At 67.4% G+C, this 56,763-nt stretch carries 47 protein-coding genes, 1 rRNA gene and 1 pseudogene; 22 read left to right on the top strand and 27 right to left on the bottom strand.

Going from position 1 to position 56,763, the window contains the following annotated elements; all coding sequences use genetic code 11:
* Positions 1 to 137 precede the first annotated feature (137 nt).
* The 3 genes from ACXJJ9_RS07840 (at position 138) to ACXJJ9_RS07830 (ending at position 2,441) form a co-directional block, all read left to right on the top strand.
* Positions 138 to 779 (top strand): thiol:disulfide interchange protein DsbA/DsbL, encoded by a 642-nt coding sequence (locus ACXJJ9_RS07840; RefSeq protein ID WP_457096648.1) that lies wholly within the window; start codon positions 138 to 140, stop codon positions 777 to 779.
* 115 nt (positions 780 to 894) lie between these two features.
* Positions 895 to 1,644: a thiol:disulfide interchange protein DsbA/DsbL gene (locus ACXJJ9_RS07835; RefSeq protein ID WP_457096647.1), complete on the top strand. Its 750-nt coding sequence runs from the start codon at positions 895 to 897 to the stop codon at positions 1,642 to 1,644.
* 20 nt (positions 1,645 to 1,664) lie between these two features.
* Entirely contained in the window at positions 1,665 to 2,441 is a 777-nt protein-coding gene (locus ACXJJ9_RS07830; RefSeq protein WP_457096646.1) for an endonuclease/exonuclease/phosphatase family protein, read from the top strand.
* 120 nt (positions 2,442 to 2,561) lie between these two features.
* On the opposite strand, the gene ACXJJ9_RS07825 is transcribed toward ACXJJ9_RS07830, so the two are convergent.
* Both ACXJJ9_RS07825 and ACXJJ9_RS07820 read right to left on the bottom strand, forming a co-directional pair.
* A complete protein-coding gene (locus ACXJJ9_RS07825) occupies positions 2,562 to 5,486 on the bottom strand; it encodes a TonB-dependent receptor (protein WP_457096938.1) in 2,925 nt (974 codons plus the stop codon).
* A 159-nt stretch (positions 5,487 to 5,645) separates the two neighbouring features.
* Positions 5,646 to 6,545, bottom strand: a complete 900-nt coding sequence (locus ACXJJ9_RS07820) for a sulfite exporter TauE/SafE family protein (protein WP_457096645.1) — start codon at positions 6,543 to 6,545, stop codon at positions 5,646 to 5,648.
* Positions 6,546 to 6,678: 133 nt separating this feature from the next.
* Here ACXJJ9_RS07820 and ACXJJ9_RS07815 point away from each other — a divergent pair, with 133 nt between their 5' ends.
* Both ACXJJ9_RS07815 and ACXJJ9_RS07810 read left to right on the top strand, forming a co-directional pair.
* Positions 6,679 to 8,664, top strand: a complete 1,986-nt coding sequence (locus ACXJJ9_RS07815) for a transglycosylase SLT domain-containing protein (protein WP_457096937.1) — start codon at positions 6,679 to 6,681, stop codon at positions 8,662 to 8,664.
* A 123-nt stretch (positions 8,665 to 8,787) separates the two neighbouring features.
* Positions 8,788 to 10,014, top strand: a complete 1,227-nt coding sequence (locus ACXJJ9_RS07810; RefSeq protein ID WP_457096644.1) for a multifunctional CCA addition/repair protein — start codon at positions 8,788 to 8,790, stop codon at positions 10,012 to 10,014.
* Between the two features lie 76 nt (positions 10,015 to 10,090).
* Here the strand turns inward: ACXJJ9_RS07810 and ACXJJ9_RS07805 are convergent, their stop codons facing one another.
* From ACXJJ9_RS07805 to ACXJJ9_RS07795, 3 genes are all read right to left on the bottom strand, one after another.
* The gene (locus tag ACXJJ9_RS07805; protein ID WP_457096643.1) at positions 10,091 to 12,718 is read right to left on the bottom strand and encodes a TonB-dependent receptor plug domain-containing protein; all 2,628 of its coding nucleotides are present in this window, start codon (positions 12,716 to 12,718) and stop codon (positions 10,091 to 10,093) included.
* 240 nt (positions 12,719 to 12,958) lie between these two features.
* Positions 12,959 to 13,339, bottom strand: a complete 381-nt coding sequence (locus tag ACXJJ9_RS07800; RefSeq protein ID WP_457096642.1) for a VanZ family protein — start codon at positions 13,337 to 13,339, stop codon at positions 12,959 to 12,961.
* A 20-nt stretch (positions 13,340 to 13,359) separates the two neighbouring features.
* On the bottom strand, positions 13,360 to 14,553 hold the full coding sequence (locus ACXJJ9_RS07795) for a class I SAM-dependent methyltransferase (RefSeq protein WP_457096641.1): 1,194 nt from the start codon (positions 14,551 to 14,553) through the stop codon (positions 13,360 to 13,362).
* Positions 14,554 to 14,610: 57 nt separating this feature from the next.
* On the opposite strand from ACXJJ9_RS07795, the gene ACXJJ9_RS07790 reads away from it, so the two are divergent.
* The gene (locus tag ACXJJ9_RS07790; protein WP_457096640.1) at positions 14,611 to 15,351 is read left to right on the top strand and encodes a pteridine reductase; all 741 of its coding nucleotides are present in this window, start codon (positions 14,611 to 14,613) and stop codon (positions 15,349 to 15,351) included.
* 146 nt (positions 15,352 to 15,497) lie between these two features.
* On the opposite strand, the gene ACXJJ9_RS07785 is transcribed toward ACXJJ9_RS07790, so the two are convergent.
* From ACXJJ9_RS07785 to tsaD, 4 genes are all read right to left on the bottom strand, one after another.
* Positions 15,498 to 16,325, bottom strand: coding sequence for a DUF6159 family protein (locus ACXJJ9_RS07785; RefSeq protein WP_457096639.1), 828 nt, complete (start codon positions 16,323 to 16,325; stop codon positions 15,498 to 15,500).
* 99 nt (positions 16,326 to 16,424) lie between these two features.
* The gene (folK, locus tag ACXJJ9_RS07780) at positions 16,425 to 16,907 is read right to left on the bottom strand and encodes a 2-amino-4-hydroxy-6-hydroxymethyldihydropteridine diphosphokinase (RefSeq protein WP_457096638.1); all 483 of its coding nucleotides are present in this window, start codon (positions 16,905 to 16,907) and stop codon (positions 16,425 to 16,427) included.
* 28 nt (positions 16,908 to 16,935) lie between these two features.
* Positions 16,936 to 17,289, bottom strand: a complete 354-nt coding sequence (folB, locus tag ACXJJ9_RS07775; RefSeq protein WP_310055134.1) for a dihydroneopterin aldolase — start codon at positions 17,287 to 17,289, stop codon at positions 16,936 to 16,938.
* 55 nt (positions 17,290 to 17,344) lie between these two features.
* A complete protein-coding gene (gene tsaD / locus ACXJJ9_RS07770; protein WP_457096637.1) occupies positions 17,345 to 18,382 on the bottom strand; it encodes a tRNA (adenosine(37)-N6)-threonylcarbamoyltransferase complex transferase subunit TsaD in 1,038 nt (345 codons plus the stop codon).
* A gap of 131 nt (positions 18,383 to 18,513) precedes the next feature.
* On the opposite strand from tsaD, the gene rpsU reads away from it, so the two are divergent.
* The 6 genes from rpsU to ACXJJ9_RS07740 all read left to right on the top strand — a co-directional run bounded on the left by rpsU (position 18,514) and on the right by ACXJJ9_RS07740 (position 24,434).
* Positions 18,514 to 18,729, top strand: coding sequence for a 30S ribosomal protein S21 (gene rpsU, locus ACXJJ9_RS07765; RefSeq protein ID WP_056134345.1), 216 nt, complete (start codon positions 18,514 to 18,516; stop codon positions 18,727 to 18,729).
* A gap of 159 nt (positions 18,730 to 18,888) precedes the next feature.
* Positions 18,889 to 19,335, top strand: a complete 447-nt coding sequence (locus tag ACXJJ9_RS07760) for a GatB/YqeY domain-containing protein (protein WP_457096636.1) — start codon at positions 18,889 to 18,891, stop codon at positions 19,333 to 19,335.
* 10 nt (positions 19,336 to 19,345) lie between these two features.
* A complete protein-coding gene (locus ACXJJ9_RS07755; protein ID WP_457096635.1) occupies positions 19,346 to 19,912 on the top strand; it encodes a hypothetical protein in 567 nt (188 codons plus the stop codon).
* Between the two features lie 4 nt (positions 19,913 to 19,916).
* Positions 19,917 to 20,453 (top strand): N-acetyltransferase family protein, encoded by a 537-nt coding sequence (locus ACXJJ9_RS07750; protein WP_457096634.1) that lies wholly within the window; start codon positions 19,917 to 19,919, stop codon positions 20,451 to 20,453.
* A gap of 103 nt (positions 20,454 to 20,556) precedes the next feature.
* Positions 20,557 to 22,326: a DNA primase gene (dnaG, locus tag ACXJJ9_RS07745; RefSeq protein ID WP_457096633.1), complete on the top strand. Its 1,770-nt coding sequence runs from the start codon at positions 20,557 to 20,559 to the stop codon at positions 22,324 to 22,326.
* 101 nt (positions 22,327 to 22,427) lie between these two features.
* Complete coding sequence (locus tag ACXJJ9_RS07740) at positions 22,428 to 24,434, top strand: S9 family peptidase (protein WP_457096632.1); 2,007 nt, start codon at positions 22,428 to 22,430, stop codon at positions 24,432 to 24,434.
* A gap of 181 nt (positions 24,435 to 24,615) precedes the next feature.
* On the opposite strand, the gene ACXJJ9_RS07735 is transcribed toward ACXJJ9_RS07740, so the two are convergent.
* Positions 24,616 to 26,751, bottom strand: a complete 2,136-nt coding sequence (locus ACXJJ9_RS07735) for an FG-GAP-like repeat-containing protein (protein ID WP_457096631.1) — start codon at positions 26,749 to 26,751, stop codon at positions 24,616 to 24,618.
* Between the two features lie 421 nt (positions 26,752 to 27,172).
* On the opposite strand from ACXJJ9_RS07735, the gene ACXJJ9_RS07730 reads away from it, so the two are divergent.
* On the top strand, positions 27,173 to 28,066 hold the full coding sequence (locus ACXJJ9_RS07730; RefSeq protein WP_457096630.1) for a hypothetical protein: 894 nt from the start codon (positions 27,173 to 27,175) through the stop codon (positions 28,064 to 28,066).
* Positions 28,067 to 28,110: 44 nt separating this feature from the next.
* Here the strand turns inward: ACXJJ9_RS07730 and ACXJJ9_RS07725 are convergent, their stop codons facing one another.
* Together ACXJJ9_RS07725 and ACXJJ9_RS07720 are read right to left on the bottom strand one after the other, a co-directional pair.
* Positions 28,111 to 29,835 (bottom strand): phosphoethanolamine transferase, encoded by a 1,725-nt coding sequence (locus tag ACXJJ9_RS07725; RefSeq protein WP_457096629.1) that lies wholly within the window; start codon positions 29,833 to 29,835, stop codon positions 28,111 to 28,113.
* The gene (locus tag ACXJJ9_RS07720) at positions 29,832 to 30,683 is read right to left on the bottom strand and encodes a phosphatase PAP2 family protein (RefSeq protein WP_457096628.1); all 852 of its coding nucleotides are present in this window, start codon (positions 30,681 to 30,683) and stop codon (positions 29,832 to 29,834) included. Before ACXJJ9_RS07720 ends, ACXJJ9_RS07725 begins: the two co-directional genes overlap by 4 nt.
* Positions 30,684 to 30,908: 225 nt before the next feature.
* On the opposite strand from ACXJJ9_RS07720, the gene ACXJJ9_RS07715 reads away from it, so the two are divergent.
* Positions 30,909 to 31,619, top strand: a complete 711-nt coding sequence (locus ACXJJ9_RS07715) for a response regulator transcription factor (protein WP_457096627.1) — start codon at positions 30,909 to 30,911, stop codon at positions 31,617 to 31,619.
* Entirely contained in the window at positions 31,609 to 32,901 is a 1,293-nt protein-coding gene (locus tag ACXJJ9_RS07710) for a sensor histidine kinase (RefSeq protein WP_457096626.1), read from the top strand. Before ACXJJ9_RS07715 ends, ACXJJ9_RS07710 begins: the two co-directional genes overlap by 11 nt.
* 21 nt (positions 32,902 to 32,922) lie before the next feature.
* Here the strand turns inward: ACXJJ9_RS07710 and ACXJJ9_RS07705 are convergent, their stop codons facing one another.
* Genes ACXJJ9_RS07705 through ACXJJ9_RS07685 form a run of 5 tightly spaced genes read right to left on the bottom strand, consistent with a single transcriptional unit; the run spans position 32,923 to position 37,749 of the window.
* Complete coding sequence (locus ACXJJ9_RS07705) at positions 32,923 to 34,215, bottom strand: Xaa-Pro dipeptidase (protein ID WP_457096625.1); 1,293 nt, start codon at positions 34,213 to 34,215, stop codon at positions 32,923 to 32,925.
* 39 nt (positions 34,216 to 34,254) lie between these two features.
* On the bottom strand, positions 34,255 to 35,184 hold the full coding sequence (cyoE, locus tag ACXJJ9_RS07700) for a heme o synthase (protein ID WP_457096624.1): 930 nt from the start codon (positions 35,182 to 35,184) through the stop codon (positions 34,255 to 34,257).
* Between the two features lie 4 nt (positions 35,185 to 35,188).
* On the bottom strand, positions 35,189 to 36,358 hold the full coding sequence (locus ACXJJ9_RS07695; RefSeq protein ID WP_457096623.1) for a COX15/CtaA family protein: 1,170 nt from the start codon (positions 36,356 to 36,358) through the stop codon (positions 35,189 to 35,191).
* Positions 36,359 to 36,371: 13 nt separating this feature from the next.
* On the bottom strand, positions 36,372 to 36,989 hold the full coding sequence (locus tag ACXJJ9_RS07690; RefSeq protein WP_457096622.1) for a hypothetical protein: 618 nt from the start codon (positions 36,987 to 36,989) through the stop codon (positions 36,372 to 36,374).
* Positions 36,976 to 37,749 (bottom strand): SURF1 family protein, encoded by a 774-nt coding sequence (locus ACXJJ9_RS07685; RefSeq protein WP_457096621.1) that lies wholly within the window; start codon positions 37,747 to 37,749, stop codon positions 36,976 to 36,978. Before ACXJJ9_RS07685 ends, ACXJJ9_RS07690 begins: the two co-directional genes overlap by 14 nt.
* A 21-nt stretch (positions 37,750 to 37,770) precedes the next feature.
* On the opposite strand from ACXJJ9_RS07685, the gene ACXJJ9_RS07680 reads away from it, so the two are divergent.
* The gene (locus tag ACXJJ9_RS07680; protein WP_457096620.1) at positions 37,771 to 37,983 is read left to right on the top strand and encodes a twin transmembrane helix small protein; all 213 of its coding nucleotides are present in this window, start codon (positions 37,771 to 37,773) and stop codon (positions 37,981 to 37,983) included.
* A 112-nt stretch (positions 37,984 to 38,095) separates the two neighbouring features.
* On the opposite strand, the gene ACXJJ9_RS07675 is transcribed toward ACXJJ9_RS07680, so the two are convergent.
* Genes ACXJJ9_RS07675 through coxB form a run of 5 tightly spaced genes read right to left on the bottom strand, consistent with a single transcriptional unit; the run spans position 38,096 to position 42,391 of the window.
* Positions 38,096 to 38,974: a cytochrome c oxidase subunit 3 gene (locus ACXJJ9_RS07675; protein WP_457096619.1), complete on the bottom strand. Its 879-nt coding sequence runs from the start codon at positions 38,972 to 38,974 to the stop codon at positions 38,096 to 38,098.
* Between the two features lie 31 nt (positions 38,975 to 39,005).
* On the bottom strand, positions 39,006 to 39,599 hold the full coding sequence (locus tag ACXJJ9_RS07670; protein WP_457096618.1) for a cytochrome c oxidase assembly protein: 594 nt from the start codon (positions 39,597 to 39,599) through the stop codon (positions 39,006 to 39,008).
* A complete protein-coding gene (locus ACXJJ9_RS07665) occupies positions 39,596 to 39,730 on the bottom strand; it encodes a hypothetical protein (RefSeq protein ID WP_457096617.1) in 135 nt (44 codons plus the stop codon). Before ACXJJ9_RS07665 ends, ACXJJ9_RS07670 begins: the two co-directional genes overlap by 4 nt.
* A 19-nt stretch (positions 39,731 to 39,749) precedes the next feature.
* On the bottom strand, positions 39,750 to 41,378 hold the full coding sequence (ctaD, locus tag ACXJJ9_RS07660; protein WP_457096616.1) for a cytochrome c oxidase subunit I: 1,629 nt from the start codon (positions 41,376 to 41,378) through the stop codon (positions 39,750 to 39,752).
* Between the two features lie 26 nt (positions 41,379 to 41,404).
* A complete protein-coding gene (gene coxB / locus ACXJJ9_RS07655) occupies positions 41,405 to 42,391 on the bottom strand; it encodes a cytochrome c oxidase subunit II (RefSeq protein WP_457096936.1) in 987 nt (328 codons plus the stop codon).
* A 477-nt stretch (positions 42,392 to 42,868) separates the two neighbouring features.
* On the opposite strand from coxB, the gene putA reads away from it, so the two are divergent.
* A complete protein-coding gene (gene putA, locus ACXJJ9_RS07650) occupies positions 42,869 to 46,033 on the top strand; it encodes a bifunctional proline dehydrogenase/L-glutamate gamma-semialdehyde dehydrogenase PutA (protein WP_457096935.1) in 3,165 nt (1,054 codons plus the stop codon).
* 82 nt (positions 46,034 to 46,115) lie between these two features.
* Here the strand turns inward: putA and ACXJJ9_RS07645 are convergent, their stop codons facing one another.
* On the bottom strand, positions 46,116 to 47,537 hold the full coding sequence (locus tag ACXJJ9_RS07645; protein WP_457096615.1) for an OmpP1/FadL family transporter: 1,422 nt from the start codon (positions 47,535 to 47,537) through the stop codon (positions 46,116 to 46,118).
* A gap of 213 nt (positions 47,538 to 47,750) precedes the next feature.
* Between ACXJJ9_RS07645 and ACXJJ9_RS07640 the strand changes: the two genes are divergently transcribed.
* Together ACXJJ9_RS07640 and ACXJJ9_RS07635 are read left to right on the top strand one after the other, a co-directional pair.
* A complete protein-coding gene (locus ACXJJ9_RS07640; RefSeq protein ID WP_457096934.1) occupies positions 47,751 to 48,443 on the top strand; it encodes a rhomboid family intramembrane serine protease in 693 nt (230 codons plus the stop codon).
* A 63-nt stretch (positions 48,444 to 48,506) separates the two neighbouring features.
* Entirely contained in the window at positions 48,507 to 48,827 is a 321-nt protein-coding gene (locus tag ACXJJ9_RS07635; RefSeq protein ID WP_457096614.1) for a DUF1820 family protein, read from the top strand.
* A 97-nt stretch (positions 48,828 to 48,924) separates the two neighbouring features.
* Here the strand turns inward: ACXJJ9_RS07635 and ACXJJ9_RS07630 are convergent.
* From ACXJJ9_RS07630 to gpmI, 3 genes and pseudogenes are all read right to left on the bottom strand, one after another.
* A pseudogene (locus ACXJJ9_RS07630) lies at positions 48,925 to 50,208 on the bottom strand (S41 family peptidase); the annotation flags it as partial.
* A gap of 141 nt (positions 50,209 to 50,349) precedes the next feature.
* Entirely contained in the window at positions 50,350 to 51,579 is a 1,230-nt protein-coding gene (locus ACXJJ9_RS07625) for a murein hydrolase activator EnvC family protein (protein ID WP_457096613.1), read from the bottom strand.
* Positions 51,576 to 53,156, bottom strand: a complete 1,581-nt coding sequence (gene gpmI, locus ACXJJ9_RS07620) for a 2,3-bisphosphoglycerate-independent phosphoglycerate mutase (RefSeq protein ID WP_457096612.1) — start codon at positions 53,154 to 53,156, stop codon at positions 51,576 to 51,578. The genes ACXJJ9_RS07625 and gpmI overlap by 4 nt, the downstream gene beginning before the upstream one ends.
* A 102-nt stretch (positions 53,157 to 53,258) precedes the next feature.
* Here gpmI and ACXJJ9_RS07615 point away from each other — a divergent pair, with 102 nt between their 5' ends.
* The 3 genes from ACXJJ9_RS07615 to ACXJJ9_RS07605 all read left to right on the top strand — a co-directional run bounded on the left by ACXJJ9_RS07615 (position 53,259) and on the right by ACXJJ9_RS07605 (position 56,265).
* Positions 53,259 to 53,927: a hypothetical protein gene (locus ACXJJ9_RS07615; RefSeq protein ID WP_457096611.1), complete on the top strand. Its 669-nt coding sequence runs from the start codon at positions 53,259 to 53,261 to the stop codon at positions 53,925 to 53,927.
* 128 nt (positions 53,928 to 54,055) lie between these two features.
* A complete protein-coding gene (locus ACXJJ9_RS07610) occupies positions 54,056 to 55,789 on the top strand; it encodes a M28 family metallopeptidase (protein WP_457096610.1) in 1,734 nt (577 codons plus the stop codon).
* 77 nt (positions 55,790 to 55,866) lie between these two features.
* A complete protein-coding gene (locus ACXJJ9_RS07605) occupies positions 55,867 to 56,265 on the top strand; it encodes an MAPEG family protein (protein ID WP_457096609.1) in 399 nt (132 codons plus the stop codon).
* A 304-nt stretch (positions 56,266 to 56,569) separates the two neighbouring features.
* On the opposite strand, the gene rrf is transcribed toward ACXJJ9_RS07605, so the two are convergent.
* Positions 56,570 to 56,682: ribosomal RNA gene (gene rrf, locus ACXJJ9_RS07600) — 5S ribosomal RNA — on the bottom strand.
* Positions 56,683 to 56,763 lie beyond the last annotated feature (81 nt).

Below are 56,763 nucleotides of genomic sequence, written 5' to 3'. Positions count from 1 at the left end.
GAGCACTGAACTTCACTACCGGCGCACGGTCACGATCGACCACGCTGTTGTTCAATACGCCGACCGTGCTGCCACGGTCGGCGTTTTCATTTCCACCATTTTCATTTCAACCCTTCGCATACCAAGCCCGCCTCCCCATGACCTTCCGTCTGAGCCTCCTGCTTGCGCTGCTGCTTCCGGTCAGCGTCCTTGCCGCCCCGCCCGCCGCACCGGTCGAGGGCACCGATTACGAAGTGATCGCGGACGGCGTGGCGTTCGAACCCGTGGCCGGCCGTATCGAGGTGGCCGAAGTCTTCGGCTACACCTGCCCCCACTGCGCCCACTTCGAGCCGGAGGTGCAGGCATGGAAGGCCAAACAGCCCAAGGACGTGAAGTTCACCCCCGTCCCCGCGCCCTTCGGCGGCTATTGGACGGCTTTCGCCCGCGCCTATTTCGCGGCCAAGACGCTGGGGGTCGCCGATCGCTCGCATGAGGCGGTATTCCGAGCCGTGCATGAGGACGGCACCTTGCCGCGCAATCCGACCGATGACGAGCTGGCGGCGTTCTATGCTCAGTTCGGCGTGCCGGCGGCGCGTTTCGTCGCCACCCTCAACGGCCCTGCCGTCGAAGCGGCAATGCAGCAGGCGGGAGTCTTCGTCCAGCGCAACGGCGTGGAGGGCACGCCGACGATGATCGTCGCCGGCAAGTACCGGGTAATCGCGCCGACGCATGCCGACGTCCTGCGCGTGGTCGACCAGCTGGTGGCGCGGGAACGTGCCGCGGCCAAGTCGCGGCGCTGAACCACGCCGCGCAAGCGGCTGATCGCGTCCACACACCCCCGCCCGTTGGCGCTCGCTATCCTTGCGGCTCGCTTCCAGGCGATGCCGACCTGACCCGTTCCCCGGAGATGTTCCGATGATCCTGCGCCCGGCCCTGCTGTTGTCCGTCCTGCTGCCGTTGGCCGCCTGCAAGCCGCAACCCGAGGCGCCCGCCGAGCTCGCCACGCCCGCGGTGGCGACCACTCCGGCGGCGGCGGTCGTCGAAACCGCCGCGGAGCCTGCACCGGCCGCGACGCCGGACGTCCCGGTCGGCCCGGCGCCGGTGGCTGGCATCGATTACGTCGCGATAGCCGGCGGCAAGCCCTTTGAACCCGGCAATGGCCGGATCGAAGTGGCGGAGGCCTTCAGCTACACCTGCCCGCACTGCGCGCACTTCGAAGAGCTCGTGCGCGAGTGGCGCGCGCGCCAGCCCGCGGACGTGAAGTTCACGCCGGTGGCCGCCTTCTTCGGCGCCAACCCCGAACCGTTCGCGCGGGCCTTCTACGCGGCCGAGGCGATGGGTGTGCGGGTGAAGACCCACGAAGCGATGTTCCGCGCCATCCATGTCGATCAGACGATCGATCCGGGCAAGGCCACGCCGGCGTCGATCGCCGCCTTCTATGGCCGGTTCGGCGTCGACCCGACGCAGTTCGCCAGCGCCATGACGAGCGCCCGGACCGATGCCCAGCTGAAACATGCCGCCCAGTTCGTCGAGCAGACAGGAGTCGAGGGCAGCCCCAGCATCATCGTCGACGGCAAGTACCGCGTGACCGGCAAGACCATGGAAGACATGCTGCGCATCACCACGCACCTGCTCGCGAAGGAGCGCGCGGCCCGCGGCGGCTGAGCCCGGACCCGCATGCGGCGATGAGCATGGACAAGCCCACGGGCCATCGCCGCCTGAAACTGCTGAGCGCCAACATCCAGGCCGGCTCGAGCACGCGTCGCTACAGCGACTACGCCACCCGCAGCTGGTCGCACGTGCTGCCGATGGGCAAGCGCCTGAGCCTGGACACCATCGCGCAACTGGCCGGCAAACACGACATCGTCGGCCTCAACGAGAGCGACCCCGGCAGCCTGCGCTCGGGGTTCACCAACCAGACGCATTACCTGGCCCAGCGTGGCGGCTTCCACTACTGGAGCCACCAGCCCAACCGTCGTGTCGGTGGCGTCGCCTCCAGCGCCAATGGCCTGCTGAGCAAGCTGGAACCGGTCGAGGTCATCGACCACGCCCTGCCCGGCCGCATCGCCGGCCGCGGGGTATTGCTGGCGCGCTTCGGCGACGACAAGGCCTCGCTCACCATCGCGGTCGCGCATCTTTCGCTGGGCGCGCAGTCGCGCGCTTCGCAGCTCGCCTTCATCGCCGAATTGCTGCACGACCATCCCCATGCCGTGCTGATGGGTGACTTCAACTGCGACGTCGACCGGCCGGAGATGGCGGCCCTGTTCCGCCGCACCCGCCTGCAGCCGCCACAACACGCGGTGCCCACGTTCCCCAGCTGGAGCCCGCAGCGCGCGATCGACCACATCCTGCTGGGCGATGGCCTTACGCACCACCACGCCCGCGCGCTGCCGGCCGCGCAGTCGGATCACCTGGCGTTGTCGCTGGAGCTGGATGTCCCGATGGGAGCCATCCGCGGCTGAGCGCATGGTCGCGGGGCGCGACGTGCGCGCTGCACTTTCTGCATATGCAAAAAGAAAGCGGCCGCTGGTGAACCAGCGGCCGCTTGGCCTTGCTCAACTACGTCCGATCAGGACAGGTAATCAGAACCGGTAATTGGCGCTGACGTACCAGAACGCCCACGGCAGGTCGTAGGTACCCGCGTCGTAACCATTGAGCGAACAGGTCACGCACACCGGCGGTTCCTTCCCGAAGATGTTGTTCACACCGAGGGTCAGATCGAGGCCCTCAACCGTGAACGCGTGCTTCCAGCTGGCCTGCAGGTCGTGGTACGTGGTCGAGCCCAGGGTATTTTCCTGCTCCGGATTGAGGCAGCCCGGCACTTCCGCGATGGTCGCGGAGGTGCAGTCTTCCTTCACCGAACTGATGTAGCGGACCGTCCAGTTCACGTCGAAGTCGCCCATGCCCCAGCCCAGCTGCATGTTGGTCTGCCATTCCGGGATGGCGCTGTCGTTGACCTCGATGCCGACCGCGCGGGTGGCAACGTTGCCATCGGCGTCCACGGCCTTGTACTCGTTGATCCAGGTCGACTGCACCGAAGCGCTCACGTGGCCCCAGTTCCAGTCCGGGCTGATCCAGTTGCCCTTGAGGTCGACGCCGTCGGTCTTGATGCTGCCGAGGTTCTCCAGGCGGTTCTGCGGCGGGAACAGGTTGCTGGTGTTGTTACGGCTGAACGGTGCGCACGCCGGTCCGGTACCGCCCTGCTCGATGTAGCACTTGTTGAGCAGCGACTGGATATCGGCAGCCTGGATCGCGCCATCGATCTTGTGCTTGTAGTAGCTGACCTCGAAATCGAGCTTGCGCGACCACGACTGGTCCACACCCCAGGCCGGGCTGTAGACCGCGCCGAAGGTGTAGCTGTCGGACTCTTCCGGCTGCAGGTCCGGATTACCACCGGTGAAGGTGATGATCTGGGTATTGGCCTGCTCGAAGCCATTGGGCACGCCCGCGTTCACGCAAGCCTGTTCAAGGCCGGGCGAGATGCCGTTGGTGGTATCGACCACCGGCGCACCGGTCGGGCCGCAGGGATCGGTGAGGGTGGCACCGAACTGGGTCAGGCCGTACAACTCGCCCAGGTTCGGCGCGCGGAAGCCCTGCGAGTAGGTGCCGCGCACCACCAGGTCCTCGATCGGCTGCCAGCGGAAACCCAGCTTGCCGGTGGTCTTGCTACCGAACGTCGAGTAGTCGGAATAGCGCAACGCAGCGGAGACCTCCAGGCTTTCCAGGAACGGCAGGTTGACCTCGGCATAGAGCTCGTCGACCTTGTAGTTCGCCGAAACCGCCGCCGCGAACGAGTCCTGCGATTCGCCGCTCTGGCGCAGCGGATCCGGCAGGAACTCGCCACGGTACTTGCGGTGCTCGGCACCGGCGGCGAACCCGGCGGTACGGTCGCCGATATTGAACAGGTCGCCGGTGATGTTGGCCTGGACCAGGTCGAGCACCTGCTTGCTCGAGTCGATCTGGGTGGTACGGATGTAGTCGATCTGCTGCTGGGTCATCGGACGGGACTGGCCGCCGAAGATATCCAGCGGCACGCAACCCGGCACCAGTGCACAGATGGCCGGATCGCCCAGCGCCAACTGGATCTTGGCGACGTTGTAGCCGTTGGTGAAGACCTGGTCCGCCTTGTTCTCGGAGTGGACCGCGTTGACGTCCCAGTTGTAGCTGCGCTCACCGAAGTCGAGCACGCCGTCGAGGCCGGCATTGAAGTACCAGGTATCGACATCCTGCTCGAACACGCGCGGGCCGACTTCCAGCGGTCGGCGGCCGATGAAGCTGAAATTGTCGCCTGCGATCAGGTCGATGCCGAACGGATTGTAGGGATTCAGCGCCGAAACCGAGATGGTGTCCGCGAGGCCGCCGGTGCCGGCGTCGGGGCCGACGAAGATCGGTTCCGGAGCGGCCTGGTTGGTCGACGTACGGTTGTTGTACAGCGCCTTCACGTGAAACCGGGTGTTGTCGCTGATGTCGTAGCTGAGGCTGGTGAACAGCGCCTTGCGCTTGTTCGGCGTCAGCAGCAGGTTGAACGGCGCGAAGTTGAAGCGATCTGCACCGGTGAAATGGTGGTAGGTGCCGCCGTTTTCGTTGGTCGGGTCCCACACCGGCGTGGTGGTGCCGTCATTGAGGGTCGCGCTGTAGAACGAGCCGTCGGCGCACGAGCCGACCGAACCCGAAGGCGTGGCGTGATCGCAGAAGCGGAAGCGGCCCTGCGGCGTGCCCGAGCTACCCGCGTCGAGGCCGGCGCCCGGTTCCGGGAATGCCGATTGGCCCCACTCGCCGGAGCTGATGTCTTTCTGTTCGTTGTAGCTGGCGCCGAACACCGCGCTCCAACGCTCGCCGCTGCCGCCAAGGGTCATCGACGCCTCGGTGGTGTCGCCGCCCTTGTTGTACTTGCCGAAGTAGGCGTGGACTTCCGCGCCATCGAACTTGCGGCGGGTGATGATGTTGATCACGCCGGCGATGGCGTCGGAGCCGTAGATCGCGGAGGCGCCGTCTTCCAGCACTTCGATGCGGTCGACGATCGACAGCGGAATGGTGTTGAGGTCGGCGCTGCCGCTGACGCCCGAGGCCGAGGATTCGTTGACCCAGCGGATGCCGTCGACGAGGACCAGCACGCGCTGCGAGCCGAGGTTGCGCAGGTCGACCTGCGCCGAACCGGCGCCGATGCCGCCGCCATCCGGCGGATAGCCGAAGTTGCCCGAGGAGTTGAACTTCGAGTTCAGCGCCTTGCCGCTGGAGGTCAGTTCCTGCAGCACATCGCCGACCGACTGCAGGCCGGTCAGTTCAAGCTTCTGCCGGTCAAGCACGAACACCGGCTGGGATGTCACGAGGTTGGATTGCTTGATGCGCGAACCGGTAACGGTGACCGCATCGAGGGTGGTGGCGCTCTTCTGCGGCGCCGGGGCGGGAGCGGGGGCATCCTGAGCCACTGCAATCGCGGGAAGACTCAGGAACAGGGACAGCTGGATGGCTTTCGCCAGGGTTCGGGGGCGCAGCGACTTCATGATTCTCTCTCCTGGAATTCTTATGAATTGCTGTGGCGGGATAGAGCGGACAAGCAGCGCCGCCGGGAGGCCCTGGGGCGGCGTCCCTGAGTTGTAAACAATTAGTGAAGCGGCCACAAGCGGAAAGAAGTCACGCCCGATGCGGCAAACATGCCGCTCTGCTCAGCCGCCGAGGGCCAGGCTCGCGGCCACCGCGAGGAGAAATCCCGCAAAAACGCGCTTCAGCGTGCGCCCATCCAGCCGGTGTGCGAGACGCGTCCCATAGGGGGCGGCCAGCACGGACGCCGCCGCCACCCCGGCGGCGGCGGGCAGGTACACATAGCCCCAGGCAAATTGCGGCAGCGCACCATCGGGCGCGTGCAGGGCATAGCCGACCGCGCTGGCCAGACCGATCGCAACGCCGCAGGCCGACGAGGTGCCGACCGCGCGCACCGGGAAGACACCGCGCCAGACCAGCAATGGCACCGTCATGCTGCCGCCGCCGATGCCGACCACGGCCGAGACCGCGCCGATGCAGCCACCGGCCAGGGTCATCGGCAGCCCGCGGGGCGCGGCCACGTCGCCTCCCGCGGACACGGGACGCGTGCCGCCGAACATCAGCTGGGCCGCGGCGAGCACGCAGTACACCGCGACGATCCAGCGCAACGCGTCGCCATCGATGTGCACGGCGACATCGCTGCCGAGCCAGCCGCCGACCAACAGGCCCGGCACCATCCAGCACACCGTTGGCCACAGCACGCTACCGCGCCGGTTATGGGCACGGGCCGATGCCGCGGCGGTCAGCACGATGCTGGCCAACGAACTCGCCAGTGCCGCATGCATCGCCGCTTCGCGCGGCACGCCCATGTTCGGCAACAACCACGCCAGCGCCGCAACGAGCACGAGGCCACCGCCCACTCCGAGCAGGCCGGCGAGCACGCCGGCCACGGCGCCGAGCGCGAGGAACAACAGCAACGACACCAGCATGGCCACACCCGCGACGGACAAGGCCGCGATCGTAGCGTGCACGGCGAGCCGCCCGCGCACCACGCCGTGCATGCGGCGCACATGGCGACTGGGCATTCACATTGCTCGGCTATAGTCGGGCGCTATGTCCCCCCGCATCCTCCTCACCACGCTCGCGGCAGTCGTGGCCGGAGCCCTGCCGCTGATATCCGGCCCTTCCACGCTGCGCTCGACCGGCGGCGCCGCGCCCATGCCCGTGGCGGCCAGCATCGTGGCCGCGGATCCCCAGCTGCAGCGTGTGGCAATCGCTATCCAGGCCGCCGAACGCGACGGCTTCGACGCATCCCAGTACGCTGACCTCGCATCGCATCCGCTCTACGCCTGGATCGAATACGCCACCCTGCGCCGCAATATCGATGCCGTCAGCGCGGCGCAGGCGCAAGCTTTCCTGGCGCGTTACGACGGCCAGGCCGCCGCCGAAGCGTTCCGCGAGATCTGGGTCGCGCAGACCGCGCGCCGCGAGGACTGGGCCGCGTTGCTGGCGGCGTGGAAACCCGCCGTCGGCCGCAACAGCGAACTGCGCTGCGCCGAGCTGCGGGCGCGGCAATCGCTGGGACGCGACGATGCACAATGGGTCGGCGATGCACAGGCATTGTGGCGCGATGCGGCCAAGCCGCTGCCGGCCAACTGCGATGCCGTCTTCGAAACGCTGGCCGCGAAAGGCGGCCTGGCTCCCGACCTGCGCTGGGAGCGCATCGACAAGGCCGCGGCCGAATGGCAGCCCTCGGTGATGCGCGTCGCCGCGCGCGGTCTGCCGGTCGAGGAGGCCGCGCTCGCCAACGACTACGCCGCCTTCATCGAGTCACTGCACCCACGCGCGCTGAACTGGCCCAAGACCGAACGCAGCCGACGCATGGCCTCCTACGGCCTCGCACGCGCGGCCAAGTCGGTGCCGATGATCGCCGAGGCCCAGCTGCCGCAGTACGCGCAGGCCCTCGGCTTTACCGAGGAGGACCGTGGCCGCGTGCTGTACCAGGCCGCGCTGTGGACCGCTGCTTCTTACGAGCCCGAATCCGCGCAACGCCTCGATGCCGTGCCGGAAATCGCGTACGACGAGCGCCTGCACGAGTGGCGCGCACGCGAGGCGATGGCGCGCTCCGATTGGCCGGCCGCGCTCGCGGCCATCCGCAAGATGGGCGACAAGCAGCGCAGCGAGGCGCGCTGGCAGTACTTCGAAGCGCGCCTGGCCGAACGCAGCGGCGACACTGCCGCGGCGCAACGCCTCTACCGTGAAGCCGCCAACAAGGCCGAGTTCCACGGCTTCCTGGCCGCCGATCGCATCAAGGCGTCCTACACCCTGTGTCCGTGGCAGCCCACCAGCACCGCTGCGGAACGTAATGCCATAGCGCGCGACCCGGCGATCGTGCGAGCGCTGGGGCTGTACCGCATCGACCGTCGCGGCTGGGCGACGCGCGAATGGGACGACGCGTTGTCCCGCTTCGACGACACCCAGCGCCGCCTCGCCGTGGAAGCGGCGCAGTCGCAAGGCTGGTTCGATCGCGCCGTCTTCGCGCTGGGCAAGACGCCCGCCGGCGAGGCGCGTCCGGACGAGCTGCGCCTGTACAAGCTGCGCTTTCCCCTGCATCACGACGCCACCATCCGCCGCGAAGCCGTGCGCAACCGGCTCGATCCGGCCTGGGTCGCCGGCGAGATCCGCGCCGAGAGCGTGTTCGATCCACGCGCGCGGTCCGGCGCCAATGCGATGGGGCTGATGCAGCTGCTGCCCGAGACCGGCGCCGCGGTGGCCAGGGACCTCGGCCTGTCCTGGGGCGGCGCCGATTCGCTGTACGAACCGGACACCAACATCACGCTGGGCACGGCCTACCTGCGCCAACTGCTCGACAAATACGGCGGCCAGCCCTACCAGGCCATCGCCGGCTACAACGCGGGTCCGACGCCATTGGCGCGCTGGCAGTCGCAGCGGCCGGGCATGGATCCGGATTTCTGGATCGAGACGATCAGCTACAAGGAAACGCGCGACTACGTCGCCCGCGTGCTCGCCTTCAGCGTGCTCTACGACTGGCGCCTCAACGGCACGGCCCTGGGCATGGAAGACCGCATGCACGGCCGCCTCGGCGGGCCGCGCAAGAAGTTCGTGTGCCCGCTCGCGGTCGCACCCAAGCCGGCGGTCGCGCCCTCGCCCGCCCAGCCTGCGAAGAAGAAGAAACATCATTGACGCCCGCGGCTGGCACAACACCCCGGCACGGTTAGCGCCGCGCGCGCGGCCGATGGCAACTACTGGCCGACACCGCCCTCCCTGCAACCCGGCCATCAAACCCGCTTCGCTTAGACTCGTTGCATGAAGACCTACCTCGTCGGCGGCGCAGTCCGCGACCGCCTGCTCGGCCTTGGCCACGGTGATCGCGATTTCGTCGTCGTCGGCGAAACGCAGGCTTCGATGCAAGCGGCCGGCTACAAGGCCGTGGGCCGCGACTTCCCGGTGTTCCTGCATCCGCAGACCGGCGAGGAATACGCGCTGGCGCGCACCGAGCGCAAATCCGGCCGCGGCTACCGCGGCTTCGTCGTCCATGCCGACCCCGCGGTGACGCTGGAGGAGGACCTGCAGCGCCGCGACTTCACCATCAATGCGATCGCGCAGGATGGCGACGGCCATCTGATCGACCCCTACGGCGGCGCGCGCGATATCGAAGCCATGGTGCTGCGCCACGTCAGCCCCGCCTTCGGCGAAGACCCGCTGCGCGTGCTGCGCGCGGCGCGCTTCATGGCGCGGTTCGCCAGCCTGGGCTTCACCGTCGCCCCGGAAACGATGGCGCTGATGCGGGCAATGGTGGCCAGCGGCGAACTCGCCGAACTCACGCCCGAACGCGTGTGGCAGGAGTTGCGCCGCGCGCTCGCCAGCACCACGCCTTCCGCGTTCCTGCGCACGCTGCACGACTGCGATGCGCTGGCGGTGGTGCTGCCGGAAATCGCTGCGTTGTACGGCGTGCCGCAGAGCGCGGAACACCATCCGGAGGTCGACACCGGCGTGCACATCGAACTGGTCTGCGACATGGCGGCGCGCCTGGCGCCTGGCGACGAACTGATCGGCTTCGCCGCGCTCACCCACGATCTGGGCAAGGCGCTGACGCCTGCGGACGTGCTGCCACGGCATGTCGGCCACGAAAGCGCCGGCCTCGCCCCGCTGCGCGCGTTGTGCGAGCGCCTGAAGGTGCCGCTGGAGCATCGCCAGCTTGCCGAGTGCACGTGTCGCGAACACCTCAATGTGCATCGCTTCGGCGAGCTCAAGGCCTCCACGGTGGTGGAGCTGATCGCGCGCTGCGACGGGTTTCGCCGGCCCGGCCGCATCGCCCAGCTCGCCGTCGCGTGCGAAGCCGACAAGCGTGGCCGCACCGGGTTTGCCGATATCGATTATCCGGCCGGGCAACAGCTGCGCGACGCGCATGCCGCGGCGCTGGCGGTACGCGCGTCCGACCTGCCCGGCGAACTGCAGGGCCCGGAGCTGGGCGAGGCGCTGCGCAAGGCACGGATCGCCGCGGTCGCGGCGGCGACGGGCAAGAAGCCCTAGCCAGGGTGCCCGCGACCGTGTGGAAAAAAATCGGGCGGCCGAAGCCGCCCGATGATTCGTCCGTTTCAGGACTCGATCAGAACTCGACCCCCAACTTCACGTACCACTCGCCACCGTTGAAGCCGAACGGCGAGGACAGCGGATACTGGGCACCCAGGAACCTGAGCGTGCTGTTCTGCTCCTTGTCCGGGTAGTTGTCGAAGATGTTGTTGCCGCCCACGGTCAGGTGGGCACGGTCGTCGAACAGGTTGAAGCTCACCGCCAGGTCGAACAGCCATTCCGAACCGAACTCGCTCTGCTCGCCGAAGGTGAAGTCCTCCCAGCCGTCGTAGCGGTTGGCACGGGTGGTGACGCTGAAATTCCATGGCGACTGCCAGTCGAAGGTCAGGACCGAACGGTTGTTGGGTAGCTGGTTTTCCAAGTCGGCCACGCGTTCGGCATCGAGGATCGGCGTGGTGGTGCCCGGAATCGTGTCGACGTGGTCGACCTCCTGCTTGTTCCAGCTGTGGCGGACGTCGAAGGTGCCGGTACCCCAGTTGCCGAAATCCGCCTTGTAGATCGCCACGAGGTCCACGCCGCGCGTGGTGGTGTCGACGCCGTTGGTGAAGTACGACACCTGTCCGGGAATGGCCGACGCCGGAATGCCCGCGGCAAGCAGCGCCGCCTCTTCCGGCGAGCCGGGGGTGATGCTGAAGTTGCGCAGCGCGATGCGGTCGTCGATCTCGATGTTGTAGTAGTCGAGGGTGAGGCTGAAGTTGGCGGTCGGGGTGTAAACCAGGCCGGCCGAATACGCGAACGACTCTTCCGCCGTCAGCGGTTGCGCACCCAGCGCGATCGCGGCCGCGCTGTTGACCGGGAAGGTACCTTGCGGGATCAGCGCGCCACTCGAGTTGGCCGTGGTGGTGATGTCCAGCGTATTGATCTGGCCCGGCGTCGGCGCGCGGAAACCGGTATTGACCGTGGCGCGGAAGGCCAGCGTGTCGGTCGCCGCGAAACGCGACGACAGCTTCCAGTCGAAGGTGCTGTCGAACGCCGAGGAATCCTCGAAGCGACCGGCCACGCCCGCGGACCAGCGCTGGGTCACGTCGGCTTCGAGGTCCACGTAGACAGCGCGGCTGTACTGGCTGAACTTGCCGGCACCTTCCGGCGAATCGCCCTGGAAGCCATCGGAGCCGAAGCCGAACAGGGCAGCGGTGGGGCCCACCTGGTACGACGCCGGGTCACCGGTGCCGATCTTGTAGGTCTCCTCGCGCCACTCGCCACCGAAGGCGACGTTGATCGGCGATGCGAACGCGTCGTTCTGCCAGGGGTAGGTGAAGTCGAGGTTGGCGCCGCGCTCGAGCTGGGTCAGGATCCCGGGCTCGAAGCTGGTGGGACTCAGGAGGCCCAGGCTCGGATTGATCGAGTTGATCAGCTTGTAATAGACCCGGTTCTCGCCCTGGCGCAGGCTGGCATCCCAGCGCAGTCCACTGTCGAACTTGCCCTTGGCACCGAACACGCCTTCGTAATCCATGATGTCGGCGGCGAAGGTCGGCGTGTAGCCGCCTGGGAACTGGGTATAGATCGGATTGAGGGCGATATAGCCGGACGGGCTGGTCGCAGACGGGGTCAGGAAGTCGGCCGGATTCAGGCCCTGCGCGAGGATGGCGTCGACGATGGACTGGTCCACCGGATCGGCTGCGGTGCCGCCGGTCGTTCCGCAGCCCACGCAGAGCGTGCTACGCGGGCCGATGCCCGCCACGCCCACTGGCGTGCGGTAGAAGAAGCTCGAGTCGAACTTCGAGTCGCCGTAGCTGCCGAAACCATAGAGGCTGGCGTTTTCGGACAACGGCAGTTCGGCATCGAAGAACGACCGCAGACCCTTGGAATTGGGGTCGCCCCAGCGCTGACCCAGGCCTTCGAACGGCACCTGGCCGGGACGCGCCGCTTCCACCACGGCCGCATCCGCACGTGGAATGCCACGCGAGGTGAAGTCGCTCTCGAAGTACTCGGCGGTCATGTTGAAGAAGCCGTCTTCCATGAGCGGCAGGCCCAGGTTGAACGAACTGCGCCACTTGTCGCCGTCGCCCTTGAAGGTCGAGCCGTACTGACCGTCGATGCGCACGCCCTTGGCGTTGTCGTTGAGGATGATGTTGATCACGCCGGCGATGGCGTCCGAACCGTACTGCGCCGAGGAACCATCACGCAGTACTTCCACTTTCGCGATAGCGGCGGCAGGAATCTGTCCGAAGTCGACAGCCTGCGAGCCCTGGTTGACGGTGCCGAACGGCTCGGCCTGCAGGTTGACCAGCGCCGAGCGGTGGCGGCGCTTGCCATTGATCAGCACCAGCGTCTCGTCGGGCGGCAGGTTGCGCAGACTGGCCGGGCGGATGAAGGCCGTGCCGTCGGCGATCGGGAAGCGCTGGGTGTTGAACGAGGGTGCGATGATGGCCAACTGGTCGGTCAGGTCGGCCGATGCCTGCTTCTCCAGCTTCGCGGGGCTGAACACGTCGATGGGTGAAAGCGACTGCGTGGGCGATCGGCCCTGCACGCGGGTACCGGTGACGACGAGTTGGTCGAGTTCGACCGGCTTCTTTGCGGCCGCCGGCTCGACCGGTTGGGCCGGTGCCTGGGGGTTTTCCTGTGCAAAGGCGGGCAGCGCGGCGCCCGTGGCGAGCGCGGCGATGACGGCCAGCGCCAGGCGGTTGCGATGGGTACGAGGCATGGTGGAAGTTCCTTTCTGGAAGTGGAAAGGGCTCCCCTGAAGCCCTGAACCGAGCTTCATAAATTTTTAACGTTTGCGCAAGCTGTCTGGATTGTTTGCCCAATCGGCTATTCACGCCGGTAACGACCGGCCAACGGCGAACACGGCGATTTCACGTGCCCTCGCGCACCGGCACGCCCGCCGGCTGGGGCAACCCCGCAGCCGTCCCTTGCTGCGACGCAGCAGCCGGCGGCGACCGCCCTAGCGCAGGCGCGCATCCAGCCGTTGCAGCCACCGCGCCGCCGGGGTGAACGCCAGCAGCAACCCCAGCAGCACGCCGGTGGCATTGGCCAGCGCATCGGCGGGGTCGGCCATGCGCGTCCGCGTCAGCATGCCCTGGGCGAATTCCAGCGCGATCCCCATCGCCACCAGCCCGGTGGCCGCGCACAGCTGCGCTCGCCAGCGCGCGAAGAGCAGCACCGCGCCCGTGGCCAGGAACCCATAGCTGAGCAGGTGTTCGACCTTGTCGAAGTTGCGCGGCACCGCCATCGGTGGCGGCGGCGTCAGCGACAACACGATGACGGTGACGATCGCCAGCCACCACAACGCCAGCCACAGCCGCGGCCGGCGGAATTCCCGCAATGGCGACCCGCCCCGCGCGCTCACAGGCGGAAGCTCAGATCGCCCGCCATGAAGGCGACGCCGAATTCGACATCCTTGGCGAAGCCCATCACCTGGAAGCGCTCGCCCATCTCGCTGGGCAGGGTCAGCTTCTTCACCTCGTTGCGGCGGCGCTGCTGTTCGGTCGCATCGTGCATGCGCTCGATGCGCTCGAACACGCTGGCCATGCCGTTGCCCAGCAGGAAACTCGCCTGCGAGCAGTAGCCGGCGAAGTCGAAGCCCGCCGCCACGCCGGCTTCGGCCAGGGCGGTGAAATCGACGGACGCGGTGAGGTCCTGCAGGCCCGGCCACAGCAGCGGTTCGTCGTGCATGCGGTGGCGGTAGTACGCGCGCAGCGTGCCGTCGGTGCGATCAGGCTGGTAGAACTCGCCGCGCGGATGGCCGTAGTCGACGAACAGCATCGCGCCGCGCTGCATCCCGCCCGACACGGCCTGGATCCAATACGGCAACTGCGGCAGCACCTCGGAGCGGTAGCCCTCGGCAAGAGGATGTTCCAGGCTGCGTTCGACATGGCGCACGGCATTGCCGAGGAAGGCGTCCGCCGGCCGCAGCGTGCGCGCGAAGCGGTCGCCGTCGATGGTCACGTATTCCTCGAACACCTCACCGTCGCGGATCGCGAAGCGCGGCGTCGGCAGCGCATCGATGACCTCGTTGGCGAACAGCACGCCGCTCCAATCGTCCGGGAGCGGACCGTTGAGCCATTCCACCAGTTCGAACAACATCGGCGACAGGCTGCGCTGCAGGCGTTCGCGCTGGCGCTCGCGCAGGTCGGCACTGGGTTCGAGGATCAGGTAGCGGTCGGGCAGCGCGTCGAGTTCGAGCAGGCGCTTGAGCGCGACCTCGGCGAAGGCGCCGCTGCCGCCGCCCAGCTCGAGGAACACGGCGCTCGATCCGAGTTGCTGCAGCACCGGCGCCACGCTTTCGGCGATGCATGCGGCGAAGATCGGCCCAAGCTCGGGCGCGGTGACGAAATCGCCGCCTTCGCCGAACTTGCGCGCGCCGGCGCTGTAGTAGCCCAGGCCCGGCGCATACAGGGCCAGCTCCATGAAGCGCGAGAACGGAATCGCGCCGTCGTTGGCGGCGATCTCGCGACGGACGAAGGCGGACAGGCGCTCGCTGTGGGCAAGCGCGTCGGCATCGGGTGCGGGGAGCGAGGTCGGGGGGGCTTGAGTCATGCGGCATTATCTCCCGCGACGCGTGCACAATGCCGCGACCACAAGGAACCGTCCGGCATGAACAACGCCCGCCCCGTCGCCCTGGTCACGGGCAGCGCGCGCCGCATCGGCGCGGCGATCGCGCGCACGCTGCACCGGTCCGGTTACGACCTGGTGCTGCATTGCCGGCATTCGCGCAACGAACTAGAGGCATTGGCGGCGGAGCTGGAAGCCGCGCGTCCGGATAGCACCTTCGTGCAGCAGGCCGATCTCACCGAGTTCGATCGCCTGCCGGAACTGGTCGCGCACGGCATCGGCCGCTATGGGCGGCTGGATGCGCTGGTCAACAACGCCTCGTCGTTCCAGCCCACGCCGCTCGGGACCGCTACGCCGGCGCAGTGGGATGCGCTCTTCGCCAGCAACGCACGCGCACCGTTCTTCCTCGCGCAGGCGGCCGCACCGCACCTCGCGGCCACGCGCGGCGCGATCGTCAACCTCGCCGACATCTACGGGGAACGCCCGCTGCGCGAGCACACGCTGTACTGCATGGCCAAGGCCGCACTGCTGATGATGACGAAGTCGCTGGCGCTGGAACTGGGGCCGGCAGTGCGGGTCAATGCGGTCTCGCCCGGCGCCATCCTGTGGCCGGAACAGGACGGCGACGCGGCCAGGCAGCAGGCGATGCTGCGGCGCACGCCGCTCGCGCGCACCGGCACGCCGGAGGAAGTCGCCGAAGCCGTGCGCTGGTTGTTGCAGGACGCGCACTACAGCACCGGGCAGGTGCTGCACCTGGATGGCGGGCGTCTATTGGACGCCTAGCGCCGCGATAGCCCGCTGAGGGAAGGGCGGATGAGGGGCGAACGAAGCGGCGTTGCATGTGCACCGGCGTCACCAGGCACGACCACCGCCCCTCACCCGGCGTCGCTACGCGACGCTGTCCCTCTCCCCGCAAGCGGGGCGAGGGCTTATTTCGCCTGGAACGCGTGTTGCAACTGCAGGCCCTGGAAAGCCGCCGGCGCCTCGCCATTGGTGGCGTACCGGTACAGCGCCGCGGAATAGATGCCGCTCAATGCCGCCTGGTACACGCCCACCAGCAGCACCGCCACCACGAACACGACAGCCACGGCGATGGCGAGCGCCATCGAGACCTGCGCGGCCAGGTAGGCCAGCAACGCGCCGACCAGGATGATCGAGAAGCTCACGAGCCCGAAGAACATGCCGATGCCGACGTTGCCGATCGCATTTTCGCCCCAGGTACGCTTGAGCAGGCTGGCGCTGTGCTTGAGCGCGTCGATCGGGCCCACGTTCTGGCTGACCAGCACCGGCACCACCAGGAAGGTCGCCAGCGTCCACGCCGCGCCCAGGCCGCTGCCGAGCAGGCGCACAAGCAGGCTGTCGTCATCCTTCATGCGCTTGAGCACCAGGCCGACCGTCGCCGCGATCGCGGCATAGCCGAGGATCGCCGGCAGGCGCGCCCGGGCGGCATTGAAGCCATCAGCGAGGGTCGGATCGCCACCGTCGAGGCGGATCATCGCCGCGCCCACCAGCGCGCAGTTGCAGAACAGGATCACGCTGTACTGGCAGAAGTAGAACGCGAACACCAGTACCGCACCGAACACGTTGAAGCCGCCGTCGAACACACGCAGCAGCCAGATCGGCAGCAGGAACGTCGCCAGCACCACCAGCGTCAGCGCGCCGGAGATGAGCGGAAACACCATCAACTCCTTGTCCGAGCGCAGTACCGCTGCACTCGCCTGGACCAGCGACCAACTGCGCGAAAACCTGTCGAACATCGTCCTGTCTCCCGTGGTTGCCTCATGGCAGCGCGCATCCTCGGGCCCGAGCGCGGACAACGCAAGCCATTGCGGTGCGAGGGCCCACGCGAAGCCGCGTCAGAGCGCGACCTGCTCCATGACGGCGTTCCGATCCGGGTGCAGGTCCCAGAGTTCGACCAGGGTGTGGCCCGTGCCCGGCACCACGGTGTCGGGCGCGATCTCCGCCAGCGGCCGCAGCACGAAGGCGTGCTGCAACTCCGCACGTGGGATCTGCAGGTGGCCTTCGCCTTCGAGCATCAAGTCGTCGAACAACACGATGTCGATATCAAGCGTGCGATCGCCGAAGCGTGGCCCGCTGCGGTCGCGGCCATGCGTGTCTTCGAGCGCATGCAGCCATTGATTCAAGGCGAAGGGATCGAGCGAGGTATCGATGATCGCGGCGGCATTGAGGAAGTCGCCGCCGTCGAAGCCGACCGCGCGCGTGCGGTACACCGGCGACAGCACGAGTCCGCCGAAATGCCGGCGCAGCGCGGCAATGGCTTCGCGCAGGTGCCGCTCCGGCTCGCGATTGCTGCCGAGGCTCAGGTAGGCCTTGCCCATCGGACCTTGCCCCATAGGAATCGCCGCCTCAGGCGCGGCTGCGCTCGATGATCACGCCGACCGCGCGCGCGCCACGCACCGCGCCGGGCTTGCTCAGCTTGAGCCGCACGTGCTGCACGCCGAATTCGTCGAGAATGATCGCGGCGACGCGCTCGGCCAGGGTTTCGACGAGGCCGAAGTCGGACTGCGACACGTATTCGACCAGGCGCTTGCTGACGGCCTTGTAGTTGAGTGTGTCCTCGATCGCATCCGATGCCGCCGGGATGCGGTTGTCGAAACTCATCTCGACGTCGAACAGCAGTGGCTGGCGGATGCGCCGTTCCCAGTCGTAGATGCCGATCAGCGCTTCGACTTCGAGCGCCTCGATGAAAACCTTGTCCATTCAGCGCGGATCCGTATGGCGTTGCAGGTGAAGGGGTGCGTTGAGCGGCGGGACGCTATGCGACTTCCGGCAGCGTCGCCATGTCCCAGCGCGGCGTCACCCGCACCGAGGCGTCGTTGTGCTGCCCGGCCCGCAGGCGCAGCGCACCGGCGAAGGCGATCATCGCGCCGTTGTCGGTGCAGAACATCGGGCGCGGGAAGCTGACGCGGCCACCACGCTTTTCCGCCAGCGCCTGCAGCCTGGCGCGCAGGCGCTCGTTGGCGCCGACGCCGCCGGCGATCACCAGGGTGTCGAAACCGGTGGCATCGAGCGCGCGACCGCACTTGATCGCCAGTGTGTCGACCACCGCATCCTCGAAGGCGCGCGCAATGTCGGCGCGGGTCTGCGCGGACTGGTCGCTGTCGCGCCAGGCCAGCAGGACCTGGGTCTTGAGGCCACTGAAGCTGAAATCGAGCCCGGGCCGGTCGGTCATCGGCCGGGCGAACTTGAACACGCCGGGCCGACCCTCCCCGGCCAGCGCAGCCAGCTGCGGGCCACCGGGATAGGGCAGGCCCATCAGCTTGGCGGTCTTGTCGAAGGCCTCGCCCGCGGCATCGTCGAGGGTCTCGCCGAGCAGGCGGTAGCGGCCGATGGCGTCGACCGCGACCAGCTGGGTATGGCCGCCGGAGACGAGCAGGGCCACGAAGGGCGGCTTGGTGTCCGCGTCCTCCATCAGTGGCGCCAGCAGGTGGCCTTCCATGTGGTGGACGCCCACGGCCGGCACGTCCAGCGCCCAGGCCAGGGACCGGGCCACGCCCGCGCCGACCAGCAACGCGCCGACCAGGCCGGGGCCTGCGGTGTAGGCAACGCCGTCGATATCCTCGACGGCCAGGCCGGCCTCGGCCAGGGTCTGGCGGATCAGCGGCAGCAGCTTGCGCACGTGGTCGCGGCTGGCCAGTTCCGGCACCACCCCGCCGTATTCGGCGTGCAGGGCGATCTGGCTGTAGACGGCGTGCGCGCGCAGCCCCGCCGCGCCATCCGGGCCGCCCGGATCGAGGGCATACACGGCGACGCCGGTTTCATCGCAGCTGGTTTCGATGCCGAGGACGTTCATGCGGTCGAATATGGGGTCTGGACGCGCGATTTGCAGGTAAGGTCCGCGGGCGGTTGCACGCGGCCGGAGTGGGCGGCTATCATACGCGGCTCCCCCGGTCCGCCCGGGTCGGTCCACCAACGAGATTACGTATGCCCAGCGTCAAAGTCCGCGAAAACGAGCCCTTCGAGTTTGCGCTCCGTCGCTTCAAGCGCACCTGCGAAAAGGCCGGCGTCCTGGCCGAGACCCGCAAGCGCGAGTTCTACGAAAAGCCGACGCAGGAACGCAAGCGCAAGGCGGCTGCCGCGGTCAAGCGCCAGGCGCGCCGCAGCTCGCGCGACGTCACCAAGCGTCAGCGCCTGTATTGATTGACCGGCGGGCCTGAGCCCGCCCGACAATCACGGCAGAAGCCGGCCGCGCATCGCGCTGCCGGCTTTTTGCATTTCTGGACTTCCCGGATCGCGTCCCGCCCGACCCTCCCGAGGCCGCCTTTAGCGATCCTGCCCTCCCCTCACCCGGAGCATTCCATGTCCCTCAAGCAACGCCTCACCGAAGACATGAAGGCCGCCATGAAGGCCGGCGACAAGGACACCCTCGGCGTGATCCGCCTGGTCAACGCGGCGATCAAGCAGCGCGAAGTCGACGAGCGCATCGAACTCGACGATGCCGCCGTGATCGCCGTGCTGGAGAAGGGCGTCAAGCAGCGCAAGGATTCGATCAGCCAGTACGAAGCCGCCAACCGCGAGGACCTGGCCGCGATCGAACGCGCCGAGATGGCGGTGATCGAGCGCTACCTGCCGGCGAAGATGGGCGAAGCCGAGATCCGCGCCGCGATCGACGCGGCGGTCACCGAGACCGGCGCCGCCAGCGCCGCCGACATGGGCAAGCTGATGGCCGTGCTCAAGCCGAAGCTGGCTGGCCAGGCCGACATGGGCCAGGTCTCGGCCCTGGTGAAGCAGCGCCTCGCCGGCTGAGCCCGCGCCCATGACCGGGCTGTTCGGCCGCTGGTTCCAGCGCAGGCCTCCGGTCGAGGACCGGGTCTGGGCCGACACCGGCGCCAGCGCCGCGGGACTGCGCCGCCAGGTCGTGCAGGCCCTGGCGGCAGGCAGCGCGGTGCTGCTGCTGGTACGCACGCGGACCGACCGCGAGAACCTCGCCCACGAGCTCGCCGCCCGCGCACCGCTGGTCGGCGGCGACCGCTTCGCCACGGACGATCTGCGACGCCACCTGCGCACGCCTGCCGCCCTCGGCGTCGCCTGCGTCGATGACCTGCGCGACACCGGCGCCACCACCGCCAGCGGGAATCCGGCGCCCTTGCAGGTGCACGTGCTCGGTCGCGGCCCGCGGCGCGGCGACGACCGCCGCCTGGCCGACCTCCTCGATCGCTGGGCCCCCGGCGTGATCGTGTTCCATCACTCGCTCGACGACGCCCTGCTGCGCACCCATGCCGGCAAGCTGCAGCCGCTGCTGCACAAGCTCGGCTTGCGGCCCGACGAGGCCATCACCAGCCCTTTCCTCACGCGCGCGATCGAACGCGCCCAACGCCCCTGATGCGATGACTATCCCGACAATCGCCGCGAAGATCGCCACGAACCGCCCCGGCGTCACCCTGCGCCTTGCCACCCGCGACGACGTGGCACTGATCCTCGCCCTCATCCGCGAGCTCGCCGAATACGAACGCGAACCCGATGCGGTGCAGACCGATGAAGCCATGCTCGCCGCCAACCTGTTCGGCGCGCAGCCCGGCGCGGAAGTGGTGATCGCCGAGGCCGACGGCCAGCCCGCCGGCTTCGCCCTGTTCTTCCACAATTTCTCGACCTGGCTTGGCCGTCGCGGCCTTTACCTCGAAGACCTGTTCGTCCGCCCCGAATACCGCGGCCGCGGCGTCGGCCAGGTGCTGATGGCGTACCTGGCGAAACTGGCGCTCGAACGCGGCTGCGGCCGCTTCGAATGGTCGGTGCTGGACTGGAACACGCCCGCGATCGACTTCTATCGCCGCCTCGGCGCCACCGGCATGGACGAATGGACCGTGCAGCGCGTCACCGGCGATGCGTTGCAGGCATTGGCCGCAAGCTTCGCCCCACGCGGTTGAAGCGTCCGCTGCACACGACCACGCGACCGCCTGCCGCCGCCGCGTACGGCGGACAAGCAGCGTGTGGGAACCCAGCCGATTTCCGTGGGACGATAGTCGCCTAATGGCCCGCATCCCCGACGCCTTCATCGATGATTTGCTCGCGCGATCCGACATCGTCGAGATCATCGGCACGCGCGTGCCGCTCAAGCGCCAGGGCAAGGAATACTCGGCCCGCTGCCCCTTCCACGACGAACGCTCGCCATCATTCACGGTGTCCCCGACCAAGCAGTTCTACCACTGCTTCGGCTGCGGCGCGCACGGCACCGCGATCTCGTTCCTGATCAACTACGACCGGCTCGAGTTCCTCGACGCGGTCGAGGAGCTGGCCAAGCGCATCGGCATGGAAGTGCCGCGCGACACCCAGCAACGCAACGCCAACCCCGACAGCCACGACCTGTTCAACGCGGTCGATGCGGCGGCGAAGTTCTTCCGCAAGCAACTGGCTGCGAGCGCGAAGGCGCAGGCCTACCTCGACGGCCGCGATGTCAGCGACGCGATCCGCGAGCAGTTCTCCATCGGCTACGCGCCCGACGGCTTCAACGCCCTGCGCGATGCGCTGGGCACCGATCCGCGCCGCATGTCCCTGCTGGAACGCGCAGGCCTGTTCTCGAAGAACGAGCGCGGCCACGTCTACGACAAGTTCCGCGACCGGGTGATGTTCCCCATCCACGACCGCCGCGGCCGCGTGATCGCGTTCGGCGGACGCGTACTGGAGAAGGACGACAGCCCCAAGTACCTCAACTCGCCGGAGACGCCGCTGTTCCACAAGGGCCGCGAACTCTACGGCCTGTGGCAGGTGCGACAGGCGCACAACAAGATCGAGCGCCTGATCGTGGTGGAGGGCTACATGGACGTGGTCGCGCTGTTCCAGCATGGCGTCGATACGGCCGTGGCGACCCTGGGCACCGCCACCACGCCCGACCATGCGGAACTGCTGTTCCGCAACGCACCGGACGTGTTCTTCTGCTTCGACGGCGACCGCGCCGGCCGCAGCGCCGCATGGAAGGCGGTGGAATCGGTGCTGCCGCGCATGAAGGACGGGCGCCAGGCGTTCTTCCTGTTCCTGCCCGATGGCGAAGACCCTGATTCGCTGGTGCGCACGGAAGGCCGCGACGGCTTCGACGCGCGTCTGCGCGCGGCGACGCCGCTGTCGCAGTTCTTCTTCGACTCGCTCGGCGTGGACGTGAACCTGTCGACGCTGGAAGGCAAGGGCCGCCTGGCCGAGCGCGCCAAACCGTTCCTCGCCCAGATTCCCGACGGCGCCTTCGGCGACCTGATGAAGCAGCGCCTGACCGAACTCACCGGCGTGGGCGCGCGTGCGAGCGCGCCGGACCCGCAGGCATCCGCAGCGCGCGCGCCACGACTCAACACGCAGGCGCCGAAACGCTCGCTGGTGCGCGCGGCCATCGAGCTGCTGCTGCACCAACCGTCCCTCGCGCTCAGCCTTCCGCGACCGCATCGCTTTCCGACCCTCAACCAGGCGGGGGTGGAACTGCTTGCGGAAATCATCGACCTGGTGGAATCGCGTCCGGACATCACCACCGGCGCCGTGATCGAACATTTCGCGGACCGCGACGAGTCGAAGGCTTTACAGAAACTGGCGGCCAGCAGTTTCATCGGCGATGAGCAGACGCTGGGCCACTCGTTCCTCGGCACCATGTACCAGCTCGAGTTGCAGGCGGTGGAACAGCGCAATTCCGAGCTGGGCGCGAAGCTGCGCGAGCTCGGCCCTTCGGGCATCGATGGCCTCGAACGCGCCGAGGTGACCCAGCTGTTGACCGAGGCCCGCTCATTGCGGGCGATGATCAGCAAGTACGCGGCACCCATGTAGGGCGGCCGTTGCCGCGCGTCCGGCCCGGCGGCATGACTTCCGGCCCGGACCGCTGGCGCCCCCGCGCGGTAGGCTCGGGTTTTCCATGACAGGGGAACCCGATGCGTTCGCGCCTCGCCTTATCCATCACCGCCATTGCGCTGCTCGGCGCGATGTCCGCGCATGCCACACCGGCGCCGGCACCGGCCACGACAGACAACAATGTCGTGCGCGAAGAAGTCGGAAATCGCGTCAGCGAAAACATTCCCGCCATTCCCGCCGAGCTGGTCGAACGCCTCAACCGCTACCAGAACACGCGTGGTGCCGGCCTCGCCGGCTGGACCAGGGATGGTTGCCTGCTGATCAGCACGCGCTTCGCCGAGACAGCGCAGGCGCACCGCGTGTGCCAGCCGATGGGCATGCGCGAGCAGCTCACGTTCTATCCGGAGCCGCTCGGCGGCATGACCGTCGCGCCCTCGACGTCGAAGCTGGACGGTTTCGTGTTCGGCAAGGACAAGGGCGGCGACGAATTCTCGCAGCTGTACTGGTTCGACTTCGCCTCGCGCAACACCTCGTTGCTCACCGACGGCAAGCGCACCCAGAACGGCGGCGCGCTGTTCTCGCGCGACGGCAGCCGCGTGGCCTACAGCAGCACCGCGCGCAACGGCACCGACACCGACATCTGGGTGCGCGATGTCGCCAGCGGACAGGCGCGCGTCGTGGTCAGCGCAGGCGGCAGCTGGAGCGCGCAGGACTTCTCCCCTGATGGCCAGCGCCTGCTGGTGACGAAGTACGTGTCGGCGGCGGAGTCGTATCCGGGCGTGGTCGATGTCGCGACCGGCAAGCTGGAACTGTTCCCGGTCGACGGCGGCAAGGCGGCGTTCGGGGGCTTCGCGTTCGCGCCTGATGGCCACGCGGTCTATTTCGTTTCGGATGAGCCCCTGGCGGGCAAGGCGCAGGAATTCCAGACCCTGCGTTACCACGATCCGGCCTCGGGTAAATTCGAGGTACTCACCCGCGACATCCCATGGGACGTCGACGGCTTCACCATCGCCGAGGATGGCAGGCACCTCGCCTACGTCACCAACGAGGACGGCATCAGCCGACTGCATGTGCTGGCCCTGCCATCGCACCGGGAAGTGAAGCTGCCTGCGCTGCCGATCGGCGTGATCGGTGGCTTCAGCTTCGCGCCCGATGGCCAACGCCTCGCCCTGACGCTCAACAGCGCCACGTCGCCGAGCGACGTGTATGTCGTCGACCTCGCCGGCGCGAAGCTCACGCGCTGGACGCAGAGCGAAGTCGGCGGCCTCGACGCCAGCCGGTTCGTCGCGCCGACGCTGATCCGCTACCCGACCTTCGACAAGGTCAACGGCAAGCCCCGGACCATCCCGGCGTTCTACTACCGCCCCGCCAACATCCCGGCCGGCACGAAGCTGCCGGTGGTGATCAGCATCCACGGCGGTCCCGAGAGCCAGGCGCAGCCCGTCTTCACTCCCACCGCGCAGTTCCTCGCCAACGAACTCGGCGTGGCGATGCTGGTGCCGAACGTGCGCGGATCGTCCGGCTACGGCAAGACCTACCTCGCCCTGGACAACGCCGCCAGGCGCGAGGATTCGGTCAAGGACATCGGCGCCCTGCTCGACTGGATCGCGCAGCAGCCCGAACTCGATTCCTCGCGCATCGCGGTGCAGGGCGGCAGCTATGGCGGCTACATGGTGCTGGCCTCGCTGATGCACTACAGCGACCGCATCCGCGCCGGCGTCGATATCGTCGGCATCTCCGACTTCAGCACCTTCCTCACCAACACCGAGAGCTACCGCCGCGACCTGCGCCGCGCCGAGTACGGCGACGAGCGCACGCCTGAGATGCAGCAGGTGTTCGCGGAGATCTCGCCGGCACGGCATCCGCAGCGCATCAGGTCGCGCCTGTTCGTCGCCCAGGGCAAGAATGATCCACGCGTGCCGTACAGCGAGGCCGAGCAGATCGTGAAGGCAGTGCGCGGCAACGGCCAGCCGGTGTGGTACCTGCTGTTCAACGACGAAGGCCACGGCTTCAAGAAGAAGGCCAACAACGACTACTACGGCGCGGCAACGATCCTGTTCTGGCAGCAGCACCTGCTCGCAAAGTAAGCCATCGCCAAGATTGCACTCGACGGCCCGCAGTGATGCGGGCCGTTTGCGTTGGACAGGGGTGTGCACCTGTCTTCTGAGTCCGGCTCATAGCTCGAAAAAACGACGGCCCGCAGCAATGCGGGCCGTTTTGTAATTAGTGGGTGGCGCAACGTCGCGCACCTGGAACGGTTCGGCTGCCTTACGGGACAATCGACCAATTCAAGTCAGTGACGCCAGCCACACCCTGCTGCAGCGTGATATTGCCCGACAACCAGATCGCGTTCTGGCCAGTATCGATATTGCGCCAGAACACATCCGACTTGCCGTCGCCGTTGTAATCACCCCCGGTGACGATCGTCCAGTTCGGATCGGTTACCGTTGCCGTGCCCGGCCGCGTGGCGACATTGGCCGACAACCAGATCGAGTTCTCGCCAGTACTGCTGTTTCGCCAGAGCACATCCGCCTTGTGGTCGCCATTGAAGTCGCCGATACCGACGACTTTCCAGTTCTGGTCGGAAACCGCCGCCGCCCCCTGCCACGTGGCGGCATTGCCCGACAACCATATCCCGTTCTCGCCAGAACCGATGTTGCGCCAGAACAAATCCGCCTTGTTGTCGCCATTGAAGTCACCTATGCCAACGACTTTCCAGTTCTGATCGGGAACTGTCGGCAACCCTTGCCGCGTGGCGACATTGCCCGACAACCAGATCGAGTTATCGCCAGTACCGATGTTGCGCCAGAACACATCCGCCTTGTGGTCGCCATTGAAGTCAGCGGTACCACCCACTTTCCAGCTCTGATCGGCAACCGGGCTCACTACAAGCCGCGTGGCGACATTGCCCGACAACCAGATCGAGTTATCGCCAGTATCGATGTTGCGCCAGAGCACATCCGTCTTCGCGTCGCCATCGAAATCACCGACACCAACCACTTTCCAGCTCGGATCCGTAACCGGGCTCACTACCGGCTGCGTGGCCAGGTTTGCCGACAGCCAGATCGAGTTCTGTCCAGTGACGGTATTGCGCCAGAAGACGTCTGATTTACCGTCGCCGTTGAAGTCTGATTTGCTGTCGCCGCTGAAGTCGCTGTTGCGACGCGAGGTGGCGTCAAACGGAACAATCATCCATGCCGGATTCGTAACTCCGGTCACGGCCAGCTGCGATGCGATATTGCTTCCCAGCCAGATCGCGTTCTGGCCAGTATCGATATTGCGCCACAACACGTCCGATCTGCCGTCGCCGTCGTAATCCCCCACGGCGACGATCTTCCAGTTCTGATCGGAAACCGTCGCCGCCCCCTGCCACGTGGCGGCATTGCCCGACAACCAGATCCCGTTCTCGCCAGTACCGATGTTGCGCCAGAACACGTCCGCCTTGTTGTCGCCATTGAAGTCGCCGATACCGGCGACTTTCCAGTTCTGGTCGGGAACCGTCGGCATCCCCTGCCGCGTGGCGACATTGGCCGACAACCAGATCGAGTTCTCGCCAGTACTGCTGTTGCGCCAGAGCACATCCGCCTTGTGGTCGCCATTGAAGTCGCCCACACCGACGACTTTCCAGTTCTGATCGGGAACCGCCGATGCCCCCTGCCACGTTGCGGAATTGCCCGACAGCCAGATCCCGTTCTCACCAGTACCGATGTTGCGCCAGAACAGATCCGCCTTCGCGTCGCCATCGAAATCACCGATGCCAACCACTTTCCAGCTCTGATCGGCAACCGTGGTCACTGCACGCTGCGTGGCCAGGTTTGCCGACAGCCAGATCGAGTTCGCGCCCGTACTGCTGTTGCGCCAGAACACATCCGACTTCGCGTCGCCATCGAAATCACCGAAACCAATCACTTTCCAGCTTTGATCGGCAACCGGGGTCACGACAAGCTGCGTAGTCAGGTTTGCCGACAGCCAGACTGCATTCTGGCCAGTGTCGATGTTGCGCCAGAAGACATCCGACTTGCCGTCGCCGTTGAAGTCGCTGCTGCGCGCCATGCCGGGAGGCGGAGGAGGCGGCGGAGGCGGAGGCGGAGGCGGAGGCGGCGGAGGCGGGGCGCCAGTGACGGTGATCGTGCCCGCCATGCCTACGCCGGGAGAGCCATGTACCTCGCAGTAAAAGCCGACCATTCCCGCAACTGGAAAGGTCACGGTCGCCGACCAGGACGCGCTGCTTGGGTTGCCGCTTCCGCCGGCACCATCGCAACCGTTGGCACAACGAAAAGCTGTCGCCGCCCCCGGAGCCGAGGTCACGTTGTGCAAGCCGCCGCCATTCCGGAACGTCACCGTGTCGCCGGCGGCAATAGTGAGGTTTTTCGGTGAGAAGGTAAGGTTGGAAAGCGCGGTCACGACGTGGTCCGCAGCGGACGCACTGGCCGAAAGCAACACACCAACCGCAATGGCCGACCATCGGACTCCCACGGGGTGATGGCTGCCGCGCCGGGAAATGGTGCTATGTCTTTCGTCGGATCGGAAATCGCCACTGCCGATCCGCGGCAACTGGAGCGTCCGGGCAAGCGTTCGACGTGATTGCATGGCACACCCCACGCTCCTGGTGTTCTGGCCGGCCGGTTCGACCCATTCCTGAGGCGAAGCTCGTTCCGACGCGCGCTGACAATGCATCCCCGCGCGTTCATTCCTCGCGAAGGGTGCCACGCGTAAATACCCGTGGATCGGCAATCGGTTCGATTATCATCCGACGGGTTCGGCCCGCCCCGAAGCAAGCCGAACCCCTGCAACCGTGTGGCGGTGAGGCGGTGAGGCGACGAGCATGGGCGCGCGATCCATCTTCCTGTCGACCCTCTTGTTGGCGTGCGCCGACGCGCGCGCGCAAACCGTAATCCAGAACAACGAGAGACTGGCCTCCGACCGTCCGGAGGCCTGGGCGATGAACTACTTCGCCGCGACGACTTTCATGACCGGATTTGGCGAAACACCGGCGCTGGCACCCGGACAGTGGCAGCTTGGCGTGGAACTGGGGCACATCCCGCATTTGAGCGAGGAACAGCAAAGAGTCGGCTTCAACGGTTTCAAGTCCGAGGACTTGAATCGCTCTACAGCGCTAGGGCGAATCAGGGTAATGGCCGGGCTGCCGGCGGGCTGGGTCGCCGAGCTGGGCTACACACCGCCGGTTTCGATCAACAACACCCGGCCTCGCAACCTTGTTGCGGCCGCCATCGGCCGAAGAGTGATCGAGCGGGGACGCTACGCGCTGTCGGCCCGCTTCCTTGGGCAGCATGGCAGTGTGTCGGGCGATATCACCTGTCCGGGTGAGCTCGCCGGAATTTCCGACAGCGAACGCAATCCCGCTGGATGCCAGGCGGCGTCGGACGATCGCGCGCAATTGAACTATTACGGATTCGAACTGACCTCAAGCCTGGACCATGCCCCCTGGCGTTGGCATGCGAGCCTGGGCCTGATACGCACCGAACTGGAGGTGCAAGTGGATGCACTGACCTTCGACGTGAGGGATCGCTCCCGCCTGACGACGCAGGACGTGGTTCCTTATCTCGCGGTCGGAGCGAATCGTGACCTGGCCAGGCATTGGCACTGGGGCGCGGAGATTCTTTACGTCCCTCTCACCGTGCAACGCAACGCCGAGTCCTCACGCGAGAACGATCCCTTGACCAGCTTCCGGCTGCAACTGAGCTACCGTTTCGATTAAGGCGCGTTCGATCAACGCGCCTGTGGAAACGGAATGGCGCGCGCTCAGGGCGCTGCCAGCACCTTGCCCGCCCCGCTGCCTTCGCAACGCGCGAACAGGTCGAGCCTGGCGTCGTATTCCTTCGTGCGCACCTGCATCGCGCCGAGCACGGAATGGAACAGGTTGTCCTGGCTGACGGGGTCGGCGCTGTGTTCCTTCAGGCATGCCGTGTCGATGCCGCGCGACGCCGCGAAACCGGGGGACAGCCACATCACCATCGGCACGCGGGTCTGGGTGTCCGGCGCGATCGCATAGGGCACGCCATGCAGGAACAAGCCGTTCTCGCCCAGAGACTCGCCGTGATCGGACAGGTAGATCAGCGCGGTGTCGCGGCCGCTCTGCTCACCGAGCAGGCGGATCGTGCGCGCGAGGAAGTCGTCGGTGTAGAGCACGGCGTTGTCGTACGCGTTGACGATCTGCTCGCGGCTGCACTGGTTGAGGTCGGAGGTCGCGCACACCGGGGTGAAGCGGTTCAGGCGTGCGGGATAGCGCGTGTAGTACGCAGGCCCGTGGTTGCCGAGCTGGTGCAGCACGACGACCTGGTCACCGGGTTGCGCGGCCACGCGCTCGGACAGGCCGTGCAGCATCGCCTCGTCGAGGCAGCCGTCCTTGGTGCAGGCACCAGCCACGTCGCCGTGCTCGAAGGATTCGAAGGCCAGGCCTTCGCACACGCCCTTGCAACCGGTCTGGTTGTCGCGCCACAGGGTCTTGATGCCGGCGTGCTCGAGCACGTGCAGCAACGATTCGGAATGCTTGATGCGGTCCTTGTCGTAGTGGGCGCGGCCATACGGCGAGAACATGCACGGCAGCGAGATCTCGGTGCTCGAGCCACAGGCCTGGACCTGCGTGAAGTTGACCGGACCCGACGGCGACTGGCGCATCGCCGCCAGCTGCGGCGTGGTCTGGCGGAGGTAGCCGTTCATGCCCCAGTTCTGCGCACGCACGGTCTCGCCGACGACCAGCACGAGCAGGCGCGGCTTCGCGCCGACCGGACGGCCGACGACCTTGGCCTGCGTTCCCACCGGCTCGCGCGGGCGGTTGCGGTCGGCATGGGCATCCTGCGCGACCTGCACCAGCGAGACCAGGTAGTTGCCCGGCGTGACCAGGTAGCGCAGTTCCTTGTGGTTGCGCATCAGCGCGGAGGTGCTCTGGAACGACGCCAGCAACGCCACCGCCGCCACCACCAACGCCAGTACGATGCAGGCCAGGCGCACGCCCAGCGCGCGCAGCAGCGGACGCTGCTTCAGGCGCACGCGCCACAGCAGCACCGCGGGGAGCACGCCGTTGAGCAACAGCGACGGCAGGGCCGCGAACGACACCAGTTCGTGCGACTCCTTGCCATCGGTATGCAGGATGTTGCGCAGCATGTCGGCGTCGAAATACACGGTGTACGCCGCCATGAAATACGCGGCCGCGGCGCTGGCGATCAGCAGCACGCCCAGCAACGGCTTCGCGATCCAGCGGTTGAGCAGCACGCACAGCAGGATCGTGTGCAACGCGGTGATGGCGACGAACAGGCTCGCCATCGTGAGCGCGCCAGCGCCACCCTGCAGCGCGCCGGTCGCGGCGACGGCACGGAAGAAGGTCTGGTTGCTGGTCAGCGTGAAGAAGAGGCTGGCGATCAGCGCCAGCGTCTCGATGCTCAGCTCGGGACGGAAACGGGCGGCGCGCGCGCCCCACGACGCCAAGCGCGACAGGCGCCCGGCCGGCAGGCTGGGAACGAAACTCATGGGTAGGGTACTGCCGAAGGAACGGGCGGTGCGGGCTCAATCGCCGCGACCGGTGACTGTAGTCGATCCGACCCCCTCCAGAATGCGCGCTGGAGCACAACCGCGCAGATCCAGCAGATTGCCACGGCGGCGATGTCATGGGAGAGGAAGTGGGCGCCCCGCAATTGCTGGGAGATGCCGAACAGCAGCCCGGCGCCGAGGCCGACGCCCAGGCCAAGCCAGCGCAGCCGCGGATTCACGGCCAGCAGGAAGAAGTACAGGGCCAGCCAGGTGTAACCGCCTCCGGCGTGGCCGGCGGGAAAGCACACCCCGCGGCCGAGGCCGGTCGGGCGCAGTTCGAACAGGCCGATGTAGGGCCGGGCGCCACCGTAGCGGACCAGGTCCCACGGGCAGTCGACGTTCGACCACGACTTGATCCAGGCCACCAGCAGCGTCGACAGCGCGGTGGCGGCCAGCAGGTACAGCAGCGGCCGGCGCAGGTGCGCCCAGGATGGCCGGAAGCGGGCCACCAGCCAGGCGGCCAGCACGGCCAGCCAGGCCGCCGTGCTCAGCTGGCGGCCGGCGACGTGGATCAGCTTCTCGTTGAGCCAGGCATGGCGCAGCGCCCACGCATGGCCTTCCCACGCATACAGCCGATCCGCCAGCCACAGGTCGCCGTGCGCCAGGGTCCAGACCACGTAGAAGGCGGCCAGTACCAGCAGCGGCAGCAGCCCGTGCTTCCAGTAGAAACCGGGGGCCCGCCAGGCGTGAACCGCCGTCCGCGCGGGCGCGGCCACGGGCGGCACGAGCACCGGCGGGGAAAGGTCGGAAACAGGAAGCGGCATGCGGCGGATCGGGAGTTCTTTCAAGACGACCGCGGATGGTCGGGCCGGGGTCGTCGGAGAACGGTGGGAGCCGGGTTCGCAATCCGTTAAACGCCGTGCTCGCGTTCACGTTCCCGGCATTCAGCCCGCATTGGCACCCGCATTGGCGCCGCGCGCGCGGTGCTATCGTCGCCACGCTTCGCTGGCGTTCATACGCTCGCAAAGTGCCCGGCGCGAATCCGCGCCCGCCATACGAGGGAAGAGCGACGCATGCGCGTACTGGTCGTGGAGGACAACCGGAACCTGGTGGCGAACCTGTTCGAGTACTTCGAAGGTCGCGGCTACACGCTCGATGCCGCGCCCGACGGTCCCACCGGCCTGCATCTCGCGCTGTCCCAGGACTACGACGCGATCATCCTCGACTGGGTGCTGCCGCGCATGGACGGCCGCGAACTGCTCACGCGCCTGCGCGATGCGGGCCGGCAGGTGCCGGTGCTGATGCTCACCGCGCGCGTTGAACTCGACGACAAGGTCAGCAGCTTCCGTGGCGGCGCCGACGACTACCTCACCAAGCCATTCGACCTGCCCGAGCTGGAAGTGCGGATCGAGGCGCTGGCCGCGCGCGCGCGTGGCGGCCCCGGCCGTCGCGCCCTCCAGGTCGCCGACCTCAGGCTCGACCTCACCACCCTGGAAGCCACCCGCGGTGGACGCTCGCTGCACCTGTACCCCGCGGGCCGCAAGCTGCTCGAAATGCTGATGCAGGCGAGTCCGGCGGCCGTGCCACGCGAACGCCTCGAGCGCGGGTTGTGGGGCGACAGTCCGCCCGACGGCGACATGCTGCGCTCGCACGTGTACGAGTTGCGGCGCGCCGTCGATGGTCCCTTCGCGACCAAACTGATCCACACCCTGCCGCGCATGGGCTACCGGCTCGCGGTCCTTGAAGCGTCCGACACAGCGGACACCGCCGACGATGAGTGCTGACGCCGCAGCCGCCGCCCCCCGGCGCAACAGCCTGCGCCGCCGCATCCTGCTGGCCCTGCTCGGCTACGTCGTGCTGCTGTCGGTCGTGGTCATTGCCCAGGGCAACCTCGTGCACGAGCGCGCCGAGCGCCTGGTCTGGCGCACGATGCTCTCGTCCGAACTCGACCACACCGTCGAGCGCATGCACGACGACCCCGGCTATCGCTGGACCAATACCAACAACATGGCGCTCTACGACAGCCGCGACACGGCGGCGCTACCGCCTTCGCTGCGCGGCATCGGACCGGGCCTGCACGACGGAGTCATCATCGGCACCGACACCTATGTGGTGCTCGTGCGCGAAGTCGATGGCCGCGCGCTGATCCTCGCGCTCGACATCACGGACTTCGAGCGGCGCGAAGCGCACACCGCGGTGGGCGTGGTAGGCGCCTCGTTGCTCCTGATCGTAGTGCTGGGCCTGCTCGTGGCCTGGGCGACCAGCCGGATGGTGCGCCCGATCAGCCGGATGGCCGAACAGATCAGCCACCTGCGCCCGGGCCTGCCCGCGCAGCGCGTCGAGGTGCCCGACTCCGCCAGCTCCGAACTGCGCGTCATCGCCGATGCGCTCAACGACTACCTGCAGCGCAACCATCGCTTCGTCGAGCGCGAACGGGCGTTCATCGATACCGCCAGCCACGAGCTGCGAACTCCTATAGCGGTGATTTCCGGCGCTGCCGAACTGGCGCTGCAGCCGCACGATCTGCCGGCGAGCGCGCGCCACCAGCTCGCCCGCATCCGCCGCACCGCGCGCGATGTCGAGGAATTGATCTCACTGCTGCTGGTGCTGGCGAAGGATCCCGCGCGCCTGTCGCAGTCCAGCGATCGCGTCGCGCTCGACCGGCTGCTGCCGGAAATCATCGAGGACCATCGCCATCTCACCCGCGACAAGGCCCTGGACATCGCGTTCGTCCCCGCGCCCACGCACGAGGTGCTGGCGCCACTGCCGATCGTGCAGGCGGCGATCGGCAACCTGCTGCGCAACGCGATCGAGCACAGCGACCGCGGCGAGATCACGGTGCGGCTGCAGGCGCCTGCGACCGTGGTGATCGACGATCCCGGCCACGGCATGACGCCGGAGGAGATCAGCGCGATCTACGCCCGCATCGCCCGTGGCGGCGGCGAGCGCAGCGACGGCATCGGCATGGACCTGATCTCGCGCCTGTGCGAACACCTGGGCTGGCGCCTGAGCATCGCCTCGGACCACGGCAGCGGGACGACGACGACACTGACCTTCCCTGCCTGAGGCAAGGCGGCCGACGCCGCGTTACTTGCGCGCGTCCTTCACCACGTCGCCGCCCTTCATCACGAACGGCACCGACTCCAGCAGCGTCACGTCCGCGGTCGGGTCGCCCGGCACGGCGATCAGGTCGGCGAAGCGACCGGCTTCGATCACGCCGCGATCGTTGCGTCCCAGCGCTTCGGCCGCGTTCACCGTGGCCGCCTGGATCGCTTCGGCCGGCGTCATCCCGTACTTCACCATCCAGCGGAACTGCCTGGCGTTGTCGCCATGCGGATAGACGCCGGCGTCGCTGCCGAAGATCATCTTCGCGCCGGCGGCGTGCGCCTTGCGGAAGTTCTCGCGCTGCACGTCGGCGATCTCGCGATCCTTGCGCAGGTTGTCCTCGAGCACGCCGTTCTTCTTGCCTTCGGACTGCGTGTACTCGGTGTTGTAGATGTCCATCGACAGCCAGGCGCCGCGCTGCTTCGCCAGCTTGATGCCTTCGTCGTCGATCAGGCTGGCGTGCTCGATGGTGTCGACGCCGGCGCGGATCGCGGCCTTGATGCCGGCGGCGCCGTGCGCGTGCGCGGCCACCTTCATGTCGGCCATGTGCGCCTCGTCGACGACCGCCTCCATCTCCTCCAGCGTGAGCTGCTGCGCGCCCGGTTCGTCGCCGTGCGAGAACACGCCGCCGGTGGCGCAGATCTTGATCACCTGCGCGCCGTACTTGTGCAGCGTGCGCACGACCTTGCGCGCCTCCTCGGGGCTGTCGATGTTGTAGGCGCCTTTTTCGTCCATCGACGGCGGGAAGAAGGTCGAATCGCAATGCCCGCCGGTGGCACCGATGGCGTAGGTGGCTGTCACCACGCGCGGGCCGACCACCTTGCCCTCTTCGATGGCCTGGCGCAGGCCGACGTCGTTCCAGTCGCTGGCGCCGACGTTGCGCACGGTGGTGAAGCCGGCGAACAGCGTCTTCTGCGCATGCGGCACGGTCAGCACCGACCAGAACCGGTCGCCGTACTGCAGGCCGGTGTAGCCGCCGTAGCTGGGGTCGCTGTCGAGGTGCACGTGCATGTCGATCAGGCCCGGCAGCAGGGTCATGTCGCCGAGGTCGTAGCGCGGCATGTCCAGGCCGATGATGGCGGCGCCCGGGCCATGCGCGACCTGCTTGATGCGGCCGTCCTCGACCACGACGACGACGTTGTCGAGCATGCGGCCGCTGCGCACGTCGAGCATGTGCGCGGCCGACACGATGGCGTTGCCCTTGTCGGCTGCCTGCGCGGCGCCGAGCGGCAGCAGGCACAGGAGCGACAGCGCGAGGACGCGAATGGATGGCATGTTGAATTTTTCCCCTGGGTGGTGGAGCGCGGCCCGGCGTCAGCCGACCCGCTGCAGTTCGAACGGCGCTACCGGCTGCAGCCATGGCAGCAGCCAGTGGTCTACGAGCAGGAAGGCGAACAGGGCCATCAGGTAGACGATGGAATAGCTGAACACCTTCATCGCATACAGCTCGTCGGGCGGGTCCATCAGCTTCCATGCGTGCCAGATGAACATCGCGCCCAGCACCAGCGCCCCGCCGAGATAGAACCAGCCGCTCATGCCGGCGGCGAACGGCAGCACCGTCACCACGACGAGCAGCACGGTGTAGAACAGGATCTGCCAGCGCGTGTATTCGACCCCGTGCGTCACCGGCAGCATCGGCACCATCGCCTTGCGGTAGTCCTCGCGGCGGAAGATCGCCAGCGCCCAGAAATGCGGTGGCGTCCATACGAAGATGATCAGCACCAGCAGCAAGGCGTGCGGCCAGTCCCATTCGCCGCGCATGCCGGTGATCGAAGCCCAGCCCAGCAGCGGCGGCGCCGCGCCGGCGATGCCGCCGATCACGATGTTCTGCGGCGTGGCGCGCTTGAGGAACACGGTGTAGATCACCGCATAACCGATCAGTGAGGCAAAGGTGAGCAGGGCGGTCACGAGGTTGACCCACAGCACCAGCACCAGCATCGACAACGCCCCCAGGATCAGCGCGAACGCCAGGGCCTGGCGCGGGGTGATCTGGCCCGCGACGATCGGACGCCAGGAGGTGCGCGCCATCTTCGCGTCGATGCGCGCATCGAGCAGTTGGTTGATCGCCGCCGCGCTGGACGCCGCCAGCCAGATGCCGAGGAAGCCGAGCAGGCCGCGCCGGGCTTCCTCCAGCGTCGGCAGGCCGTCGATGGCCAGAAGCATGCCCACCAGCGCGGTGAACACGATCAGCGCGACGACGCGCGGCTTGGTCAGATCAAAGTACTGTCGCAGCGTGCCGCTCATGCGTTCAATGCTCCGGCGCGCGCAGGCGCGCGAGCAGCGACACCAGCACGAACAGCAGCAGTGCGGCGCCCGCGTTGTGCATGACGGCCACCTTCAGCGGCAGGCCGAGCTTGACGTTGGCGATGCCGAGCGCGACCTGCGCCAGCGCCAGCGTCGCCAGCAGCCCGCCCCAGCCGCGCATGCCCGGCGTGCGCAGCAGTTTCAGCGCCAGCCACAGCAGGTAAACGAGCACGACCAGCGCCATCGTCCGGTGCGCAAGCTGGATCGCGATGCGTGACTGGCCATCGAGGATGCCGCCTTCGTAGTCCACGCCGATGCCGCGCCAGAGCACGAAGCCCTCGCGGAAGTCGTGCGCCGGCCACCACTGGCCCACGCACTGCGGGAAGTCGTTGCCGCAGGCGAGCGCGGCGTAATTGGCGCTGGTCCAGCCGCCGAGCGCGATCTGCAACGCCAGCAGCACCAGGCCGAGGATCACCCAGCGCCGCATCGCCACGGCTTCGGCGAGCTGGATCGGCTGGCCGGTCGCGCGCCACGCCATCCAGGCCAGCAGCGAGAACGTGGTCAGGCCGCCCAGCAGATGGCCCATGACCACGATGGGCTTGAGCAGCCATGTCACCGTCCACATGCCCAGCAGGGCCTGGAAGATGATCACCGCCAGCGTAAGCACCGCGACTCGGCTCAGGTCGGTGTTGCTCCAGCGCCACGCCGCGACCAGCAGTATTGCCTCGCCCGCGATCGCCAGCAGTGATGCCGACGCATGCTGGCCCTGGATGTAGAGCGCCACTGCGACCGTCACCAGCACCGCCGCGAAGGCCACCTGCCAGACGCCGCGCGCGCGGCGGCGTGCCGCGAGCAGCGCCAGCGTCAGTACCAGCACGCCAAGCAGACCCGCGATCATGCGGTGCACCTGTTCGCGCCATGCCTTGTGGGTTTCGAACGGACGGATCGCGCTGGCGGCGTGTCCGCTCACGTCCTGTGCGACGGCCGGCCAGGTCGCGCGGCCATAGCAGGTCGGCCAGTCGGGGCAGCTCAGGCCCGCGTTCGACAGCCGCACGAACGCGCCGAACACGATCACGCCGAGCGCGAGCGCAACGGCGAGCCAGGCCAGGCGGTGGAAATGCCTGTAAACGGCAGGCTTATGGACGGCGGTCCGGAGTTTGGTCGGTGCACTCATGCGCGGTCTTGCCTTACTTCAGCTTCAGCAGCTTGGCCAGGTCGGAGCGCAGGTCGCCCGGATCGGAACCGGCAGCGTAGCGCAGAATCACGAAACCGTTCGGGTCGATCACGTACACCGGCACGCCACGGCCGCCCTTGAAGGCCACCGCATCGACGCGCGGCAATTGCGCGCGCAGGCCGGGGGACGGTTGCAGCAGGTGCAGGTTCGCGAGCGCCGGCGCGCCTGCGGGCAAGGCGCACGGCGTCGAGGCGCACAACCACAGCACATCGACACGCGTGGCTTCACCGCCGAGCAGTTCCCACACGACCTGGACGTCACGCACCGTCTTCGTGCATTCGATGCCGCAGTCGGCCGGCGGCGCGATCGCGATGCGCCACGTGCGGTCGATCGGATTCCATGCATAGGTGCCGCCATCGAGCAGTACCGGCTTGACCGCGCGCAGGTCGGCGGGCGGCTGCAGCAGTTCGCCCTTGTTCTTCATCCCGGCCGGGCGCCAGCCTGAAAAACGCAGCACGCCAGCGAAGATCAGGCTGCCGAAGAACAACGCGAAGATCGCCAGCAGCATCGTCCGGTTGCGGTTGCGGAGGTTGCGGTCCGGCGTCGCGGTGGAAGGATCAGGATTGTTCATTGCGGGCCTTGCGGAAGGTCAGGATGAGCGCCGTAGCCAGCACGGCGATGGCCAGTGCGAACCACTGCACGGAATAGCCGCGGTGGCGTTCCGGCGGCAGGGTGTTGGCGAGCAGCTGCAGGTCGCGCGTGTAGCCCCATGGCAGCGCCGGATCCAGGCGCAGCACGCGTGGCGCCAGCGGCGCCGGCAGCTTCAGGGTGCGCGACACCACGCCGGTATCGATGCGGGTCAACACCCAACCCTCGCCTTGCCGGGCAATGCCGCTGCCCAGCGCCAGTCCGGACGACGGCGGCGGCACCAGCAGGCCGCGGACATCGATGCGACCCGACGGCACCGTGATTGCCGGCATGGCGCGGTTGCCCGGCAGCGGCAACCAGCCCAGGTCGACCAGCAGCGGTGACGCTCCATCGGCCAGGAACACGCGGTACGCATGCACGCCGCTGCGGCCGTCGCGCTGCTGGTTGTCGAGCCAGAGCGGACCGCGGTTGTCGAAGCGGCCCGTGCCCACCGTCCAGTCATAGTCGTGGCGGCGCTCCGCGCTTGCCGCCCGCGCCAGCGGCACCGGTTCGCGTCGCGCCAGCACCTGCGCCACCGCGTCGAGCATGGCCTGCTTCTCGACCGCACGCTGCGCCTGCCACAGCCCGAGGCGCACGAACAGCGCGATCGCCAGCAGCGCCAGCATCCATCCGACCACGAGGTTGCGCCGGCGGCTCACGCGCGATTCCCCAGCGGCTGCGATAATGCGGCCGTGGGCGCGCATGCATCGCGCCGGAGCACCGTCGTGAAGACCCTGCTGATCATCGCCGTCCTGATCCTCATTCTCTGGAACCTCGGTGCCGGCCTCTATTACATGCTGGTCGACAAGGGCGAGGGCAAGCGCACGGTGAACGCGCTGACCCGCCGCATCGCCCTGTCCATCGCGCTGATCATCGGCGTCGTCATCGCCGCCAAGATGGGCTGGATCGAATTCCACGACATCGGCCGCAAACCGTAATCCCGCGTCGTTTGCCGTCGCGTCGTCGCGGCCGGCGCACTACTTCCGCCAAAAAAGCAAAAGGCCCGGGACCGCGGCTCTTCAGCCTCAGCCCGGGCCTTCTTGTGTCGCCTTACAGCACGTAGACGAACAGGAACAGGCCCAGCCACACCACGTCGACGAAGTGCCAGTACCAGGCCACCGCCTCGAAGGCGAAATGGTGTTCCTTGCTGAAGTGGCCCTTGGCGCAACGGAACCAGATGATCGCCAGCATGATCGTGCCGAGCGTGACGTGCGCGCCGTGGAAGCCGGTTAGCATGAAGAACGTCGAGCCGTAGATGCCCGAGCCCAGGGTCAGGTTGAAGTGCTTGTAGGCCTCGATGTATTCGGTGCCCTGGAAGTACAGGAACATCGCACCCAGCACCACGGTCGCACCGAGAAACAGCAGCAGCGTGCCGCGGTGGCCGGCCTTCAGCGCGTGGTGCGCGATGGTCACGGTCACGCCCGAGGACAGCAGGATCAGGGTGTTGAGCAGCGGCAGGCCCCAAGCCGGCACGGTCTCGAACGAACCACCCACGCCACCCGGACCATTGGTCGGCCAGCCGGCGGTGTAACCGTTCCAAAGCAGCGCATTGGTCATCACGCCGTCGCCTTCGCCCGAGAGCCACGGCAACGCGTACTGGCGCGCGTAGAACAGCGCACCGAAGAACGCGGCGAAGAACATCACCTCGGAGAAGATGAACCACACCATGCCCATGCGGAACGAGGTGTCGACCTGCTTGTTGTAGCTGCCCTTGATCGACTCGTGGATCACGTCGCGGAACCAGCAGAACAACACCGCGGCGACCATGGCGAGGCCGAAGAAGAACGTCGGCTTGCCGAAGCTGAGTTCATTGAACCAGCTGGCCAGGCCGACCATGGCGGTGAACAGCGCGATCGAGGCGATGAACGGCCAGCGGCTGCTGTGCGGCACGAAGTAGTGGTGGGTGTCCGTCGCGTGTGGCTGGGCCATGGCGGTGTTCCGTTGGGTACTGTTGCGAAAGTCAGGGCGCTGCGCGCGAACCGGCGGCGGTACCGGCCAGCTTCGCGGTCAACGTGTCGTTCTTGAAGAAGGTGTAGGACAGCGTGATCGTCGTTACATCGGATGGCAGGTTCGGATCGACGATGAAGCGCACGGGCATGTCGCGCGTTTCGCCGGCCTGCAGCGTCTGTGCGGTGAAGCAGAAGCACTCGGTCTTGGCGAAATAGCCCGACGCGCGCGCCGGCGCCACCGAAGGCACCGCGCTGCCGACGATGGCCCGCGTGCTGGTGTTGGTGGCCTTGTAAGTCGCCCGGTACTGCTCGCCCGGATGCACCGTCATGGTCAGCTGGTTGGGCGCGAACTGCCACGGCAGCTTGGAATTCACGCCACCGTCGAACTGCACGGTGACGATGCGCGCGTTCGCCCGCTTCGCGTTGGCCACGCCCGTAGCGGCCGTGCGCTCCAGGCGGATGCCCAGCACCTTCTCGCAGGCGATGCGGTACAGCGGAATCAGGCTGAAACTGAAAGCGAAAGCCGCGATCGCGACCAGCACCATCCGGGTGATGCCGCTGGTCGGCTTGCGCGCATGCGCGGCGTTGTCCGGGCCTGCGTTCACTTCGACAGCCCCACCAGGGCGATGAAGCCCGCGTACACCACGACCGCGATCACCGCGATCCACAGCGCCATGCGACGCGCGCGCTTGCGGCGCACGTCGATGTCGTTCTGGGAGAGTTGCGGCGCGGTCATGGCAGTGCTTCGGCTCCGCTTAGTGCGTGATGTCGCCGTGGGCGAGGTCGCCGTCGCGGATCACCGGCGGCACGGTGAAGGTGTGGTGCGGCGCCGGGCTGGCGACGGTCCACTCCAGGCCACGGGCCGACGGCCAGGCGCGGGCTTCAGCCTTGACGCCGGCAACCTTCGAGCGCCACAGGATGAAGGCCATCATGAACGGCGTCAGGAACATGCCGAACGCACCGATCGAGCTGACCATGTTCCAGTCCGCGAACACGACGTTGTAGTCCGGGATGCGGCGCGGCATGCCGGCCAGGCCGAGGAAGTGCTGCGGGAAGAACAGCAGGTTGACGAACACCATCGTCCACCAGAAATGGACCTTGGCCATCGTCTCGTTGACCATGCGGCCGGTCCACTTCGGCCACCAGTAGTACACGCCGGCGATGATGCCGAACAGCGCGCCGGTCACCAGCACGTAATGGAAGTGGGCGACGACGAAGTAGGTGTCGTGGTACTGGAAGTCCGCCGGCACGATGGCGAGCATCAGGCCGGAGAAGCCGCCGATGGTGAACAGGATCACGAAGGCGATCGCCCACAGCATCGGCGATTCGAACGAGATCGAGCCGCGCCACATCGTGGTGACCCAGTTGAACACCTTCACGCCGGTCGGCACCGCGATCAGCATCGTCGCGAACATGAAGTAGATCTCGCCACCGAGCGGCATGCCGACGGTGAACATGTGGTGCGCCCACACGATGAACGAGAGGAAGGCAATCGACGCGGTGGCGTACACCATGGCCTGGTAGCCGAACAGCGGCTTGCGGCTGAAGGTCGGGATGATCTCGGAAGCCACGCCGAAGGCGGGCAGGATCATGATGTAGACCTCGGGGTGTCCGAAGAACCAGAAGATGTGCTGGAACATCACCGGGTCACCGCCACCGGCGGCATTGAAGAACGAAGTGCCGGCGTATTTGTCGGTCAGCAGCATCGTCACCGCGCCGGCGAGCACCGGCATCACCGCGATCAGCAGGAACGCCGTGATCAGCCAGGTCCAGCAGAAGATCGGCATCTTCAGCAGGTCCACGCCCGGGGCGCGCATGTTGAGGATGGTGGCGATGATGTTGATCGCGCCCATGATCGAGCTGATGCCCATCATGTGGATGGCGAAGATCGCGAAGGACACGTTGTTGCCCTGCAACGACAGCGGCGGATACAGCGTCCAGCCACCGGCGGGCGCGCCACCCGGCAGGAGCAGCGTCATCAGCAGCAGGGAGAAGGCGAACGGCAGGATCCAGAACGACCAGTTGTTCATGCGCGGCAGCGCCATGTCCGGCGCGCCGATCTGCAGCGGCACCATCCAGTTGGCCAGGCCGACGAAGGCCGGCATCACCCCACCGAAGATCATCACCAGCGCATGCATGGTGGTCATCTGGTTGAAGAACTCGGGATTGACGAACTGCAGGCCCGGCTTCATCAGCTCGGCACGGATCACCACCGACATCGCCGCGCCGATGAGGAACATGACGAAGCTGAAGATCAGGTACAGCGTGCCAATGTCTTTATGGTTGGTCGAGAAGAACCAGCGCTCGATGAAGCCCTGCTTGTGATCGTGGGCGTGGTCATCGTGGTGCACTTGGGGGTGCGCGGCTTCGTAATGCGTCGACATGGTCGTGCCTCGGTAACTCGTTCGGATCAGCCGGCAACCGCGGCAGCGGCGGGGGCGTCGGTGGCGGGCGCAGCTTCGGCAGGAGCAGCTTCGGCAGGTGCGGCTTCGGCGGGAGCGGGCTCAGCCGGCGCCGGCGCAGCCGGGGCGGGAGCCGCCGCGGGAGCGTTCTTCGCCTTCTGTTCGGCCAGCCACGCGGTGTATTCGGCCTTCGGCAGCACGCGCACGACGATCGGCATGAAGCCGTGGTCCTTGCCGCACAGCTCGGCGCACTGGCCGCGGTACACGCCCGGCTCGGCTACTTCGGCCCAGGCTTCGTTGACGATGCCCGGGATGGCGTCCTGCTTCCAGCCCAGCGCCGGCACCCACCAGGCGTGGATGACGTCGTCGGCGGTGATCACGAAGCGGACCTTGGTCCCGGCCGGCAGCACCAGGGCGTTGTCGACGTCGAGCAGGTAGTTCGGATGATTGGCGGTACGCGCATCCACCTTGCTCTGGCGGATCTCGTCGCTCTTGCGGTCGAGGCGGCTGGTGAAGCTGACGCCTTCGCCGAGGTACTCGTACTTCCACATCCACTGGAAGCCGGTGACCTTGATGGTCATCTGCGATTCGCGGGTGTCGTACATGTTGATCAGCTTGCTGGTGGCCGGGAACGCCATCAGCACCAGCAGCACGATCGGGATCACCGTCCAGATGATTTCCAGCTTGGTGCTGTGGGTGAAGTCCTTGTCCGGCACCGCGCCCTTGGAATGGCGGAACTTGAACATGGCGACGAACATGGCACCGAACACCAGGATGCCGATCGCCACGCAGATCCACAGCGACAGCATGTGCGCCTCATAGGCGTTGTGCGCCAGCGGACTGGCACCCTCGCCCATGTTGAGCTGCCAACGGTGTGGCGCGTTGGACCATTTGTCGCTGGCGGCCTGTGCGAAGGCGAGCAGCGGTGCGGCCATCGCGGCGGCGCCCATTGCCCACTTCCCCACGGTCCCAAGCTTGCTACGACCGGCTTTCATCAGTTCGAGCCCCGAAAAGATCAGTTGATTCATGTGTCGCTCCGCGGGCTGCCTGATCGGCCCTGCTTCGGCTGGCGAAGCAGCGCCGGCTCCGGCGGGGAGCCGCGCGGAACAAGGTGGCTGGCGGGTTCGGACCGGGATCGTCGGATCGGCTCGGGCCGGAACCCATCACGCCGGAGGCCTGCCCAAACGTGGGCGGCGGCTTCGCGGACGCTACGGAATAACTGCGAAATGGTAGCGGCCGGACCGCTGCGGGGCAACCGCCGCGGCCGCCGCGATGCATGGCAATGCGCGGGAAAAACGGCAAATCCGGCACAAAACCAACCTGTTCACATGACGATGTTTGCTGACCAGGCCCAGCGCGCGCCGGTGCGCAAGCCCTAAACTATGGGGCTCCCCACCGCTGCCGCGGACCCGATGAACCCATCCTCCACCGCCGCTGTCCCGGCGGGCGCCGATTCGCCCGTACAGGACGCCATGATCCGCCCCGAACTCCCCGCCCCGCCGCCCGGCCCGCGTGCCGCGATCACCGCCGGCTGGGTGCGCGACGAGGCCGCCCACGTCCGCCATCTGCTCGAACTGGCCCGCCTGCCCGACGCCGACCGGATCGCCGCGCAGGCGACCGCCGCCGATCTGGTCCGCCGCGTCCGCGCGCGGGCCCAGGACCAGGGCGCGATCGAGGCCTTCATGCGCCAGTACGACCTCGGCAGCGAGGAAGGCGTACTGCTGATGTGCGTGGCCGAGGCGCTGCTGCGCATCCCCGACCAGGACACCGCCGACAAGCTGATCCGCGACAAGCTCGGCGACGCGGACTGGAAGAAGCACATGGGCCAGTCCGACTCGGTGCTGGTCAACGCCTCGACCTGGGGCCTGATGCTGACCGGCCACCTGGTCGACCTTGCCGACGAAACCAAGCGCGACGTGCACGGCGCCTTCAAGCGCCTGCTCGGCCGCGTCGGCGAACCCGTCATCCGCCTCGCCGTGCGCCAGGCGATGAAGATCATGGGCCACCAGTTCGTCATGGGCCGCACCATCGGCGAAGCGCTGGCGCGTTCGCTCAAGGGCGACAACGCCAACTACCGCTATTCGTTCGACATGCTCGGCGAGGGCGCGCTGACCACCAAGGACGCACTGCGCTACCTGCAGGCCTATCGCGACGCGATCCATGCCATCGGCAAGAGCGGTAACTACAAGGGCCGCGAAGTCTTCGGCGTGCCGTCGATCTCGGTGAAGCTGTCCGCGCTGCATCCGCGCTACGAGCACGCCAAGCGCGAACGCGTCTTCAAGGAACTCAACCCGCGCGTGCTGGAACTGGCGCAGCTGGCCAAGTCCTACGGCATCGGCTTCACCATCGATGCCGAGGAAGCCGACCGCCTCGAACTCTCCCTCGACGTGATCGCCGCGGTCTACGCGGACGAATCGCTCGCGGACTGGGAAGGTTACGGTCTCGCCATCCAGGCCTACCAGAAGCGTGCACCGCAAGTGATCGACTTCATTGCCGACCTCGCACGCAGGCACGGTCGCCGCATTCCGGTGCGCCTGGTCAAGGGCGCGTACTGGGACAGCGAAGTGAAACGTGCGCAGGTCGACGGCCAGCTTGGCTATCCGGTGTTCACGCGCAAGCCGAACACCGACGTCTCCTACCTCGCCAACGCGCGCAGGATGCTGGAAGCGACGGATGCGATCTACCCGATGTTCGCCACCCACAACGCGCAGACGATCGCCACGATCCACCAGCGCGCCAAGGCGATGGGCCGCGCGAATCGCTTCGAGTTCCAGAAGCTGCACGGCATGGGCGACGACCTCTACGCCGAGGTCATTCCCGCCGATCGCCTCGACGTGCCCTGCCGCGTGTACGCGCCGGTGGGCTCGCACGAGGACCTGCTGCCGTACCTGGTGCGCCGCCTGCTCGAGAACGGCGCCAATTCCAGCTTCGTCAACCGCATCACCGACGAGGACATCGCCATCGATGACCTCATCCACGATCCGGTCGCCACCGTGTCCGCATTCGAATCCATCGCGCACCCGCGCATCCCGCAGCCGGTCGATGTGTACCGCAGCTACGGCATTGACAGGAGCAATTCCATGGGCGTGAACCTCGCCAACGACGACCAGCTGCGCACGCTCGCCGAGCAGGTCAATGCCGCCGCCAAGGACAACTGGCGCGCCTCGCCGCTGGTGCCGGGCGCATCGGTCGTCGGCCCGAACATCGCCGTCACCAACCCCGCCGACCGCCGCGAGACCGTCGGCCAGTGGCAGGCCGCCGACAGCGCGACCGTCGAGCTGGCGCTGAAGAACGCGGTGGCCGCGCACGAGGCGTGGAACACCACGCCGGCCGCCTCGCGCGCCGCGATCCTCGAGCACGCCGCCAACCTGCTCGAGCAGCGCATGCCGCAGTACATCGCGCTGTGCACCAAGGAAGCCGGCAAGACCATTCCCGACGGCGTCGCCGAGGTGCGCGAAGCGGTCGACTTCCTGCGCTACTACGCGGCGCAGGCGCGCGCGCTGTTCAAGCCCGAGGCGCTGCCCGGCCCGACCGGCGAATCCAATACCCTGCAGCTGTCGGGCCGTGGCGTGTTCGTGTGCATCTCGCCGTGGAACTTCCCGCTGGCGATCTTCCTCGGCCAGGTGTCCGCCGCGCTGGCCGCCGGCAACAGCGTGCTCGCCAAGCCGGCCGAGCAGACCAACCTGATCGGCTACTACGCGGTGAAGCTGCTGCACGAAGCCGGCGTGCCCGAAGCGGTCGTGCAGTTCCTGCCCGGCGACGGCGCCACCGTCGGCGCGGCACTGACCCGCGACCCGCGCGTGGCCGGCGTCGCCTTCACCGGCTCGACCGACACCGCCCGCGCGATCAATCGCGCACTGGCCGCACGCGACGCCGCGATTGGTGTGCTGATCGCCGAGACCGGTGGCCAGAACGCGCTGATCGCCGATTCGTCGTCGCTGCCGGAACAGGTGGTGAAGGACGCGATCTCCTCCGCCTTCACCTCCGCCGGCCAGCGCTGCTCCGCCGCGCGCGTGCTGTTCGTGCAGGAAGACATCGCCGACAAGGTCAGCACGATGCTGGCCGGCGCGATGAACGAGCTGAAGATCGGCAATCCCGGCCTGCTGTCGACCGACGTCGGCCCGGTGATCGACGAGGACGCCTTGAAAATGCTCAAGGACCATGCCGCGCGCATGGACACCGAAGCGAAGAAGATCGGTGAAGTCGCGCTCGATGACGACGCCGCGCATGGCAGCTTCTTCGCGCCGCGCGCGTACGCGATCAACTCGATCGACGTGCTGCACAAGGAGATCTTCGGCCCGGTATTGCACGTGGTGCGCTGGAAGTCGGACCAGCTCGATGCCGTGATCGATGCGATCAACGCCACCGGTTATGGCCTGACGCTCGGCATCCATTCGCGCATCGACGAGACCGTCGAGAAGATCGCCTCGCGCATCAAGGTCGGCAACTGCTACGTCAATCGCAACCAGATCGGTGCCGTGGTCGGCGTGCAGCCGTTCGGCGGGCAGAACCTGTCCGGCACCGGCCCCAAGGCCGGTGGCCCGCATTACCTGCCGCGCTTCACCACCGAGAAGACCATCACCATCAACACCACGGCGGCCGGTGGGAACGCCTCGCTGCTGACGCTCGGCGACTGATCCAGCTGCCCCGCCGGCAACAAAAAAGCCCCGCCGAAGCGGGGCTTTTTCTTGTCGCGTGGTGCCGGAGAACGCGGCGCGCTTAGAACTGGTACTGCGCCGAAACGCCGAACAGGTTCGCGTAGCCGTCGAACGAGCCGACCAGGTGCGAGTTGCTCGACGAGCGGATATCGATGTCCGAAGTGTCGATCTCGATGCGCTGGTACGCCGCATCCACGCTGAAGGCATCCGACACGTGCCAGGTGAAGCCGATCGAATACAGCATGCGATCGTTGTCGGGCAGGCGCGGGGTGCGCGTCTCGATGTGGGTCGGGGTTTCGTCCATGGTCACGCCGCCGCGCAGGGTGAAGGCGTCACTGAGGTCCCATTCGGCGCCGAGCGCGTACATCTCGGTGTCCTTCCAGGAGAAGTCCTCGACCGTGTTCGGCTGGAACGGATTGACGTAGTCGATGTTGATGCTGCGCAGCGAGCTCCAGTCGGTGAACTGCGCATCGGCCATCACGCGGATGCTGTCGCTGAAATCGTACTGGACGCTGATGGTGTCCAGGCTCGGGGTCGTCAGCGGGGCGCTGATCTTGCTGTTGACGAAGCCATTGCCCAGGACCAGCAGCTGCGGGATCAGCGCGCGGCGCGGATCGGTGGCCGGCAGGCGCGCGTACGCGGCCGCCGTGGCGCGGTAGACGGACTGCGCGGCCTGGAACTGCGCCGGCGTGGTGAACTCGACGTCGCCTTCGAGCTCGGTGTCGATTTCCGAACGGTGCGAGTAGCCGATCGACAGCTGGTCGGTGGGCTGCCATTGCATGCCGGCCACCCAGCCGAAGCCGTTGTCGTCGCCGGACACTTCGGCAAAACCGTCGAAGCCCTGCGGCACGCCGCCCGCTGCCGGCGGAAGACCGGTGCCGGCCATGATGGTGCCGAAGTCGACCGCGTTCGACAGGGTCACGTCGGCGCGTTCGTAGATGAAGCCGAGGCCGACCGAGAAGCGGTCGTGCACCTTGAGCGCGGCCGACAGGGTGAAGTCGACCGTCTTGAGGTCCGACTTGACGGCGTTGTAGCGGCCAACCCAGTCACGGTCGTATTCGGTCTTCAGGCCGAACGGCGCACCGATGCTGGCGCCGAAGGTCAGGCCTTCCAGCGCACCGTGCATCGGGAACACCGCGGCCAGGTTCGGCACGGTCGCCGGCTCGCCCGGGTCGCCGCCATCACCGCCCGTGAGCGGGGTACCGGCACCGGAGGTGCCGCCGCCGTCGAAGCCGAAAGACACGTCGATGACGGTCACGTCGGCCTGCACGGTGTTCTTGTCCAGGTTCACCATCGCCGCCGGGTTGTTGCTGACCACCGAGGCGTCGTCGCGGGCGGTGGCCACGCCGGCCTGGCCACGGCCGAGGTTCTTGACGCTGGTCTCGCGCAGCTGGAAGCCGCTCGCCTGGGCCTGGCCCATCGCCAGCACGCCGGCAATGCCAAGCGCCAACGCGCTGAAAGTGGTGCGATTTACATGATTCATGTGTGTACTCTCTCCGATGGACTTCGTGTTTTAAGTCTTCTTCTTGGTCGTCTGCGCGGCGCCGGCCAGGCCGTTGCCGTCACGCGCCGAGACCCCTCCCGACGTACGACACCGTATGCACTATAGCGTGGGCATTAACCGGATGCTAACAATCCAAGGTGGTATCCGAAACCGGCTGCAAAGGGGTTCCGGAGCCCCCACCCGGGCATGAGCGTGTTCGTTTCGCTGCCCTCCCGGCAGAAGGCGCCGCGACGCTGGGCGGTGCCGTTGTTGTTCGTGCTGCTGTGGGCCTGTTTCCTCGCCTTCACTGTCCTGCCCGACCCCCAGCAGCAACGGCTGATGCTGGACTGGGGCGCGTTGTCGGGCGGGTTGGCGGCGCCTTCGGAATGGATGGCGTCGCTGCGCGATGGCCGCATGCTGCGTCTGTTCACCGCGCTGTTCCTACATGCGGACTGGGCCCACCTGCTCGGCAACCTGGTGTTCCTGCTGATCTTCGGGTTGTCGGCGGAGCGCGCGATGGGGCCGTGGCGCCTGCTGGCGTTGTTCCTGCTCGGCGGCGCCGTCGCCAACCTCGCCGCGGCCGTGGCCATCGGCACGCCGGACCGCCTGATCATCGGTGCCAGCGGCGCGGTGTCGGCCCTGATCGGCGCCTACCTGGCCTTGTTCCCCGGCGCCAAGCTGGGCGTGGTGGTGCCGCTGGGACTGTTCCTGCAATTCGTGAAGGTGCCGGCGGCGCTGCTGATCGGGGTATGGGCGCTGCTGCAGTTGGTGTTCACCTTCATCGGCCCGGCGTTCGGTGCGGTGGCGTGGTCGGCGCACCTGGCGGGCTTTGCGTTCGGCGGCGTGTTCGCGCTGATCGCCAAGGCCGGCATCGCACGGCGGATGCGGCGCAAGCGCGGGTACTGAGCGGCACCTTGCAGACGCCACCGCCTGGCCTCATCTAAAGCGAGCACTCCCCGAGGCGCAGCGATGGCCAAGACGCTCTACAAGATCACCTTCCTCAACGCCGGCAAGATCTACGAGCTGTATGCGCGCAAGGTCGGCGCGGGCACCTTGTGGGGCTTTACCGAAGTATCCGAACTCGTCTTCGACATGCACGACGGCGTGGTGATCGACCCGACCGAAGAACGCCTGCGCGACGAATTCGGCGACACGCGCGTGCTGCACCTGCCCATGCAGTGCATCGTCCGCATCGAGGAAGTCGAGAAGAAAGGCCAGTCCGCGATCCGTGACGCGGCCACCGGCGAGAAGGTGGTCACACCGTTCCCGCTGCCGGTGAAGCCGCGCTGACAACGCGACCGCGATAGCCTTCCCCGCAACATGCGCGGGGAAACCGCGCGAACGCGCTTGCGTACCGCGCCGCGCTTCAACCCTTCGGCGGCGCCGGCTTCGCCGCCACCGGCGGCTTCTTCAACTCGTTCAGCGCCGCGGTGATCGGTCCGTCGCCCTCCAGCACCTCGCCGGCGTTGGTGCCGGGGGCGTCGTCCTCGTCGCCACGCAGGTGGCCACGCAGGCTGGCTTCGGTGTAGTCGGGCTTGCCGCCGTTCTGCGCGTCCTTGGCCGGGTGCAATTCCACGTCGGGCACGATGCCCAGCGCCTGGATCGACTTGCCACTCGGGGTGAAATAACGCGCCGTGGTGAGCTTGACGGAATCGCCGTTATCCAGCGGCAACACGGTCTGCACCGAGCCCTTGCCGAAGGTGCGGCTGCCGACGATGCGGGCACGCTTGTTATCGTGCAGCGCACCGGCGAGCACTTCCGACGCGCTCGCCGAACCCGCGTCCACCAGCACCACCGCCGGCGCGGCACCGCTGCGGTCACCCGGGGTCGCGCTGAATTCGGCGTCGCTGATCGGCACGCGGCCGCGCGTACTGACGATCTTGCCCTTCTCCAGCAGGCTGTCCGCGATCTGTACTGCGGAGGTCAGCAGTCCACCAGGGTTGCTGCGCAGGTCGATGACCAGGCCACGCAGCTTGCCGCCCGCCTGCTCGCGCAGCTTGTCGAGCTGGCGATCGAAATCGGCAGCGGTATCGGCCTGGAACGAGGCGATGCGCAGGTAGCCGTAACCGGGTTCGAGCATGCGGCTCTTCACGCTGACGATGCGGATCGTCTCGCGCGTGAGGGTGACGTCGAAGGACTTGGGCTTGTCCTCGCGCACCAGGGTGAGCGTGACCTTGCTGCCGGGTTCGCCACGCAACGGACCCGAGGTGTCGCCTTCGTCGGGCTTGAAGGGCTTGCCGTCGATGGCGGTGATGATGTCGCCGGCCTTGATGCCGGCGCGTGCGGCCGGCGTGTCGTCGATCGGCGCGATCACGCGCAGGGTGCCATCGGGCTGACGCTGCAGCTCCACGCCGACGCCGCTGTAGGAACCGCGCGAGGCCTCGTCGAATTCCTCGGCCGCATCGTGTTCCATGTAGACACTGTGCGGATCGAGGTCGAACAGCAGCCCGCGGATCGCCGATTGCATCAGCGTCTTGTCGTCGACCGGCTCGACGTAGGCTTCCTTCACCGCGTTGTAGACCGCGACGTAGCGACGGATCTCGGCCAGCGGCACCTTGGAGGCACTGGTCGCCTCGGCATCGGGCGCTTCGATCGAAGCAGGATCCTGGTCCTGCGCGAAAACGGGCGTGGCAAGCAGGGCGAGCGCGAGCGGAACTAGGCGCAGGTGCATGGTGCGACTCCGGGGAACGACATTGCGTTGGACCGCGGCGCGCGAAACGGGTTCACTCGCCGGGCGGCTTCGATTATGGGCGCAACGCGCCGGTCCGCGGCAAAGGAATCATTAAGTAGGCGGCGCCGCTTCGCGCCCGGTTCAGCGCAGCCAGGTGCTGGGATTGACCGGTTGGCCGTTGCGACGCAGCTCGAAATAGAGCGCCGGCCGGCCATGGCCGCCTGAACTGCCCACCGTGGCCACCGCATCGCCGCGCTTCACCGTCGCACCCACGTCCTTGAGCAGGGCGTCGTTGTGCGCGTACAGGCTCATGTAGCCGCCGCCGTGATCGATGATCAGCAACAGGCCATACCCCGTCATCCATTCGGCGTACACGACGGTGCCGTCGGCGACGGCCTTGATCGGAGCGCCCGCATTCGCGGCGATCAGCAGTCCCTGGCTGCCGCGGCCATCGGGCATGGTGCCGCCGAAGCCAGCCAGCAGCGATCCCGACAACGGCCATCCCAGTCCGCCGACCTGCAGTTTCGGCGCCATCGCAACCACGGGCGGACGCGGCGCGACGTGGTTGGTGTTGCCGGCGTTGCGCCTGGCGTCGCGCGCGGCCTTCGCGGCCGCGGCGCGGCGCTCGGATTCGGCGCGCGCCGCGGCGGCGCGCAGTTGGGCGAGCAGTTGCTCGAGGCCCTTCGCGTCGCGCCCCAGGGCCTGCTCGCGTTCGCGCCGGTCCTGGTACTTCTCCTCCAGTTGCACGAGCAGCGCGGCCCGCGATTTGCGGTCCAGTTCGAGTTGGCCGAGTTGTTGGCGTTGCTGTTTGCGCGTGCGGTCGAGTTCGTCCTGGCGGGCGACGATGGCCGCTTCAAGGGCGTCGATTTCCTGCAGTTGCGAACCCAGTTCGGCAATGCGGCGGGCCCGGTCGCTCTGCACGTAGCGCTGATAGGTCAACACCCGGCTGGCATCGGCGACGCGGTCCTGTGACAGCAGCGCCTGCAACGGCGCGGCCTCGCCCTGCGCGTAGGTGGCACGCAGCAGGCGCGCCAGATCCTCGCGTCGCGAGCCCAGCGTGGACTGCAGCGCGGCGCGCTGCTGCTGCAACTGGGCCAGTGATTGCTGGTCGCGCATCAGGCGGGTTTCGGTTTCGCGCAGCACGCGGTTGGAGTGACCGACCTTTTCATCGGCGGTGCGCAGCTGCCGGCTCACGTCACCACGCTGGCCTTCGATCTGGCGGCGTTCGGCCGCAACCTGCTTGAGTTCGCGCTTGACGGTTTCCAGCTTGCGCTCGGTCTCGCCCTTCACCGGTGCATCCTGCGCGACGGCGGGCACGGCGAGCGCCGCCAGCAGCAAAGCGAAGGCGATGGCGGGAACGCGTGCGCTCATCCGGCCAGCGTGCTCTCGGCCTGTGCCGCGCTGGCGAAAGTGTCCTCGATCAGCAGGCTCGCACCGGTCATCTCGGCGGGCCTGGGCAAATCCAGCAGGTCGAGGATGGTCGGCGCTACATCGCGCAGCGCACCGCCGCTGCGCAGCGTCGCCATGCGCGGTCCCGCGTACACGAACGGCACCGGCCCCACCGTGTGCGAGGTGTGTGGTTGGCCGGTCTCCGGGTCGCGCATCATCTCGACGTTGCCATGGTCGGCAGTCAGCAACAAGGCGCCACCGACTTCGTGCACGGCCGCGGCTATCGCGCCGATGGCGATATCCACCGCTTCGGCGGCCTGGATCGCCGCGGCGAGGATGCCGCTGTGGCCGACCATGTCGGGGTTGGCGATGTTGCAGATGGCGACGTCGATATCGCCGGAGCGGATCGCCGCCACGAGCCTGGCGGTGACTTCCGGGCAGCTCATTTCCGGCTGCAGGTCGTAGGTCGCGACCTTCGGGCTCGGCACCAGCACGCGCGTCTCGCCCTCGTACGGATCCTCGCGGCCGCCGCTGAAGAAGAAGGTCACGTGTGCGTACTTCTCGGTTTCGGCGATGCGCAGCTGCTTCATGCCGTGGGCGGCCAGCACTTCGCCCAGCGTGTTGCGCAGGTCGTCCGGCGCGAAGGCGACCGGGGCGGGCAACCTGGCGTCGTATTCGGTGAGGCAGACGAACCGCGACAGCGCGGGCCGGCGCGCCGCGAAACCGTCGAACGCCGGCGACACGAACGCCGCGGTGAGCTGGCGGGCGCGGTCGGCGCGGAAGTTCATGAACACCATCGCATCGCCGTCGCGCACGGTGGCGCCGGCGCCGATCACGGTCGGGGCGACGAATTCATCGTTCTCGCCGCGCGCGTAGGCGTCGCGCAGCGCAGTGAGCGCATCGCCAGCGACGTGCTCCGCCGAGGCCTCGACGATGGCATCCCATGCCCGCCGTTGCCGGTCCCAGCGCTTGTCGCGATCCATCGCGTAGTAGCGGCCGCTGACCGTGGCGATGCGGGCGTTGCCAGCCCGCGCGCACGCAGCTTCGAGCAACTCCAGGCTCGGCTGCGCCGACCGCGGCGGCATGTCGCGGCCATCGAGGAAGGCGTGCACGGCGACCTGCGGCACACCTTCGCGCCGGGCCAGTTCGAGCATCGCGAAGATGTGGTTCTCGTGGCTGTGCACGCCACCGGGGGAGAGCAGGCCCATGAGATGGAGCGTGCCGTTGCCCGCCTTCGCGGCGGCACAGGCGGCGCGCAGTTCGGCATTGCTGAAGAAGCTGCCGTCCTCGATGGCTGCATCGATGCGGGTGAGGTCCTGATAGACGATCCGACCGGCGCCGAGATTCATGTGCCCGACTTCGGAGTTGCCCATCTGCCCGTCCGGCAGGCCGACGAAGCGGCCCTCGGTGTGGATCAGCGTATGCGGGTTGCCAGCCAGCAGGGCGTGCCAGTTCGGCAGCGTCGCCTGCGCGAGGGCGTTGTCGGCCGGGTCTTCGCGGTGGCCCCAGCCGTCGAGGATGAGCAGTACGACGGGCTTGGGACGCGGATTCGGCGGCACGGGGGCTTCCGGTGACTTCGGGCAGGGGCAAATTGTAGCGGAGCCGGTTAAACCTGCTTCCCTGCGCCCGCATCCAACCCCGCAATCCCAATGGAGTCCGCCATGAAACGCACCCGCCTCGCCCTCGCCCTGGTGCTCGCCTGCGCCGTCGTCTCCGCCCACGCCGCCGATCGCGACGTGTCCAAGGTCAATGGCGGCATCCATGTCGAAGACGGTGAGCGTTATGGCTCGCTGGACACCGTCAATGGCGGCATCCACATCGGCGCCAACGCGCGCGTCGCCAGCGCCGAAACCGTGAACGGCGGCATCGAAGTCGGAGAGAGCACCCAGACCGGTAACTTGGAGACCGTCAACGGCGGCATCCAGGTCGACGAACACGTGACCATCACCGGCGGCGTCAGCACCGTCAACGGCGGCATCTTCGTCGGCCGCGGCGGCAAGGTCGGYGGCACCGTGGAAACCGTGAACGGCGCGATCGGCCTGGTCGGCACCGAAGTCAGCGGCGGCATCGACACCGTCAACGGCGATGTCACCGTCGGCGTGGGCTCGCACGTGCACGGTGGGCTGCACTACGGCAAGCAGAGCAAGCCGTTCTTCAGCATGGGCAAGCCCCGCATCCCGCGCGTGATCATCGGCCCGGATGCACAGGTCGACGGACCGCTGCGGTTCGAGCGCGAAGTCGTGCTCTACGTCCACTCCAGCGCCTGGACCGGCGCGATCACCGGCGCCACGGCGATCCGCTTCGACACGCCGCAGCCGCCGGAACAGTAAGAGCGCGGGTGTCCATGCGGGTCGGTCCCGCCTGGCACCCGCGGCAGCGCCCGATACCGGCAATGTCGGCACGGCCAGCCTCGGCGGGCCGTGCCTAGAATGGGATCTCGACCGGGTCCGGAGATCCCATGAAGCGTCCCCTTCTTCCCTGCCTGCTGGGCGCGGTGCTGGTGGCCGCGTGCAAGCCGCCGGCGCCTGCCACGGACACCGGCGCCGCGACCTCCGATCGTGCCGACCAGGGCGCCTCGTTCAACCCCGCCATTACCGCGGACGATTTCGCGCGGCACGTGCGCACCCTGGCCTCGGACGAATTCGCGGGTCGCGGCCCGGGCAGCGTGGGCGAGGAGAGGTCCGTCGCCTATATCGAGGCGCAGTTCCGGCGCCTGGGCCTCAAGCCCGGCAACGGCGACAGCTATTTCCAGACCGTGCCGATGGTGGAAACCAGCGCGGACGAGAACGTGGTGATGAAGCTGGATGTCGCCGGCAAGGCGCGCGAACTGAAATTCGGCACCGACATGGTCGTGGGCACGCGCACGGCGCGGCCGCAGGTGCAGCTGGATGGCAGCGACCTTGTCTTCGTCGGATATGGCGTCAATGCGCCCGAGCAGCACTGGAACGACTACGCCGGCGTCGACGTCAAGGGCAAGACGGTGGTGATGCTGGTCAACGACCCCGGCTTCCACCAGCAGGATCCGTCCCTGTTCGAGGGCAAGCGGATGACCTATTACGGGCGCTGGACTTACAAGTTCGAGGAAGCCGCGCGGCAGGGCGCGGCGGCCGCATTGATCATCCACGACACCGAAGGCGCGGCTTACGGTTGGGAAGTGGTGAAGAATTCTTGGAGCGGCGCGCAGTTCGACCTGCGCGCGGCCGACGATCCGGCGCCGCGGCTGCAGGTGCAGGGCTGGCTCAACGGCGAGGCGGCGCGCTCGCTGTTTGCATCCCTCGGCCAGGATCTCGACGCGCTGTATGCGGCGGCGGGCAAACGCGGCTTCAGGGCGATTCCGCTCGATGCCAAGGTCTCCCTCGACCTGAAAAGCCGGATCAGCGAAAAGTCCTCACGCAATGTGATCGCCCGACTGGACGGAGCCAAGCGGCCCGACGAGGCCGTCGTCTACATGGCGCACTGGGATCACCTGGGCAATCACGCGCACGAAGCCGACGAGCATGGCGGCACGGTGCCCGCGGCGGGGACCGACGACACCATCTATAACGGCGCGGTCGACAACGCGACGGGCGTGGCGGGCATCCTCGAGATCGCCGAGGCGTTCGTCCACCAGCAACCACGACCGGACCGTTCGCTGGTATTCCTGTCGGTGACCCTTGAGGAATCCGGGCTGCTCGGTTCGCGCTATTACGTGGCCCACCCCGTCGTACCGCTGGCGAAGACCGTGGCGGTCATCAACCTGGATGCCATGCCGGTGATCGGCAAGGCCCGCGACATGACCGTCGTAGGGTTCGGCAGCTCGCAATTGGAAGACATCCTGCGGCCGATCGCGCGTGAGCAGGGACGGACCCTGCATGCCGAGGCGACGCCGGAGGATGGGTTCTACTTCCGTTCCGACCACTTCAACTTTGCCCGCGCGGGCGTGCCCGCGCTGTATGCCAAGGGCGGCGACGACCTGGTCGCAGGCGGCACCGCCGCTGGTCGTCAGGCACAGATCGACTACCGCGATCATCGCTATCACAAGCCTTCGGACGAGTACGATCCGTCATGGCAGCTCGATGGCGTGATGCAGGATCTGGAAGCGCTGTATGGCGCGGGGCGTGTGCTCGCCGGCAGCGACCAGTGGCCCGCATGGTACGAAGGCAACGCCTTCCTGTCGGCGCAGCAGAAGTTGCGGACGGGCGACGCCCGGTAGCGGCTCGATCCCAGGCGACCCGTCGCCTCGCCGGTTGTGGGGTAGGCTGCGGCGGTCTACCCGGGGGAGAAAGCGCAATGAGCCTGGCCATCGCCTACTGGTGCGTGCTGATCGCCGCACTGCTACCTTACCTCTGGGTGTCAGTCGCCAAGGCCAGCGGCGAACGCTACGACAACCGCGACCCCCGGGGCTGGACCGCGCGCCAGACCAATCCGCGCGTGCATCGCGCCAATGCGGCGCAGCTCAATGGCTACGAGGCTTTCGCGCCATTCGCGGCAGGCATCGTGCTGGCGCAACTCGCCGGCGTGGCGGCCGACAGGATTGCCTTGCTGGCAGTGCTGTTCGTCGTATTCCGCATCCTGCATGGCCTCGTTTACGTGGCTGGCTGGAAGCACAGCCTGCGCAGCCTGGCGTGGTTCGTCGCCTTCGCCTGTGTCGTGGTTCTGTACGTGCAGGCGGCGTTGCAGGTCGCCTAGAGCAAACCTGACAGTCGAAGACCCGGCGATTCCAGCAATGCGATCTGCTCAAGGGTCAAAGCCCGTGACAGGCTAAGGGTGCCGAGTCGTGGGCAACGATTGGCGACGCCTGGAGTGCGATTGCCGGCCGATTCACGCCAACTCCCTGCTTCGATGGATCATGCTGCCACTTGGCGTCCGGCGCTTCGGCATTAACCCATACTAACCTCCATCGCTTAAGTGATTAAGTCTGGCGAGGTAGTCACTCGGTTTTTCCCACGCAAAGAAGAAGCCCCGGTCTTTTGGACCGGGGCTTCGGATAAATGCTCAGCAATGACCTACTCTTGCATGCGGATGCACACTACCATCGGCGCGGTTGCGTTTCACTTCCGTGTTCGGGATGGGAACGGGTGGTGCCACAACGCTATTGTCACTGAGCAAGCTGGTGAAGCGGCGCTGTAGCGCCTGCTTGCATGGGATGGGAATTGTAGCAAGTTGGTCCTGGAAGGTCACGACGTC

The organism is Lysobacter sp. P5_B9 (assembly GCF_054049835.1).
The sequence above is the reverse complement of the archived record's forward strand: the minus strand, read 5'-3'. Positions and strand labels throughout refer to the sequence as shown.

Bases quoted from the DNA above. Each gene is read 5' to 3' on its own strand.
- ACXJJ9_RS07625 (WP_457096613.1), bottom strand. From the start codon at position 51,579: ATGAGCGCACGCGTTCCCGCCATCGCCTTCGCTTTGCTGCTGGCGGCG.
- putA (WP_457096935.1), top strand. From the start codon at position 42,869: ATGATCCGCCCCGAACTCCCCGCCCCGCCGCCCGGCCCGCGTGCCGCG.
- ACXJJ9_RS07820 (WP_457096645.1), bottom strand. From the start codon at position 6,545: ATGCCCAGTCGCCATGTGCGCCGCATGCACGGCGTGGTGCGCGGGCGG.
- ACXJJ9_RS07645 (WP_457096615.1), bottom strand. From the start codon at position 47,537: ATGAATCATGTAAATCGCACCACTTTCAGCGCGTTGGCGCTTGGCATT.
- ACXJJ9_RS07715 (WP_457096627.1), top strand. From the start codon at position 30,909: ATGCGCGTACTGGTCGTGGAGGACAACCGGAACCTGGTGGCGAACCTG.
- ACXJJ9_RS07810 (WP_457096644.1), top strand. From the start codon at position 8,788: ATGAAGACCTACCTCGTCGGCGGCGCAGTCCGCGACCGCCTGCTCGGC.
- ACXJJ9_RS07705 (WP_457096625.1), bottom strand. From the start codon at position 34,215: ATGCCATCCATTCGCGTCCTCGCGCTGTCGCTCCTGTGCCTGCTGCCG.
- cyoE (WP_457096624.1), bottom strand. From the start codon at position 35,184: ATGAGCGGCACGCTGCGACAGTACTTTGATCTGACCAAGCCGCGCGTC.
- ACXJJ9_RS07840 (WP_457096648.1), top strand. From the start codon at position 138: ATGACCTTCCGTCTGAGCCTCCTGCTTGCGCTGCTGCTTCCGGTCAGC.
- folK (WP_457096638.1), bottom strand. From the start codon at position 16,907: ATGGGCAAGGCCTACCTGAGCCTCGGCAGCAATCGCGAGCCGGAGCGG.
- ACXJJ9_RS07695 (WP_457096623.1), bottom strand. From the start codon at position 36,358: ATGAGTGCACCGACCAAACTCCGGACCGCCGTCCATAAGCCTGCCGTT.
- ACXJJ9_RS07805 (WP_457096643.1), bottom strand. From the start codon at position 12,718: ATGCCTCGTACCCATCGCAACCGCCTGGCGCTGGCCGTCATCGCCGCG.
- ACXJJ9_RS07815 (WP_457096937.1), top strand. From the start codon at position 6,679: ATGCCCGTGGCGGCCAGCATCGTGGCCGCGGATCCCCAGCTGCAGCGT.
- ACXJJ9_RS07690 (WP_457096622.1), bottom strand. From the start codon at position 36,989: ATGAACAATCCTGATCCTTCCACCGCGACGCCGGACCGCAACCTCCGC.
- ACXJJ9_RS07665 (WP_457096617.1), bottom strand. From the start codon at position 39,730: ATGACCGCGCCGCAACTCTCCCAGAACGACATCGACGTGCGCCGCAAG.
- ACXJJ9_RS07755 (WP_457096635.1), top strand. From the start codon at position 19,346: ATGACCGGGCTGTTCGGCCGCTGGTTCCAGCGCAGGCCTCCGGTCGAG.
- rpsU (WP_056134345.1), top strand. From the start codon at position 18,514: ATGCCCAGCGTCAAAGTCCGCGAAAACGAGCCCTTCGAGTTTGCGCTC.
- ACXJJ9_RS07790 (WP_457096640.1), top strand. From the start codon at position 14,611: ATGAACAACGCCCGCCCCGTCGCCCTGGTCACGGGCAGCGCGCGCCGC.
- ACXJJ9_RS07795 (WP_457096641.1), bottom strand. From the start codon at position 14,553: ATGACTCAAGCCCCCCCGACCTCGCTCCCCGCACCCGATGCCGACGCG.
- ACXJJ9_RS07760 (WP_457096636.1), top strand. From the start codon at position 18,889: ATGTCCCTCAAGCAACGCCTCACCGAAGACATGAAGGCCGCCATGAAG.
- ACXJJ9_RS07740 (WP_457096632.1), top strand. From the start codon at position 22,428: ATGCGTTCGCGCCTCGCCTTATCCATCACCGCCATTGCGCTGCTCGGC.
- ACXJJ9_RS07835 (WP_457096647.1), top strand. From the start codon at position 895: ATGATCCTGCGCCCGGCCCTGCTGTTGTCCGTCCTGCTGCCGTTGGCC.
- ACXJJ9_RS07675 (WP_457096619.1), bottom strand. From the start codon at position 38,974: ATGGCCCAGCCACACGCGACGGACACCCACCACTACTTCGTGCCGCAC.
- dnaG (WP_457096633.1), top strand. From the start codon at position 20,557: ATGGCCCGCATCCCCGACGCCTTCATCGATGATTTGCTCGCGCGATCC.
- ACXJJ9_RS07610 (WP_457096610.1), top strand. From the start codon at position 54,056: ATGAAGCGTCCCCTTCTTCCCTGCCTGCTGGGCGCGGTGCTGGTGGCC.
- ACXJJ9_RS07830 (WP_457096646.1), top strand. From the start codon at position 1,665: ATGAGCATGGACAAGCCCACGGGCCATCGCCGCCTGAAACTGCTGAGC.
- folB (WP_310055134.1), bottom strand. From the start codon at position 17,289: ATGGACAAGGTTTTCATCGAGGCGCTCGAAGTCGAAGCGCTGATCGGC.
- tsaD (WP_457096637.1), bottom strand. From the start codon at position 18,382: ATGAACGTCCTCGGCATCGAAACCAGCTGCGATGAAACCGGCGTCGCC.
- ACXJJ9_RS07605 (WP_457096609.1), top strand. From the start codon at position 55,867: ATGAGCCTGGCCATCGCCTACTGGTGCGTGCTGATCGCCGCACTGCTA.
- ACXJJ9_RS07685 (WP_457096621.1), bottom strand. From the start codon at position 37,749: ATGCGCGCCCACGGCCGCATTATCGCAGCCGCTGGGGAATCGCGCGTG.
- ACXJJ9_RS07635 (WP_457096614.1), top strand. From the start codon at position 48,507: ATGGCCAAGACGCTCTACAAGATCACCTTCCTCAACGCCGGCAAGATC.
- ACXJJ9_RS07750 (WP_457096634.1), top strand. From the start codon at position 19,917: ATGACTATCCCGACAATCGCCGCGAAGATCGCCACGAACCGCCCCGGC.
- ACXJJ9_RS07730 (WP_457096630.1), top strand. From the start codon at position 27,173: ATGGGCGCGCGATCCATCTTCCTGTCGACCCTCTTGTTGGCGTGCGCC.
- ctaD (WP_457096616.1), bottom strand. From the start codon at position 41,378: ATGTCGACGCATTACGAAGCCGCGCACCCCCAAGTGCACCACGATGAC.
- coxB (WP_457096936.1), bottom strand. From the start codon at position 42,391: ATGAAAGCCGGTCGTAGCAAGCTTGGGACCGTGGGGAAGTGGGCAATG.
- ACXJJ9_RS07725 (WP_457096629.1), bottom strand. From the start codon at position 29,835: ATGAGTTTCGTTCCCAGCCTGCCGGCCGGGCGCCTGTCGCGCTTGGCG.
- ACXJJ9_RS07785 (WP_457096639.1), bottom strand. From the start codon at position 16,325: ATGTTCGACAGGTTTTCGCGCAGTTGGTCGCTGGTCCAGGCGAGTGCA.
- ACXJJ9_RS07710 (WP_457096626.1), top strand. From the start codon at position 31,609: ATGAGTGCTGACGCCGCAGCCGCCGCCCCCCGGCGCAACAGCCTGCGC.